Raw genomic sequence first — 47,877 nt, 5'->3', positions numbered from 1 at the left:
GCCCCATGGCGTGCCGCGGCGGTCAGGGGCGCGCGTCCGACACCGGTCGCGCGCCCCACAGCCTCGCTGGCGGGTAACGGTGCGAGGCTGACCGCCGTCGAGAGCGCAGACGATGCGTCGAAAGAATCTGGGGAGACGCGGGTGGGGGAATTCGTTGCCCTGGACATGTGATCACCTTCCTCGCGGTAAAGATTACTAGGTGAACTAGTGATTTGTCACCCTAGCGATAATTCGGCCGGACCGGCCTACTCTCGAAACATGACGGAGCTCACCCAGCCCACCGGGCACGAAGAGGCGCTGCGCGCCCTCCCCCACGACGACGGAGCCGCCCCTCGCGTCCTCGTCCTCGGCGCCACCGGCTACATCGGCGGACGCCTCACCCCACGCCTGCTCAATGCCGGCTACCGCGTGCGGGTTCTGGCCCGCGATGCCGCACGCGCGGCATCGTTCCCCTGGGGCTCGGAGTCAGAGATCGTCGAGGGCTCGGCCGACGATGCGGATGCCGTGGCCGCGGCCATGGCGGACGTCGACGTGGTCTACTACCTGATCCACTCGATGAGCGCCGGCAAGGGCTTCGAAGAGAGCGACGAGCAGGCGGCGACGACGGTGGCGGATGCCGCGGCGAAGGCCGGCGTGCGGCGGATCGTGTATCTGGGCGGCCTGCACCCCGAGGATGCGAAGCTGTCGCCGCACCTGCGCTCACGCGTGCGGGTCGGTGAGATCTTCCTCGAGTCCGGTGTGCCGACGCTGGTGCTGCAGGCCGGTGTCGTGATCGGCTCGGGATCCGCGTCGTTCGAGATGATCCGGCACCTCACCGACGTGCTGCCGTACATGCCGGCACCGAAGTGGGTGCGCAACCGCATCCAGCCCATCGCCGTGCGCGACGTGCTGCACTATCTGCTCGGCGCCGCCCGCGTCGACGACGACGTGAGCACCGCGGTCGACATCGGCGGCCCCGACGTGCTGCGCTACGGCCAGATGATGAACGGCTACGCGCTCGAGGCAGGGCTGCGGCAGCGGGCGATCGCGGCGCTGCCGGTGCTGACCCCCGGTCTCGCATCGCACTGGGTGAACCTGGTCACGCCGGTGCCCCGGTCGATCGCCCGCCCCCTCGTCGCCTCGCTGCAGAACGAGTGCATCGTGAAGGACCACGCGATCGACGACCTCATCCCCCGTCCCGACGGCGGGCTGACCCCGTATCGCACGGCCGTGTCGCTCGCGCTGGGTCGCGTCGACGCCGACACGATCGAGACGAGCTGGCAGGATGCCGAGGTCTCAGGGGCGCCGAGCGACCCCCTGCCCAGCGACCCCGAGTGGGCGGGTCGCACGGTGTTCACCGACACCCGCGAGCTCAAGACTGCGGCGCCCGTCGATGGACTGTGGCGCGTGATCATCGGCATCGGCGGGTCGAACGGGTGGTACTCCTCGAAGTTCCTCTGGGCCGTGCGCGGCTGGATGGACCGGCTCGTCGGCGGCGTGGGTCTGCGCCGTGGACGTCGCAGCAAGGTCGAGGCGCGGGTCGGTGACGCGATCGACTTCTGGCGCGTCGAGGCTGTCGAGGAGCCGGGGCGCGCGACCGAGTCCTCGGCCGCGAGTGGAGGCCTGCTGCGGCTGCGGGCCGAGATGAAGGTGCCGGGCGAGGCGTGGCTCGAGCTGCGGGCGCTGCCAGAAGGAGACGGGTCGCGCTACGAGCAACGTGCCGTCTTCTTCCCTCGCGGACTCCTCGGCCGGATGTACTGGCTCGGGGTGCTGCCCTTCCACGGGTTCATCTTCGCGGGCATGGCGGCCCGGATCACCGACGCCGCCGCGGTGCCCGTCGAGCCCGTCGCCACGGACTGACCCGCTCCCCCCGCGAACCGGCGGAGTCGAGGGCGCCCGCCGCCGGGTAGGCGGGGTCGAGGGCGCCCGCCGCCGGGTAGGCGGGGTCAGTTCTGCACCGCGGACGGTAGGCGGGGTCAGTTTCGCACCGCGGACGGTAGGCGGGGTCACTTTCGCACCGGAAACAGGAGATTCGGATGCGTTTCTGACCCCGCACCGAGCCGACGCTGCGCGCGGGGGCAAACGTCGCATCCGGAACGGCGTGCGGGGCCAGTTCTGCATCCCCAATCCAGGCGGGGGCAAACCCCGCACCCCGATCCAGGCGGGGCCAGTTCCGCACCCCCGATCCAGGCGGGGTCACTTCCGCACCGGAAACAGGCGATTCGGATGCGTTTCTGACCCCGCACCGAGCCGAAGCCGCGCGCGGGGGCAAACCCCGCACCCCGAACGGCGTGCGGGGCCAGTTCCACACCCCGATCCAGGCGGGGCCAGTTCCGCACCGGAAACAGGCGATTCGGATGCGTTTCTGACCCCGCACCGAGCCGAAGCCGCGTGCGGGGTCAGTTGCGCACCCAGCGTCAGGAGGGGCGTTCGGCGAGCCCGTCCGGGTCGGCGCCGGAACCCGCACCCGCACCCGCACCCGCATCCGCACCGGCATCCCCTCCGGCGAGCGTGCCGGCATCCGGGATGATGTCGATCGCCTCGGTGGCCGTCGCGTAGACCTCCGCGAGGCTGTCGTCGACCTCGGCCTCGTCGATCCAGGCGAGGTCGTCTTCGGAGTGGTCGTACTCGACGGGCACGAGGGCGAAGTCGTCGCCGTACTCCTCGAGGCCCGCCATGACACTGTGGCGCACGGCCATGCGTGCATAGCGGTCTCGCAGGATGAGGGGATCGCGCCGCAGATCCTTCATGAACGCGACCATCATGAACGCCATGATCACCGCGAACGGCAGCGCGGCGATGATCGTCACATTCTGCAGCGATCTCAGGCCCGCGCCCTCCTCACCGGTGACGAGGAGCACCGCGGCGATGACGCCGACCAGCACGCCCCACACGACCGCGACCCACCGAGACGGTTCCGGCCGGCCCTGCTGCGACAGCGTGCCCATCACGAGCGAGGCCGAGTCGGCGCCGGTGATGAAGAAGATCGCGATCAGCAGGATGAGCACGATGCTGGTGATCAACGGGAACGGCAGGTTCTCGAGGACACCGAAGAGCACCTCCTCCGGCGGATCGACCGTGAGGTTCGCGCCGTCCATCTGCTGCTGGATCGCCGTCGTCCCGAAGATCGCGAACCACACCAGCGAGATGACCGCGGGCACGACGATGACGACCGAGACGAACTGGCGCAGCGTGCGACCGCGCGAGATCTTGGCGATGAACATCCCCACGAACGGGGACCACGAGATCCACCACGCCCAGTAGAAGATCGTCCAGCTCGACAGGAACGCCTGCGCCTCATCGCCCTGCGAGGCCGAGCGACCGATCATCTCGGGCAGGTCGCCGAGGAACTGCACGGCGACCGAGGGGATGACGTTGAGGATGAGCAGCGTCGGTCCGACGAAGAAGACGAAGAACGCGAGCAGCAGCGCGACGACCGCGTTGATGTTCGACAGTGCGCGGATGCCCTTGGAGACCCCCGACACCGCCGAGGCGATGAAGCAGGCGGTGAGCACGGCGATCGCGGCGATGAGCACGCCGTTGCCGAGCTCGCCGATGCCGCTGACGATCTCGACGCCGTGGCCGATCTGCAGGGCGCCGAGTCCGAGCGAGGCGGCGGTGCCGAAGAGGGTGACGATGATCGAGAAGATGTCGATCGTGCGTCCGAGCGGTCCCGCGGTGCGGCCCTCGCCGAGGAGCGGGGCGAAGATCGACGAGATCAGCGGGGTGCGTCCGCGGCGGAAGGCGCCGTAGGCGATCGCGCCTCCGACGAGCGCGTAGAACGCCCACGCCTGCGGGCCCCAGTGGTACAGCACCTGCGCCTGTGCGGTGTGCATCGCGTCGAGGGTGCTCGCCTCGACGGTGCCGGGCGGCGGGCTCTCGAAGAACGTCAGCGGCTCGGCCGCGCCCCAGAAGACCAGACCGATGCCCATGCCCGCGGCGAACAGCATCGAGATCCACGAGAACATCGAGAACTCGGGCTCTTCGTCGTCACGGCCGAGGGGGATCCGCCCGTACCGGCTGAAGCCGACGAACAGCATGAACACGAGGATGACGGTGGCGATCGTCGTGAAGAAGAAGCCGAAGTACTCGACCACCCACGCGAGGACCGTCGAGGTGGTGCCCGCGAGATTGTCGCCGGCGAAGACGCCCCAGGCGATGAAGGCGACGGTGAAGGCGGCCGCGGATCCGAAGACGAGCGGATCGGTGCGGTAGGTGCGTCCCGTCTCCTCCACCGACACCCCGGGGATGAGGGCGGGGTGCACGCTGGGCGGTGGAGGTACGGCGGCGATGTCGCGCACGATCTTGCGTGCGGTCTCGGCTGCTCTCACGGTGCCCGTCGTCGGCGTGCTCGCCGTCACGTGGGCTGCGGAACTCTCAGATGACTCATCGTTCGGTGTGCCCATGAGAATCGATTCTCCCATGCCCGGGCGGAGCGCACCGGCCCGCCCGGCGGCGTCAGCGCGGCGTACGACGCCCCACGCCCGCGAAGACCGCGTGCAGCAGGGGCAGCGCCGAGACGCAGATGAGCGTGATCCCGAGCGGCGGGATCGAGGGCACGAGCAGCGCTCCCCCGACCAGCATCGCCGCGAACAGCACGCCCGAGCCGATGCGGCGCGCGATGCCCTCGAGCCGGTCGAGCCGCCTCTCCAGACGCGAGGTGTCGAAGGTGACGTTACCGTCGTCGACGCGGGTGATGATCGCGTCGATCTTCTTCGGCAGGCCGTAGGTGACCGCCATGGTCTCCATCGCCTGCTGCGCCATGTCCTGCATCAGGTTGCCCGACTCGTCGCGCAGCAGACGGCCGGCGTACGGCTCGGCGGCATCCCACACGTTGAACGTGGGATCCAGGCTCGAGCACATGCCCGAGGTGAGCGAGACCGCGCGGATCAGCAGCAGCATGTTCTCGGGGAGCTGCAGGGGGAGCGAGCGCACCATGTCGCCGAACTCGTCGGCGAAGTCCGCGAACTCGCGCGGATCGACGGTGCTCAACTCCGCGAAGCCCATGCCCCCGAACCGGGCGAACAGCGCCCGGAGCGCCCGCTCGAGATCGGCGGTGTCGGCCGACGGAAGCAGCACGCCGATCTCCTGCGCGGCGGCCACGAGACCCTTGCTGTCGCGACCGGTGACCGCGATGAGCAGGGTGCGCAGGCCCGCGCGCAGGTTGTCGGGCACCTCGGCCATCATCCCGAAGTCGATGAACGTGAGGCGGAAGTTCCGGCCCGTGGTCGACGAAGGGACGGGAGTCACGAAGATGTTGCCGGGGTGAGGGTCGGCATGGACGAAGCTGTGCGTGAACACCTGGTCGAACATGACCTCGGCGAACACGTCGGCGACCTCGGAGGGATCGATGCCGGCCGCCCGCAGCGCCTCGACGTCGTTGATCTTGATCGCCGTCACGTCGGAGAGGGTGAGCACGCGACGGGTCGAACGCTCCCACACGATCTCGGGCGCACCGATGCGCGCGTCGCCGGCGAAGTTCTCGCGGAACCTTTCGGCGCTGGCCGCCTCGTGCAGGTAGTCGATCTCCTCGAGGCTCGTGACCGCGAACTCCTCGATGAGCCCCGGGGCGTCGACGCGGTCGGCGACGAGCCGCACCCGGGTGAGCCAGCGCGCGACACGGCGCAGGACCGCCAGGTCGACGGCGACGATCTCGTCGATGCCGGGGCGCTGCACCTTGACGACCACGTGCCCGAGACCGGTGTCGGCGGCGTCCTGCGCGGTCAGGCGCGCACGATGCGCCTGACCGAGGGATGCCGCAGCAACGGGCGTCTCGTCGAACCACGCGAACGCCTGGGTGAGCGGGCGCCCGAGTTCGGCCTCCGCCGCGCGTCGGATGTCGGCGAAGGGCACGGGCGGCACTTCATCCTGCAGCCCTTCGAGCTCCTTCGTGATCTCCGGCGGCAGCACGTCGAGACGCGACGACATGAACTGGCCGACCTTGATCATCAGGCCGCCGAGCTCGACCGCGAGCACGTGGAACCGCCTCGCGAAGCGCTGCATGCGCGGAGAGCGGGTGCGCTCGGCGACCGAGCGCAGTCCCACGCGGGGCAGGATGAGCTCGAACCACCAGATCTTGATGAGCTCGCGCGCCGCGAACGACAGGATGCGGCGGTACCGGGCACGATGGGCGCCCTGCGCCGCAGCATCCGTCATATGTCGTCCCTGGTTCGTGTGCGATCAGTCCTGAGCGAGGATCGAGTACAGCCTACGGCGGGCCTCGTCGAGGATCTCGACCGCCTGCTGCACCTGCTCGGTGCTGCCGCTGCGTCCGACGGCCGCCGCGGCGGCGGCCAGGTCGACGCCCGACTTCGGCAGTGCGGAGTACCGGGGGTTGTCGTGCGCGCCCTCGCCCTTGTGCTGCGGCTCCCACGGAGCACGGGTCTCGGTGTGCTCGGACGCGACCGTGCGGCCGGCCTCGGTGAGCGAGTAGGTCTTGCGACCGTTCTGCTCGTCGGCCTCGATCAGTCCCTCGTCGGCGAGCAGCTGGAGGGTGGGGTACACGGAGCCGGCGCTGGGCTTCCAGGTTCCGCCGCTGCGATCGGCGATCTCGGTGATGATCTGGTAGCCGTGCATGGGCCGCTCGGCGAGGAGCGAGAGCACCGCGGTGCGGACGTCGCCCTTGGCCATGCGGGAGCCGCCGCTGGGGCGCTGCTCGAACGACTTGCGGAGCTGGTCCATCGCGTCGAAGATCGCGGATGCGGGTCCGCCGGGGCCCGCGCCGAAGCCGGATCCGCCGAACGGGTTCGAGGGGAATGCGTTGTTCATGATGACCTCCCGGGTGTGGTGAGCGATAGTCAACGATATATCGTTAACCCTGTGCGCGGGGTGGGAATCCCCCGCCGCCTGCACGGCGTCTTCCTGTGCGCAAGGGTCGTGCGTCGTGGAGGTGGGGGTGCTTTACTACCTTCGATGTCGAATTCTGCCGCCGCCGCGCCCGCACCCGCCCCTCTCCGCGTGAGCGTGGTCGTTCCCGTCTTCAAGCCGGGCGCATCGTTCGACGACCTGATCGCCTCGCTCGACCGGCAGACTCTCGACCATTCCCGGTTCGAGGTGCTGCTGTGCGACGACGGTTCGGGCGAGGAGACCGCCGCGCGGCTGGTCGAGATCGCGCGTGACCGCCCGTACATCCGCGTGGCCTACCTCGCCCCCTCCGGGTGGCCGGGAACTCCGCGCAACCACGGTATCGACGATGCGCGCGGCACCTACATCCAGTTCGTCGATCAGGACGACTGGCTGTACGACGGCGCGCTCGAGGCGCTGTGCGACTACGCCGATCTGCACGGGTCCGACGTGATCCTCGGCAAGGAGATGGGCATCGGCCGCCGACTGCCCGCACGCATCTTCCGCAAGGACATCCCGAACGCCCGCCTCGGCGACGACCCGCTGCTCGAGATGCTCACCCCGCACAAGATGTTCCGCACGGCGTTCCTGCGCGAGAAGGGCATCCGCTTCCCCGACGGCAAGGTGCGGCTCGAAGACCACCTGTTCGTCATGCGCGCGTACTTCGAGGCGTCGAAGATCTCGATCCTCGCGAGCCGGCCGTGCTACGCCTGGGTGAAGCATCCGGGCAGCGCGAGCGCAGCGCGGATCGACCCCGAGTCGTACTACCCGCACCTCGAGGCCGTGCTCGATCTGGTCGAGCGGTACACCGAGCCCGGCCGCCTTCGCGATCGCCTGCTGCGGCACTGGTTCCGCGGCAAGGTCCTGAAGCGACTCACCGGCAGGCAGATGGTCCGCTACCCCGACGATTATCGTGAACGCCTGCTCGACGTGGTCGCTCCCCTCGCCGAACGGCGATTCGGGCCGGGCGTCGACGGAGGCCTGTCGTTCCCGAACCGGATCCGCGCCGCTCTGCTGCGCGCCGACCGCCGGGCGGATCTGCTGACCTACGCCCGCTTCGAGGACGACCTGGAGTGTCGCGCCGTCGTCACCTCGGCGCGGTGGTCTCGCGGGGGCGGACTCCACCTGACGCTCGCGGTGTCGATCACGCACGAGGGACGGGACGCGCTGGTGTTCGAGCCGGGCACCGGGGTGCTGACGTCGCTGCCCGTGGCGGTGGACGGGCTGCCGACCGCGCTGCTCGAGGCGAAGAAGGAGCTGCAGAACGATCGGGTCGGACTGGTGCTGCGCGAACCCGCGGCGGGTGTCGAACGACACATCTCGGGCACGCATCCGCGCAAGCTCGACGCCGTGAAGGTCGCACTCGACCCGCTCAAGGTGTTCGACCGGGACGACCGATCGACCGGTGCGCCGTTGTTCGTGGCGGTGCGTCGAGCCGGCTGGACCTTCGACGTGCCCCTGACTGCGGATGCCGCGACGCTCGCCGCGGCCGGACGCTCGCCGCTGCTCGCCGGGCGCACCTGCACCCCGGTGGTCGGACGCGACGGCGGCGTGGAGTTGCGCCGCCAATGGCCGGGCGGTCGCCTCAAGGATCTCGCCGGCCGCACGGCCCGTCGCCTGCGGAGCGGATCGCCGAAGAAGTAGCGCGCGCTGCGTGCGGATCGGGATCGCGCTGCCTGCGGATCGGGATCGGCATCGGCGGGCGCTCACGGGGCGAGCGTGAGCACCTCGGCGCCGGCATCCGTGATCGCGATCGTGTGCTCGGTGTGGGCGGTGCGGCAGCCCGTCGCGCTGCGCAGGGTCCATCCGTCGGCGTCGGTCACCAGCACATCGGTATCGGCCATGACCCACGGCTCGATCGCGAGCAGCAGGCCGGGGCGCAGACGGTAGCCGCGACCGGCACGGCCGTCGTTGGCGATGTGCGGATCCTGGTGCATGGTCGATCCGATACCGTGGCCGCCGAACTCGAGGTTGATCGGATACCCGGCCGCGCTGAGCACCGCGCCGATCGCCTGCGAGAGGTCGCCGATGCGGGCGCCGGGGCGGGCCACGGCTATGGCGGCGGCGAGCGCGCGTTCGGTCGCGTCGATCATCGCCAGGTCCGCGGATGCCGCCGTGGTTCCCACCACGAAGCTGATCGCGGCATCGGCCGAGATCCCGCGCAGGGTCACGGCGAGATCGAGGGTGAGAAGGTCTCCGTCTCGTAGGGCGTAGTCGTGCGGCATCCCGTGCAGCACCGCGTCGTTCACGGCGGTGCAGAGGTGATGGCCGAAGGGCCCACGGCCGAACGAGGGGGCATAGTCGACGTAGCAGGACGTCGCCCCGGCATCCTCGATCATGCGCTTCGTCCACCGGTCGAGCTCGAGCAGGTTCACCCCCACGCGCGCCCGCACCTTCAGCGTCTGCAGGATGCGGCCGACCAGCGCGCCGGCATCCCGCGCGCGGTCCAGCTGGTCGCTGTCGAGGATCTCGATCATGGTGCTCTCCGATTCATGCGAATCCAATAACTATCCCGGTAATACTATCCCGGTATTAGAATCGGCACATGATGGTTCGGATGCCCCTCACTCCCGCCGAGGTCGAGCGCGGCGAGCGCTTGGGAGCCCTGCTGCGTCGCGCGCGCGGCGAGCGCTCGATGCTGAGCGTCGCCCTCGACGCCGGCGTGTCTCCCGAGACGCTGCGCAAGATCGAGTCGGGACGCGTGGCCACCCCGGCGTTCTCGACGATCGCGGCGATCGCGGGTGTGCTGCACCTGTCGCTCGACGCGGTGTGGGCCGAGGTGGAGCCCGCCGCGCCTGCCACCGTGCATGCCCCCGGTCACGCGCAGATCGCGTCCTGAGATGGCGAATGCGCTGATCACCGGCGGCTCCCGCGGTATCGGCCGGGCGATCGCGCAGGTGTTCGCGCGCCGCGGCGACCGTGTCGTGGTGCACTACGGACGCGATCGCGCCTCCGCGGAAGAGACCCTGACGTCGCTCGAGGGCTCGGGTCACGCCATCGTCGGTGGAGATCTCGGCACCCCGGCCGAGGCGCAGCGGGTGGTGATGGAGGCGATCGCCGCACTCGGCTCGCTCGACATCGTCGTGAACAACGCGGCCGTGGCCCCGAGTGCCGCGAACACGCACCGCGCCGACGCCGTGCCGTACGCGCAGTGGCAGCAGGCCTGGTCGGAGATGGTGGCCGTGAACCTGCTGGGCGCCTCGAACGTCACGCTGCTCGTGGCCCAGCACCTGATCGAACGCGGGAGCGGCGGATCGATCGTCAATGTCGGTTCGCGCGGCGCGTTCCGCGGCGAGGCCGACCACCCCGCATACGCCGCGACCAAGGCGGGGCTGCAGGCTTTCGGCCAGTCGATGGCGCTCACGCTCGCACCGCACGGCATCTCGGTGACCTCGGTCGCCCCGGGCATGGTCGCGACCGAGCGCCAGTCGGCCACGCTCACGGGGCCGGAGGGCGACGGCATCCGCGGTCAGAGTCCGTTCGGGCGCGTCGGCACGCCCGAGGAGATCGCGGATGCGGTCGCCTATCTCACCTCGCCCACCGCGGCATGGGCCTCGGGCACCGTACTCGACCTCAACGGGGCATCGTACTTCCGCTGAGCGCATCCGCACCACGCCGACACAGCAGGCCCGCACCGCTCTCCACAGCAGGCCCGCACCGCTCTCCACAGCACGCCCGCACCGCTCTCCACAGCACGCGCCGACACCACACGGCAACGGCGCGCCCGCGCGTCGCTCATGCCGCCACATCGAATCGCGCGCGGCCCCCGAGCCGAGGTCTGCACTCCGGGTCGACGTATCCGGGCGGAATGAACCACACCGTGCCCGCGACCCCTTTTCCGTCGATTCGGATCTCCCACCCGTTGTCGTGAATCCGATGGTGGCACGTCTCGCAGAGCAATACTCCGTTCGACAGATCGGTCGGACCGTGATCCCTGCTCCACCATCGGAGGTGATGCGCTTTTGTCATCTGCGGAGGAAGCCCGCACATCGCGCACCCTCCATCTCTCTCGACCAGTGCGAGGCGTTGCGCCCGAGTGAAGAGCCGCTTCTCTCGTCCCCAGTCCAGGATCTCGCTGCCACCGCCGAGCACACAGGGGATCACGCCACCGCTCGCAGCCATCCTCCTCGCCGCGCAGACGCCGATCTTCTGGTCGAAACCGTCGATGGTGGCGCAGCCCGTGCCGGCCTGCAGATCGTCGAGGGCGATGCGCACGACCACCGTGGCCCCGGCGAGAGGCATACTCTGCCCCTCGCATCCGAGAACGTGCGCACAGAACAGTGCGAGTGCGTCGACCTGGAGCATCGGCACCGTGCGGCGGTCGGCATCGGGTGCATCCGCGTCGGGAGCATCCCTGCGCGCTGCGAAAGCCGCGGTGACGTACCCGCGGATCGCGGCGACGATCGGCGCGGCGGTCTCGACGTCGATCCGCGCATCAAGATGCAGCATCCCGTCTCGCTCGAACATGGTCAGTGACCGACGACGTCGCATCTCCTCACCCTTCGGCTCCAGTCCGTCGGGGTCCAGCCATGCCTCGGCGCGAGTGACGAGCCGGCGGACATCGTCGAGGGAGAGTCCTGCGGCCTTGTCGGCCAGGATCCGCTCAGCCTCCGCGATGCGGTCGATTCCTGCCGCGATCCGGCAGCGCTCCAGAAGTGCGACGATCAGCCCGGCGGCCTGCACTCCGAGCCGACCGGCCGCGAGCGCCTCGCCGAGGGCGGGGTATCGAGCCGGCAGCCGAGAACCCCGCAGATCGGTGCGTGGGGCGGTCGCCTCGCCGACGGCGACGAGGCGCGTCGCTTCGACCCGGGACACTCCCGTCGTCGCCGCGATCATCGTCTCCGCGGAACGGAAACCCTGCTGCTTCGCGAGGCCGCCGGCGCCCAGCTCGCTGCGCGACTCCTGAGAGATGACTGCAGCGACGTCCGCATGGACGGCGTCGAGAAGCCGCCTCAGCTCACCCGTCGCGGAATGCACCGCGATCAGACGGTCGCGGGGCAGGCCCGCGGCATCGTCTGCGTCAGCCCACAATCCATCGAGGCGGGACATCGCCTCGTGGAGAGCGGACAACTTCGACATGCCTCGATTTTACCGCGCCAGATGCCTAGTTTCGAAGTTATGTTCTAGTGAATTCCGAGGTGCCAGCATGCGGGTTGCGCCCACGCACGCCGACATACCGCCAAGCAGCACGCACACGCCACACGCCACACGCCGCACGCCGCACGCCGCACGCCGCACGCCGCACGCCGCACGCCGCACGCCGACGATGCCACTCCGAGTCAACTCAGAGCAACGCCGCTACGCGGCTACACCTGCCCACGCAGGGCCACACCGCCACACCGCTCACGCCTCACAGCTCACAGCTCACAGCTCACAGCTCACAGCCCACAGCCCCCGCCACACAGCCACAGCCACAGCCACAGCTCACAGCTCACAGCTCACAGCTCACAGCTCACAGCCCACAGCCCACAGCCCACAGCCCACAGCCCACAGCCCACAGCCCACAGCCCACAGCCCACAGCCCCCAGCCCCATACCCATGCGCCACCCCCGGACCGGACCACCCCCGGCCGAGCTACCCCCGCAGCACCGATTCCAACAGTCCGGGGAACAGTGCATCCAGGTCATCGCGCCGCAGTGTCAGCATCCGCCGCCGACCATGCGGCTCGTTGCGAATAATGCCCGCCTCGCGCAGGACCTTCATGAAATGCGACTTGGTCGACTTGGGGAGATTCGGATCGGTGGCGTGGCAGGCGGCCATGTCGAGCGGTCCGTCGGCGAGCTGCCGGGTGATGGCCAGGCGCTCGGGGTCGCTGAGGGCGAAGAGTACGTCGGTGAGCTGGATCTCGGAGCGGTCCGGATGCGGGAGGTCGCCTGGCATGGTTCGAGAATAGTTGAACAATCGAGCGATGGCGAGTACGCTCCGATAGTTCGATGATTCTCGAACTCAATGATGTCGAGCACCAGACCCGATCCCACCGCGCGGAGCACCCATGACCACCACGTCACCGATCACCACGTCACCGATCACCACGACGACGAGCGCGGAGATCCGACGCCCCCGCTTCGGCTTCGTCCTGGCGATCGTGACCCAGGTCGCGATGATGATGGGGGCGAGCGCACCGTCGCCGTTCTATCCGGTGCTCGCGTCCGAGATCGGGTTCGACGCGATCGTCATCAGCGCCGTCTTCGCCGTGTACGCGATCGCTCTGCTGCTCGCGCTGCTGTCGGCGGGGTCGCTGTCGGACCACGTCGGGCGCCGCCCCGTCGCGATCGGCGGTCTGCTGCTGCTCGCCGTCAGCATGATCCTGTTCTGGCACGCCGATACGGTCGCCACACTCATGCTGGCCCGCATCCTCCAGGGCGCCGCCAGCGGCGTGCTCATCGCCGCTCTCTCGGCCGCTGCCCTGGACCTCGCCCCGGGCGGACGCTCTCGGGTCGCCGCCCTCTGGAATGCCCTCAGCCCCGGCATCGGAATCGCGCTCGGCGCGCTTCTCGCCGGCGTCGCCCTCGACGTGACCGGGCAGCCGCTGCTCGACGTGTTCGCCCCGTTGACCGTGGTGTACCTCGTGCTCGCGGCGCTGTTCGTCCTCGCCCCCGAGACCGCACCGCTGCGGCCCGGAGCATGGGGATCGCTGAGCTTCCGACTGTCGGTGCCTGCCGGCATCCGCGCCGACTTCTGGCGCGGGGCCCCCGCGGTCATCGCGGGGTGGGCGACGGGCGGACTCTTCCTCTCTCTCGGCGCGAACATCGTGCGCACCGAGCTCGGCGGAGAGGCGCACGTGTGGCAGGGTCTCGCCGTCGCGATGCTCGCCGGAGTCGGCGCGATCACCGCGTTCGTGCTGCGCACCCGCACTCCGCGCACCTCGGTCGTCTTCGGCACGGCGGCTCTGGCGACCGGCACCGCTCTGTCGCTCGTGGCGTTGAGCGTCGCGTCCCTGCCGTTCTACCTCGCCGCCACCGCGATCACCGGCATGGGCTTCGGCACCGCGTTCTCGGGGGTCGTCGCCTCGCTGGCTCCCCGCATCCCCGCGACCGATCGCGCCGACACGTTCGCCGTGATCTACGTGCTGGCGTACCTCGCCTTCGGCGTGCCCGCGGTCATCGCCGGCATGCTGGTCGGACTGTTCGGACTCGGCGTCGTGTGCGTCGGCTACGGGGTCGTCGTGATCGCACTCGCGGTCATCGCCCTGGTGCTGCGGCTGCGCCGTCGGGAGTAGTCCCCGCGCGGCTCCGGCACAGGCCACCTCACCACGGGCCACCTCACCGCAGGGCGAGCATCTCCTGCAGCCGCGCAGCCTCGGCTGCCGGCATGGCGTACTCGTGCGCGGATGCCGGATACGCCCCCGACCGCACCTCGTCGGCGTACGCCCGAACTCCCGCGACCGAGACACCGCGGACGTCGGCGTAGCGCTTGACGAACTTGGCGGCCCCGCCGGCGTGGATGCCGAGCAGGTCGTGGAAGACGAGCACCTGGCCGTCGGCGTCGGGCCCCGCTCCGATGCCGATCAGGGGAACGTGCAGAAGGGGCGCGAGCGCCGCGGTGACCGCCGACGGGACCGCTTCGATCACGAGCAGCGAGACCCCGGCGTCCTGCAGGGCGAGCGCATCGTCGATGACGGCGAGCGCGGCGTCGGCGGTGCGCCCCTGCGCGCGGTACCCACCGAGCGACGTCGCGGTCTGCGGGGTGAGCCCGACATGCCCCACGACGGGGATGCCGGCGTTCACGAGCGCCCGCGCCCGGTCGACCGTCGTGCCTCCGCGTTCGATCTTGATCAGGTCGGCCCCGGCCTCCTTGAGGAAACGCTGCGCGGTCGCGAGGGCGAGCTCGTCGGATGCCTCGTACGACCCGAAGGGCAGATCGCCGACGAGCAGCGGCGCCTCGAGCCCGCGACGCACGGCCTTGGTGAGCATCAGCATCTCGTCGACGGTGACGGGCACGGTGCTGTCGTAGCCGAGCACGGTCATGGCCGCAGAGTCGCCGACGAGCACCAGGTCGACCCCCGCCTCCTCGACGATCTGCGCGCTCGGGAAGTCGTAGGCCGTGACCATGACGAGCGGATCACCGGTATCTCTCTTCGTCCGCAGATCGTTCAGGGTCAGACGGGTGCGCGGGGCGGGGTGCGCGCTCATGGTGCGGTGCCTTTCAGCAGGTGGTTGTCGATGAGACGGGCGGCCCCGACGCGGGCGGCGACGAGCAGCAGCGCATCGCGGTCAGCTCGGGCGACGGGCTGCAGTGTCTCTGCATCCCGCAGTTCCAGGTATTCGACATCGATGCCCGCCTCAGCGAGCACGGCTGTCGCAGCGGGGAGGATGCCGTCGCGCTCCCCCGCCCGATGCGCGGCGTCGGCGGCGGCGAGCGCCCGGTTGAGGGCGGATGCCCGGACGCGGGCATCCGCATCGAGGTACACGTTGCGCGAACTCATCGCGAGTCCATCCGCTTCGCGGACGATCGGACGAGCGTCGATGCGCACGTCGAGATCGAGGTCGCGCACGAGCCGGCGCACGACGAGCACCTGCTGTGCATCCTTCTGCCCGAAGTAGGCGACATCGGGCCGCACGATGCCGAACAGCTTGGCGACGACCGTGGCGACGCCGTCGAAGTGGTGGGGTCCGCGGCTCGCACCGTCGAGGACCTCGGTGATGCCCGCGACATGGATGTTCGTCGCGAAGCCGTCGGGATAGATCTCGCTCGGAGTGGGCGCGAAGAGGATGTCGACGCCCTCCGCCTCGGCGAGGGCGGCGTCGCGGGTCTCGTCGCGCGGGTAGGTGCTGAGGTCCTCGTTCGCCGCGAACTGGGCGGGGTTGACGAACAGCGACACGACCACGAGGCCGTTCTGCTCTCGAGCCGCGCGCATCAGCGAGAGGTGGCCCTCGTGGAAGGCGCCCATCGTCGGGACGAGGCCGACGGTCTCTTCGGCCTCCTTGGCCTCGCGAACCGCGGCGCGGACCTCGGCGACCGTGCGGAGGATTCTCATGCGTGCGCCTCGTTCTCCGTCGCGGATCCGGGCGCTGCCACCGCGGATCCGGGCGCGGCCACCGCGGATCGGGGCACGGCCACGGCGGATCCGGGCGCGGCCACCACCGATCCGGGCGCGGTGCGAGCGATCGCGCGCGTCGATGCGGCGAGCGCATCGAAGAGCGGGGCGAGGTGAGCGGATGCCGCGCGCTGCCGCGCCACCGTCTCTTCGTCGCCGCGCGCGATGGGACCGGTCAGCGCGGCGGCGGCCCCGGAGACCGTCCAGTTGTCGACGGTCTGCCGCACGAGCGGGGCGAGGTGGGCACGGTCGACCCCGGCGGTCGCGGCGAGCTCCTCCGCCGCGTCGAGCACGGTGAGCACGAAGTTCGAGGCGAACGACGCGGCAGCGTGATAGCTCGCGCGGTGCGCATCGTCGACGCGGAAGGGGACCAGGCCGAGGGTCGTCGCAAGCCGCGCGGCACGCGCCCGATCGTCGGCGGTGCGGCCGTCGATCGCGGCCCCCACTCCACGGAACACCGTGGGCGATTCCGCGCCGGTCAAAGTCTGCAGCGGGTGGATGCTGAGGTCGACGTCATCCAGTCCGGTCGCGCCCGACACATGGGCGATGAGCGCCGCACTCGCCCGGGCGGACTCCGCCGCTGCGGGGATCGCGGCATCCGGCACGCAGAGGATCGCGAGATCGACCGGCGGGATGGGCTCTCCTCGACGCAGTGGCCCGACGATCTCCACCCCCGCCGCGTGGAGGGCCCGAGCGAGGACACCACCGAGCCGCCCGGCGCCGACGATGGCGATGGTCGTTTCAGAGGGGAGAGCAGGGGTGCTGTGCATGTCGATTCCTCGGCCGAGACGATCGGCGCGAATGGGATGAGTATCCGCCCGATATGGGGTCGCGGCAAAATCTGAGAGCAAAGTGCATAGAAGCGACCGCGTATCGAGGCTCATCGTGAACTCTTCCACACAGATCTACGGTGCACATCGCTCGTCCGGAAGTCTCGGGATGAGCGCGTGACGTGCCACCTCCCGCATCGCAGACGTGATCGTTCCATACGCATCGGTCGCGGAGAGAAGGGCGATGCGCTCGACGGTGCGCGCCGCCCCGCCGTCGTCGTCGCTCACTCCCCGGAGTCCCGCCCACGGCGAAGCTCGACCATCGAGGTCCACTCGCACGTCCGACTCGTCGAAGGCTCGGGACCCCTCGACGACGAGACCCGGAAGGTCCTCGACGTGGGTCGCCGTCCCATCGGCGATCGCGAGCAGCACGAGCGCTTCCTCGGCCCGCGACCGCGTCGACCGGAGATCGAGCAACCCGCCCTCGCCGGCCACCATCATCGAGGCGAGTATCCGAAGCGTGTGCGGAGAGGCGACACGCAGCGTGCGGGCGAGAGCGGTCGCGACCACCCGCCCCTTGAAGCGACGGATGAGCTTCGCGCGCCTGGCGAACGAGACCAGCGCGTCGCCTCGTGATCGCACCTCGTCGGGCGTTCCGCCCCACCCGAGCGAGCGCACGAGTCGGTCGCTCTCGGCGTCAGGCAGCCACCCGGTCGTCGCGTCCTGCGCCATGCCGACCGTGCCGAGCAGATCGAGAAGTCGGGCGAGAGGCGCGAGCGCCGACTCCGCGTCGCTGTGGTCCGGGTCCGCCGGCCGCCGCAGGCCGGCCGCGTCGACATGCGCGAGCAGAGCCAGTCGCCGCGCGGGCGTCACCGCCGATGCGAGCGTCGCGATCGGCGAGGGCGACGGGAGCTGAGGATCGACGAACCACAGATCGCTGTCGTCGAAGAACGGCTGCACCACACCGTGTCGACGCAGAAGTTCGCGGTTCACGTCGTCTTCACGAAACGGCGCCTCTCCGGTCAGCCATCCGGTCGCCGGTGCGTCGGCCGGTGAACCCACGGCACCCGACACCTCAGACGGGGAGGACAGGGAACTGACCGACAGCCACGGCGTGCCGACCGGAGGAGTCTCGATGGCACGGATGCCCACCACCGGGTCATGGGGGAGCCCCGGAATCTCGTCGACTCCGGGCCTCGAGGGCCACGGATACGCGTAGGCCTCGTCGTGGTGACAGCGGTCGATGCCGTCGTGCTCGGAACTCTCGTGGGGTTCGAGCCCGAGACTCAGCCGGTATGCCTCGACGATCCAGTCGTGCGGCGACCCGCTCGGCAGGTCGATCGCCCGATCGAGCTCGGGATGACCGTCGACCGTGAGCTCGACGCGCATGAAGGTGGGCATTCGGACAGGGATCTGAATCGTCATGCGAGCGAGGCTACGAACCTGCCCCGACACCGGAAGGCCCCCACCGCACGACCTGTGGAGGAGATCGGAGAAGGGGATCTGAGTGGAGAAGGGGTCGCACTCGCGTTCTTCTCGCAAAGAGTGATTGACCAATCACTCTCACCCGAGGTACAGTCACTCTCATGACCCCCCGCAGCCCGATCCTCTCGACCGCCGACATCCGACGCCCGCTGGTGGCGGCGGCGGCACTGGTCGAGTTCGCCCGTGGCGGCTACTTCCGCACCACCGTGGCAGATGTGGCCCGCGAGGCGAAGATCTCTCCGGCGTACGTGTTCAAGCTCTATCCCCGCAAGGAGCAGCTGTTCGTCGCGGCGCTCGAGACCTGCTTCGAGCGGATCATCGACGCCTTGGAGGCGGGCGCCGACGCCGCCGGATCCCCTCGCCCCGACGACGTGCTCGATGCGATGGGCGAGGCGTACGCCGACCTCATCCGCGATCGGTCGCTGCTCATGCTCCAGGTGCACGCGCAGTCCGCCGCCGAGACCCCCGAGATCGGCGACGCACTCCGCGCCGGACTCGCCAAGGTGACGGAGTTCGTGCGGCAGCGGTCGGCGGGCAACGACGACGCCGTGCAGCGTTTCATCGCCTACGGGCAGCTCTGCCACCTGATCGTGACCGCACGGGTCGACGAGAGCAGCGCACCCTGGGCGAAGATCGTCGCGCACGGCATCCGTCACCCCAAGTGAGACGCACCGCCGAACTCGGGTCCTTTTCGCGCCTTCAAAAGTGAGTGATCGCTCACTCCCACCAGTGATCCCCCATCGACAGGAGAGACCATCATGAGAACCACGACCCCCACCCCCGTACCGACCGCCCGCAGCAGTCGACGCTGGCTCGCCCTCAGCATCCTCGCGCTCGCGCAGTTCCTCGTGGTGCTCGATGCCTCGATCGTCAACATCGCGCTGCCGGTGCTCGGCGAGCAGCTCGCCATGGGAACCGCCGCACTCGCCTGGGTGATCACGGCGTACGTCCTCGCGTTCGGCGGTCTTCTGCTGCTCGGCGGCCGACTCGCCGACCGCTACGGTCACCGCCGGATCTTCCTCATCGGCACGGCGGGGTTCGTCGCCGCCTCCGCTCTGGCCGGGCTGTCGCTCTCGAGCGAGATGCTGCTCGCCACGCGCGCCCTGCAAGGGGTCTCGGCGGCACTGCTCGCACCGTCGGCACTGGCTCTGCTGACCCAGCTGTTCCCCGACTCCCGCGACCGCTCGAAGGCGCTGGGCGTGTGGGGCGGCGTCGCCGGCATCGGTTCGGCCGCCGGCGTGCTGCTGGGCGGCGTGCTCACCGCGACGTTCGGGTGGCAGTCGGTGTTCTTCGTGAACGTGCCGGTCGGAGTGATCGTGCTCGTCGCCGTTCCGCTGCTGATCTCCCGCGACACGGACTCCGCAGCGCCGCGGCTCGACCTCTGGGGTGCGGTCACCATCACCGGCGCCCTCGTCGCCGTGGTCGGCGCGCTCAGCGCGGTCGAGCAGGTCGGCATCCTGCATCCGCTCCCCCTCGCGCTGCTCGTGGCCGCACTGGTGCTCGGCGCGGTGTTCGTCGCGATCGAGCGACGCGCCGCGTCGCCACTGGTGCCCCTGGGCGTGTTCCGCAATCGCAACCTCTCGATCGGCAACGTCGTCGTGCTGCTCGTCGGTGCCGGGATGGTCGCGCTGTTCTTCGCCCTCTCGGTCTACATGCAGGCCGCACTCGGATACGACGCACTGACCGCGGGGCTCTCGCAGCTGCCGCTCGCCGGAGCGCTCGTCGTGGTCGCCGGCATCGTCCCCGCACTCGTGCAGCGCCTCGGGCTGAAGGCGACGCTCATCGGATCCCTGCTCGTGCTGGCCACGGGCCTGGTGTGGCTGTCGTTCGCACCGGCGGATGCCGGGTTCGTCGCGCAGCTGCTCGGGCCGACCCTGCTGATCGGCGTGGGTCTCGGCGGCGCGTTCGTCACCGCCACACAGCTGTCGGTCGACGGGGTCGACGGCGGAGAGGCCGGACTCGCCGGCGGACTCGTGAACACCAGTCAGCAGATCGGCGGCGCTCTCGGACTCGCCGTGCTCGGGACCATCGCCGCGCTGCGGACCGAGGCCCTGACCGCGGCCGGGGTCGCGGCACCGGAGGCCCTGACCGGCGGATTCGCCTGGCTGTTCCTCGGAGCCGCGGCTGTCACGGTGGCCGGAGCCGTCGTCGCGGGATTCGCACGCACGGAGTGAGTGGCCGGAGGTGAACGGATGCCGGGCGGCGGCGAGCCCCCGGCATCCGCCGTACCCTTGAGTGTTCGGCCCGCCTCCGGCCGACTTTCTGGAGCATCCCATGTCTGCACTCACGGTCGACGATCGCGCCCGCTATCGGGCCAAGCCCTCCGTCCTCGACGCCCTGAAGAACCCGCGGATGCTGACGCGCGAGGTGCTGGCCGGCCTCGTCGTGGGGCTCGCCCTGATCCCCGAGGCGATCGCGTTCTCGGTGATCGCGGGCGTCGACCCGAAGGTCGGCCTGTTCTCGTCGTTCATCATGGCGGTGTCGATCGCGTTCCTCGGCGGACGCCCGGCGATGGTGACCGCCGCGACCGGAGCCGTCGCTCTCGTGATCGCCCCCGTCGCGCCGACGTATGGGATGGACTACTTCATCGCGACGGTGATCCTCGCGGGCATCTTCCAGGTGATCCTCGGGGTGCTGGGGGTCGCGAAACTCATGCGGTTCATCCCCCGCAGCGTCATGGTCGGCTTCGTGAACGCGCTCGCGATCTTCGTGTTCAGCTCGCAGTTCCCGCAGTTGCACGACGTGCCGTGGCTGGTGTATCCCCTGGTCGCTCTGGGAATCCTGGTCATGATCGTGATGCCGAGGATCACCAGGATCGTGCCGGCGCCGCTCGTGTCGGTGATCATCGTGACCGGCGTGGTGCTGACGATGGGACTCACGGTGCCGACCGTCGGCGATCAGGGCGAGCTCCCCCGCAGCCTGCCGTCACTGTTCCTGCCCGACATCCCGTTCACCTGGGAGACGTTCACGATCATCGCGCCGTTCGCGCTCGGGGTCGCGCTGGTCGGGCTCATGGAGTCGCTGCTCACCGCCAAGCTCGTCGACGAGATCACCGACACGCACTCGAACAAGACCCGCGAGTCGTGGGCGCAGGGCGTCGCGAACATGCTGTCGGGGTTCTTCGGCGGCATGGGCGGATGCGCGGTGATCGGTCAGACGATGATCGGCGTGAAGGCATCCGGCGCCCGCACGCGCATCTCGACGTTCTGTGCCGGGATCTTCCTGTTCCTGCTGGTGGTCGTGTTCGGCGACTTCGTCGGCACGATCCCCATGGCGGCCCTCGTCGCCGTGATGATCATGGTGGCGATCGGAGCCTTCGACTGGCATTCGGTCACGCCGTCGACCCTGAAGCGGATGCCGAAGAGCGAGACGTTCGTGATGGTGGCGACCGTCGTGCTCGTGCTGCTGACGCACAACCTCGCGATCGGCGTGGTGGGCGGCGTGCTGGTCGCCTCGGTGCTGTTCGTGCGCAGGGTCGCGCACTTCGTGTCGGTGGCGCGGACGGTCGCCGGCGACACGGTGACCTATACGGTGACCGGCGAGCTGTTCTTCGCCTCGAGCAACGACCTGACGACGCTGTTCTCCTACTCTTCCGACCCGGACTCCGTCGTTGTCGATCTGTCTGGATCGCACATCTGGGACGCGTCGACCGTCGCCGCCCTCGACGCGATCGAGACGAAGTACGCGGCCCTCGGGAAGAGCGTCGAGATCGTCGGGATGAATGAGAGCAGTCAGCGGATGCGGGGACGGCTGAGCGGCGGGTTCGAGTAGCCCCCTGGTGCTCGCGATGAGTACAAGTACAATTGCACTCATCGCGAGAGGTGCCACGAGGGCACTTCGGAGAAGAGTCAGCCCATGCCAGACATCCGCATCCCCTCTCCCGCCCCGGTCGGACTCACGACCCATGGCGTGCGCCGCCCGTTGCCGGTCTCGCCGGTCATCGAGCGGGGGCTCCTGCACGACTGGCACGTGCGCAACCGGGAGGTCACGCTGCCGCATGGGATCGCGATGCTCGAGGAGTACGGCACCCTCGACAACGTGCGGCGGCTCACCGGCGAATCCGATGCCGAGTTCCGCGGAATGCTCTTCGCCGACTCCGACATCTATAAGACGCTCGAGGCGGCGGCCTGGGAACTCGGTCGCGACGACGATGACGGCATCCGTGCGTTCTTCGATCGGACGGTCGCACTCATCGAGCGCGCACAGCAGGAAGACGGCTACCTCGACTCGGCCTATCTGGAGCGCGAGGACCGGGAGCCGTGGACGGACTTCGCCCAGGGACACGAGCTCTACTGCCTCGGCCACCTGATCCAGGCGGCGGTCGGGGCGCATCGGGCGCTCGGCGACGACCGGCTGCTGCGCGTCGCCGAGCGATTCACCGACCACGTCGTGGCCCGCATGGGCGCCGACGATGCGGTGGAGTACTGCGGGCATCCGCTGATCGAGGCGGCGCTCGTCGAGCTGCACCGCACCACGGGTTCCTCGGCGGCGCTAGACCTGGCCTCCTCCTTCATCCGTCGACGCGGTTCCGGGTTCCTCGGCGGGGTGATCTTCGGCGCCCCCTACTATCAGGACGAGCAGCCGGCCCTGCAGGCCACCAGGATGCGCGGGCACGCGGTGCGCGCTCTCTACCTGAACCAGGGCATCACCGACCTGTACCTCGAGACCGGCGAGACGCCGATGCTCGACGTGATGCGCATCCAGTGGGATGACATGGTGTCGCGCCGCTCGTACATCACCGGCGGCACCGGCGCCCGACACGAGGACGAGGCGTTCGGCGACGCGTTCGAGCTGCCGCCCGATCGCGCGTACGCCGAGACCTGCGCCGGGGTGGCTCTCTTCGGATGGGCCTGGCGCATGTACCTGGCGACCGGGGACGCCTCCTGCATGGATGTCGCCGAGACCGCCCTCTACAACGTCGTCGCGGCCGGCATCTCGACCCGCGGCGACTCGTTCACCTACGTCAATCCGCTGCAGGTGCGCGACGAGCATCTGCACGGCGGCGATGCCCCGCCGGCCCGCCGTCGGTGGTTCAGCTGCGCCTGCTGCCCGCCCAACCTCATGCGCACGTTCGCGGCCCTCGAGAGCCACCTCGGCGCCGAGCGCCCCGACGGGCTCGACATCGTCCTCTACGCATCGGCCACCCTGCAGGCGCACGGCGCGACGGTGACGATCGACACCGCGTACCCCGCCGACGGCCGCGTGCGCATCAGCGTCGACGGAGACGCCGCCGACGGATGCCGACGGCTGGCCCTGCGCGTACCGGGCTGGGCGGCCGGGCGCCCGCTGACCCTGCGCCGCGACGGCGCAGCGGTCGGTGCGGTCGGTGCGGTCGGCGGAGTGGATGCGGTGGTCGGCGCGGTGGACGCGGTCGTCGAAGACGGGTGGATCGTCGTCGACGACGCGCTCGTCGACGGAACCGTGCTCGAGCTGGCGCTGCCGGTCGAGATCGACGTCATCCATCCGCATCCGCTCATCGACGCCGTGCGCGGAACCGTCGCCGTGCGCCGCGGCCCTGTCGTCTACTGCGCGGTCGGCGACGTCGACGGCCTGCTCGTCGACGAAAGGGAACCCGCGGCAGGGGCCGCTGTAGTTGTCACTCCTGCCGACGCTGCTACCGCCGCCGCTACCGCTACCGCCACCGCGACCGAGGGCGAGGGCGAATCGCCGGGTCTGCTCGGCCCCCGCGTGAGGATCGCCGCGCACCGGATGTCGACCGCCGCGCGGCCGCTGTACACCCGCGGGGCCGAGGAACCGGCATCCGAGCCGACCACCGTCGAGCTGCGTCCGTTCGCCGAGTACGACGGCGGCGCCTCGATGCGGGTCTGGATGCCGACCTCGACGACCTGAGCGGGCAGCCGGCCCGGTGCGGGGTGGGCGCGGTGCGGCGCGGTGCGGTGCGGGGTCGAAAACGCACCGGAAACGGCCGAGACGGATGCGGAAGTGACCCCGGACCGGGGACAGATGCGAAAGTGACCCCGGACGCAGGAGACCAGACGCCGGATCACAGTGCGGGGTCAAAAGCGCACCGGATCACTGTGCGGGGTTGAAAACGCACCGGAAATGGCCGTGGCCGATGCGGAAGTGACCCCGCCCCGGGACAGATGCGAAAGTGACCCCGGACGCAGGAGACCAGACGCCGGATCACAGTGCGGGGTCAAAAGCGCACCGGATCGCGGTGCGGGGGCGAAAAAGCACCGGAAATGGTCGTGGCAGATGCGAAAGTGACCCCGGACCCGTGACAGATGCGAAAGTGACCCCGGACCGTGACAGATGCGGAAGTGACCCCGCCCCGGGACAGATGCGAAAGTGACCCCGCCCCGGGACAGATGCGAAAGTGACCCCGCCCGGGTCAGGGCAGGATCAGGATGCCGTCGACGCGCCGCACGATGCCGAGGGGGTTGCCCTCCTTGAGCGCATCCGGCAGCAGCCCCTCGGGCACGTTCTGGTAGGCGACGGGACGCAGGAACCGGGTGATCGCGGCCATGCCCACCGACGTCGTGCCGACCGCTGTCGTGGCCGGGTACGGTCCGCCGTGCTGCTGCGCCCAGGTCACCGAGACGCCGGTCGGCCACTGGTTCCAGAGCACACGCCCTGCTCGCTCCGACAGCTTGGGGAGCAGGTCGACCGCGATCTCGTCGTCATCCTCCCCGATGATCGTGGCCGTCAGCTGCCCCTCGAGCAGATCGGCGAACGCGAGCAGCTCGCTCTCGTCGTCGTAGGTCACGACGAGCGCCGCGGGTCCGAACATCTCGCTCATCAGGGTGTCCATGTCGGCGCGCAGCGTCTCGCTCGACGCGGCGAGCAGCACGGCCGACGGCGCCTGGGCGTCCGACGCATCGTCCGGAGCTGCGGCGAGCGTGCGCACGCCGTCGACGGCGCGGGTCGAGGCCACCGCGTCGCGGAAGCCGCTCTCGATGCCGCCGTTCAGCAACGGCGTCGCCGCTGGCAGCTGCTGCGCTTCGAGCTCTGCGACGATCGCCGACCCCGCGGGCACGAAGAGCACTCCCGGCTTGGTGCACAGCTGTCCGGCGCTGCCGGTGACCGAGGCGACGAAGTCGCGGGCGATCCCGGCGGCGTCCCGCTCGGCCGCGCGCTTCGTGACGAACGCGGGGTTCGTGCTGCCGAGCTCGCCGTAGAACGGGATGGGCTCGGGGCGCGACGCGGCGATGTCGAACAGCGCGCGCCCTCCCCTGACCGATCCGGTGAAGGCGGCGGCCTTGATGCCGGGCGCGCGCAGCGCACGCACGCCGGCCTCGGTGCCGTGGATCGTCTGGAAGAGCCCCTCGGGCGCACCGGCGGCCGCGAGAGCCGCCACGACGACATCGGTGGTCGCATCGGAGAGTTCGGGGTGCCCGGGGTGGGCCTTGAGCACCACGGCGTTGCCTGCGGCGAGCGCACTCGCGGTGTCGCCCCCGGCCACGGAGAACGCGAAGGGGAAGTTGCTCGCCGCGAACACGAGGGTCGTGCCGACGGGCTCGAGCTGACGACGCAGGTCGGGGCGCGGCGCACCCATCGGCCACTCGGCGTCTGCGTGGTCGATGCGCGCGTCGAGCCAGAGTCCCTCGGGCAGCATCTCGGCGAACATGCGCAGCTGGAAGCTGGTGCGACGCAGCTCGCCCCGCAGGCGCGCCTCGGCGAGGTGTGTCTCGCGCTGCGCGAGCGGGATCAGCTCGTCGGCGTGCTGGTCGAAAGCATCCGCCACGGCGTCGAGCGCCCGCGCACGATCGGCGATGGTGGCGCGCTTCCACTGTTCGGACGCGCGGCCTGCGCGATCGATGATCTGGTCGACGCGGTCGTCGGATGTGTCGTGCAAGGTCATGACTCCTCCTGGTTCGGATGGTGCGGCACGAGCGAGGCGAGGTCGCCCAGCGAGACGGGCACGCCCACCTGTCGATTGGTCAAGGATTCGAGGGCTGCGGCATCGACGTCGCCGCCGGTGCCGGTCGCGACGAGCTTCGAGAGGGCGAATCCGCACACCCTCCCCTGGCAGAGCCCCATGCCGGGTCTGGCGGTGACCCGCACGTCGCGTGCGTCGTCGGCGCGCAGCGCATCGACGGCGTCGGTCACCTCGGCGGCGGTGACCTCTTCGCAGCGGCAGATGTGGGTCTCGGGGGTCAGCCACCGGTCCCAGGCGGCGGGGACGGGGCTGGCTCGGTGCATGCCGATCGCGAAGCGCCGGCCGCGCTGCAGGCGTCGACGATGCCGCGCCATCGTCCGTGCGTCGGTGGGCACGCCGAGGTCGCGTGCGACGGCGGATCCGACGAGCTCGCCCTCGGCGCACGATGCGACGGCTCCGCTGATGCCGGTGACCTCGCCTGCGGCGAAGACGAGCGGATCGGAGGCGCGCAGGTCGTCGTCGACATCGATCACGAGCGATCCGTCGACGTCGATGCGGGTGCGCAGCCCGAGTCCGACCGCGAGTTCGAGCTGCGGGGTGAATCCCCAGCCGAACGCGACGAGGTCCGCGGCGACGGTGCGCGACGAACCGGGGCGGATGCGGCCTTCGCCATTGACGCGCGACAGCTCGACCTCGCTCACGCGACCGCTGCCGCGGACGGCACTGATCACGGTGCGTGTGCGGAAGGGCACGCGATGGCGCAGGAAGGTGGTGGCGTACCCGACGCCCTCCCACAGCTTGCCCGGCTCCTGCAGTGCGCGCAGCGGCGTCGCCGCCCAGCGCGAGAGCGCGTTGGCGTCGACCACCTCGACGACCTCGACTCCGGCCTCGGCGAGTCCTGCGGCGACCGAGAGCAGGAAGGGTCCGGTGCCCGCGACCACCGCACGGCGTCCGGCGCGCACCTGGTTCGCCTTCAGCATCGCCTGCACGCCTCCGGCGGCCATCACCCCGGGAAGCGTCCACCCGGGAACGGGCAGCTGCCGGTCGTAGGCCCCGGTCGCGATCACGAGTCGTCGCGCCCACGTGGTCCGCTCGGCGTGCGGCAGGGTGTCGGTGCCGCTCACCGCGCTCGTGCGCAGGGCGACCCGGTCGCCGTAGCCGTCGGTGCGCCACACCTGCCGCCCGGCGAGATGCCGGAGGCGGCCCGATGCCACGGCGGCCGACAGCCGATCGCGCAGGTCGGTGTAGTGACGCCAGTGGTGATGGCCGGTGCTCTCGGGCGCGGTGAAGGCGTCGCGGTGACGCTCGTCAGGGTGCCGCCAGTACTGGCCGCCGGTCTGGCGTCCGGCATCGATCAGCACGACCCGCAGCCCGTGCTCGGCGGCGACGACCGCCGCGCTCAGCCCGGCCGGGCCCGCACCGACCACCGCGACATCGGCGAGCGCGGTCTCGGTCGTCCGGTCGGTCCACTCAGCCATGCGAGTCCTCCGGATGCGACGACGCGGGGTGCGCCGGGGTCGACGCGGGGCGCGGCAGCGCCGACGCGGGACGCACCTCCGCCTCCGCCTCCGCCTCCGCGGGAGCCGACAGCGTCAGCGGCAACGTCAGCGGCAGCGGCTCGTCGGGATCAGCGCTGCGCACGTCCTGCCCCTCGCACGCCTCGACGAGACAGGCGCGCTGACTGCGTGCGCCGTCGACCGTGACGAGGCAGTCGAAGCACACCCCGATGCCGCAGAAGAGCCCGCGGGGAGCGCGGTCCCTGCGAGTCGTGCGCCACGAGACGATCCCCGCGTCCGCGAGGGCGGCACCGACCGTCTGCCCCGGGATGAAGGGCACGGGGGCGCCGTCGAACTGCAGGCTGGTGCGGGTCATGCGGCGACGAGCCCTTCGAGTCGATCGGGGCGGAAGGCGGTCAGGTCGAGATCGGTCGCCTCCGACCGCAGCGCCTGCGACAGCAGCTTGCCCGTGCCGACCGAGAGGCCGACTCCGGCGCCCTCGTGCCCGGCCGCGTGCCACAGGCCCGGCAGTCGCGCATCCTCGCCGATGGCCGGCAGGTGGTCGGGGCAGTACGGGCGGAATCCGGAGTAGGCGCGCTGCACGCCCACATCACGCAGCGCCGGGAACAGACCGAGCCCGCTCGCGGCGATGCGTGCGACGGCGTCGGCCGAGAACGACCGGTCGAACCCGACGCGTTCGCGGCTGGCGCCGAGCAGGATCGTGCCGCTCGGGGTGCCCTCGACGACGGGCGAGACCTGCAGCCCGGCATCCGAACTCGCGACATCGCCGACGTACTCCGCGGCGTAGACCTTGTGGTGCACCGTGATCGGCACCGGCTCGGTGACGAGCACGAACCCGCGTCGGGGCAGCACCGGCAGGTGCACGCCGGCGAGGGCGGCGAGCTCACCGCTCCAGGGCCCTGCGCAGTTCACGACGGCGCCGGCCGAGATGCGGCCGATCGAGGTGTCGACTCCCACGGCACGGCCGTGATCGGTGCGGATGCCGTGCACCGCCGTCCTGGTGTGCAGCTCGGCGCCGTGTGCGATCGCGAGGCGCAGGAGGTGGTGGGTGGCCAGCAGCGGCTGCACCTGCGCGTCGTCGGGGTAGAAGGCACCGCCGACGAGAGCGGGGTTGATGTAGGGCTCGACCTCGCGCAGCCCGGGGTTGCCGTCGATGATCTCGGCGCGGATGCCGAGCTCGCGCTGATGCCCGACGAGTGCGGTCAGTCCGGCCATGCTCGCGGCACTGCCGGCGACGACGAGACCGCCCTTGGACTCGAACTCCCACAGGGCGGCGTGCTCGGCGAGGTCTTCGCGCCACACCCGCTGCGAATACAGCGACAGCTCGAGCTCGGGGCCGACCTCCTTGTCGGAGACGAGGATGTTGCCCTCGCACCGACTGCTCGTGCCCGAGGCGATCGACCCGCGCTCGACGACGATCGTCCGCAGGCCCGCGGCCGCGGCGAAGTAGGCCGTCGCGGCACCGACGACTCCCGCCCCGACGACGACGACGTCGGCGCGCGCTGTCGATGAGCCCACTAGCCGTTCGCCTCCGAGGGGTGGGGCTCGCCCACCGTGTGCCCCGACCAGTCGCCCTTCACGTGCTCGATGTGCGCGACCACGAGCTCGCGCGCACGCACCGCGTCGCGGGACTCGATGGCATCCATGATCGTGTGGTGCTCCTTGGCGGAGCCGGTGAGGCGCCCGCGTTCGTACAGCTCCGCGAGACCGAACAGACGCGTCTGCGAGCGCAGCGACTGGACCAGCTGCGTGAGACGGGCGTTGCCCGCGTACTGCAGGATCGCGAGGTGGAAGTCGCTGTCCGCGCTCAGGTACTCGACGAGGTCGCCGCGTTCGGCCGCCTCGACGATGTCGTCGGCCTTGCTGCGGAGTTCGGCGAACGCGCTCTCGGGGATCAGCGGGGTCGCCTTCTCGACGGCCGGCGGCTCGAGGAAGAGTCGCAGCTCGGTGACCTCGGCGAGATCGTGGGACGACACCTCGGTCACCCGGAAGCCGCGGTTGGGCATCGCGACGACGAGCCCCTCGCGCACCAGGTCGAGCATGGCCTCGCGGATGGGCGTCGCCGACGTTCCGAACTCCTCGCCGAGGCTCGGCGCGGAGTAGACCCGCCCCGGCTGCATCTCACCGCTGATGATGGCCGACCGCAGCGCACGGGTCACCGTGTCGCGCACACTGGGCTGCTTGCTGAGTCGCACCAGGCTGCGCGTGTCAGTTCCGGACATCTGTGTTCCCCCTCCGAGGCGATGCATCAGCGCGGTGCGCCGAGCTCAGGATCCGCGCCACCACGGCGAGATCCTCCCAGCTCATGCCGACGCCGGTGTAGACGGCCGGTCGAGCCTGGCGGCGCACGAATGCACCCGCCACCAACTCTCCCAGATTCGTCAGGGGCTGCGTACCCGTCCTCCCGTGCGCGAGGTCGAGCGCCTGCAGCAGGTTGCCGTTCTCGCGCAGTGCGGATGCGCGGGCCTCGACCACCAGATCGGCGTCGGTGATGAGATCGGCGCCCAGTTCTCGGCGCTCGGCGCCGTGCGAGCCGATGGCCGCCACGACGGCGTGATCGCCGACATCGGCGCGGCCGAGAACCGGCACGTTCGACGAGGTGGCCGTGATGACGACAGCGGCGGCGCGCACGTCTTCGAGAGCACCGGATGCCGCGGCGATGCCATCGGCGCGGAGTCGCTCGATCAGTGCGGCGGTGCGGTCGGGGGAGCGGCCCACGATGCTCACCGTACCGACCGGCATCAGATCGACGAGCGTGCGCACATGTGCCTCGGCCTGCGGTCCCGACCCGAGCACCGCGAGCGACTCGATGCCGCCCCTCGGGCCGCGCGGATCGGCCTGCAGCATGCCGCGGATCGCGACCGCCGTGACCGCGGGGGTGCGCAGGGTCGTCAGGTGGGCCCCGTCGAGGATCGCGAGGGGACTCAGCGTCGCCGCGTCGAAGACGAGGTACCACGCCTGGATCGTGGGCAGACCCCGCGCGGTGTTGCGCGGGGCGATCGTCACGACCTTGATGCCGGCGTGCTCGGGCGACTGCGTCGGCATCAGCAGGAACTCGCCGCTGTCGAGCGGGCTGAACAGGCGAGGAGCGTCGGCCTCGATGTCGACCCCGTCGCGCAGCGCCGACGTGATGGCGTCGACCGCACCGCGGCGGTCGATCGCCGCATCGATCTCGTCGACGCCGATCACGGGAACCGACGTCACAGCACGAACCCCCGGGGGAACGGATCGCTGGGGTCGAGCATGTACTGCGCCGTGCCCGTCACCCACGCGCGGCCGGTGATCGTCGGGATGACGGCGGGGATGCCGGCGACCTCGGTGGTCTCGACGAGGCGGCCGGTGAAGCTCGTGCCGATGAACGACTCGTTGACGAAGTCCTGATCGAGCGGCAGCTCGCCCCGCGCGTGCAGCTGAGCCATGCGCGCGCTCGTGCCGGTGCCGCAGGGCGAACGGTCGAACCACCCGGGGTGGATGGCCATCGCGTGCCGCGAGTGCACCGCGGTCGACCCCGGCGCCTTCAGGTAGACGTGGTGGCAGCCGCGGATGGTGGGGTCGACCGGGTGCACGGGTTCGCCCGTCGCCTCGATCGCGTCCATGATGGCGAGTCCCGCCGCGAGCAGCTCGTCCTTGTGCGCGCGGTCGAAGGGCAGCCCGATCTGCTCGAGCGAGACGATCGCATAGAAGTTGCCGCCGAAGGCGAGGTCGTACTCGACGGCGCCGAGCCCCGGCACGTCGACGACCTGGTCGAGCGCGACGACGAACGACGGCACGTTGCGCAGGGTGACGCTGTCGGCGTGCCCGTCGGACACGTGCACGTCGGCGATCACGAGACCTGCCGGGGTGTCGAGCCGGATCGTGGTGACCGGCTCGACGACCGGCACCATGCCCGTCTCGACGAGCACGGTCGCCACGCCGATCGTGCCGTGCCCGCACATGGGCAGGCAGCCCGACACCTCGATGTAGAGCACGCCGACGTCGGCATCGGGTCGCGTCGGCGGCTGCAGGATCGCGCCGCTCATCGCACTGTGACCGCGGGGCTCGTTCATCAGCAGCAGGCGCAGGTCATCGCTGTTCGCCATGAACCACTGCCGGCGCTCCTCCATGGTCGACCCCGGCATCACTCCGACGCCGCCGACGATCACCCGCGTCGGCATCCCCTCGGTGTGGGAGTCGACGGCGTGGAAGACGCGTTGTGCTCGCATGTGTCGTCTCTCCGGATCAGCGGTAGCCCTTGGCCAGAACGGCCTCGGTGTCGGCGATGATACGCGTGCGCACCTCGTCGGGAAGCGGCAGGCGCGGCGGGCGGGTCGTGATGCCGGCGGGTGCGACTCCGGCGACCTCCTGCGACAGCTTGATCGCCTGCACGAACCAGGTCTTCGAGTCCCAGCGCAGCAGCGGGTGCAGGTCGCGGTACATCTCGTGCGCCTTGGCCCAGCTGGCGGGGTCGCCCGAGGTCGACAGGTTGTAGAGCTCGACGGTGGATGCCGGGATCGCGTTGGGGTAGCCGGCGACCCAGCCGACGGCACCGTTGATGCCGAGCTCGAGCACGACGTCGTCGGATCCGATCGAGATGTCGAGGCCCGGCGCGAGCTCGCGGATCGCGTAGGCGTTGCGCACGTCGCCCGAGAACTCCTTGACCGAGACGATGAGTCCCTCGTCGAACAGGCGCGCGAGCAGCTCGGGACGCAGGTCGATCTTCGTGTCGATGGGGTTGTTGTACGCGAGGATCGGCAGCCCGACGGCGGCGACGCGACGGTAGTGGTCGACGACCTCGTCATCGCTCGCGCGGTAGGCGTTCGGGGGCAGCAGCATGACGGCGGGTGCGCCGTGCTCGGCGGCGTGCTCGGTGAAGCGCACGCTCTCCATCGCTCCGTATGCTCCGACGCCGGGAATCACGGCCACGCCCTCTGGCGACGCCTCGACGGCGGTGAGGTAGACGCGCTTGCGCTCCTCCTCCGTGAGGGTCTGATACTCGCCGAGCGAGCCGTTGGGGATGATCCCCGTCACGCCGTTGTCGGTGGTGAAGCGGATGTGCTCGGCGTAGGCGTCGTAGTTGACGGAGAAGTCCGGATTGATCGGCAGCGTGGTCGCGAGGTTGACACCGTGCCACGGCTTCTTTTCGGTCATGAGTCAGAACTCCTGTGCTGTCGGCGCCCCTCGGCACCAGAGTGATGGATTAGTACAATTGCAATGTTAGTGGGTGGGGACTGCCCTGTCCACGAAACGATCCGATCGGTCACGAGCCGTCACCCCGTGACGGCAGAATAAGCCTCTGACGGGCCTCTTCGTTGCCCGCGCGGTCGGTCGCCGCGAACTCGACGACCTGCTCCTCGTCGCTGAGCGCGCGAGTGAACGCCTCCTGGAACGTCGCCCAGAAGGTGCCGGGGCCCTCCCACTGGATGCGCTCGACCCCCGACACGTCGTCGGTCGCCGTGAGGGTGATCTCGACGCTGGATCCGAGACGGCGGACCGTGGCGCGGGAGACGGGGGCTCCCGTGTCGACCGCGAAGTCGCGAGCCGCGTGGCCGGTGGCACCCGCGGCATCCGTCGCGCGCGCCCTGACTTGATGCTCGCCGTCGCCGGGCAGCGGGAAGGGCCCGGTGTACGGTATCCATCCGCCGTCGCCCACCGACACCTCGACCTGCAGGCCGCCGGCCCCGGCGAGATCGTCGGCCACGAGGGTGACCGTCGGCAGCTCGGTGAACCAGCCGGACGGCGCCGGGATGATGTCGGTCGCGATCGCGAGCGACGGCGCGAGGGGCGCCTGGGCCAGCGAGCGCGGGATGCTCCACTCGACCACGGGGATGCCGTCGGCGCCGACGCTCTCGACCCACGTCACCAGGGCGGCATCGGTGTCGCGCACCGCGCCGCGGGGGTGCCCGCCGAGACCGTCGACGTCGGCGGCCGCGGCCGCCTCGAGCACCCGGGTCAGCTCGGTCTGCGCGAGGAGTCCGTCGCGACGGGCGGCGCTCGCGGTCTCGCCGACCCGGTCGAGGAACGCGGCGCGGGTCTGCGGCGCGGGCTCACGCCACACGTCGTCGAGCAGCGACGAACCGTCCTGCCGCAGACGCACCGGCACGTCGGTCCCGGCTCCGGCGAACGCGATGTCGGCCCCCGACGCCCGCACGTACATGTGGTACCTGTCGTCGCTGCCCGTCCAGACGGGCTCGAAGCGCACCCCGGCGATCCGCACCGCGCCGTCGGCCCGCAGCGCGGCCTCGACGTCGGCGGCGGACTCGGCGTCGTCGGCCCGCAGCGACCCGTCGAGGCGCCGTCGCTGCGTGAGCGGAAGGTCGAGGGTGGTCGTCGCATCCGACCGGGCGACCAGCACCGACGGACCGAACTCGATCGACTGCAGCGTCGCGTCATCGGGTGTCGGCACGGCACGCAGCGAGGCGTGCGTCTCGATGCGGAGGACGTCGCCCGACGTCCAGCGGCGACGCACGACCAGGTGGTCGTCTTCGACAGGAGCCGAGATCGTCTCGTCGCCGACGCGGAGGGTCGGGGCGCCGATCGCCCACTCGGGTACACGGATGCGCAGGGTCAGGGGCGTGCCGTCGACGAAGTCGTCGTCGCCGGCGATGCGCAGCTCGGTCGTGCCGCCGAAGGGCTGCGTCGTCTGCATCCGCACCGTCACGTGCTGCTCGCGCCAGTCGAGCGTGGCCGGCACGAAGAGCGCGACCCAGAGTTCGTCGTCCGCATCGGCATCCGCCTCCGACGCGGTGAAGAAGACGGTGTCCTGATACTTCACGTGGTTCTCGAGCCCGGTGCCGCCGCAGCAGGTGCCGACGTTGTCGAACTCGGCGACCGCCCCGGGGTTCACCGGGAACATGTACGTCACCTCGGGGCTCGTGTCGGAGTCGACGTCGCGCCGCGAGGCGAGGATGTGATTCAGCATCCCGCGCTCGTAGTAGGCGAGGAACCGTGCGTCGCGGGTGAGGGCGAACAGCTGTCGCGCGATCTTGAGCAGATTGTAGGTGGCGCAGGTCTCGGCGTTGCGATGCCCGATGTCGCCCGCGACGGTGTCGGGCGCACCCCACAGCTCGCTCTCGCCCGTGCCGCCGTGCGCGAAGGTGCGACCGGGCACGATCCGATCCCAGAGGCCGAGCACGGCGTCGAGGTAGCGGCGCTCGCCGGTGAGGTCGTATTCGTGGAGGTAGCCCAGCAGCTGCGGCAGGTGCTGGTTCGCGTGCATGTCGGCGAGCACGTCACGGCGGTCGGCGCCGGCCGCGAGCAGGTCGTCCTGGTCGAAGAGCCGTGCGACCTCGAGGAAGAGGGGCTCGTCGGCGACGACGCTCAACCGGGCCATCGTCTCGTTCATGCCCCCGTACTCTCCGGCGATGTACAGCGACCACATGCGCTGGATCCGCTCGTGGTCGAGTCGGGTCAGGCGGTGCGCCACCCAGTGGCCCATCGAGACGGCGATGTCGCGCGCCTCGGTGCTGCCGGTCAGCTCGTAGGCGTCGAGCAGGCCGGCCATGATCTTATGCGTCGTGTAGTACGGCGCCCAGATCTCGCCGTACGGCGCGTAGTCCTCGAGTCGCGAGAACTGCCATTCGCCGTAGGCGGCGAGAAAGCCGGGGTGCGAGAACCGGCCGGTGGCGGCGAGCGCACGCTGCACCTCGCCGAGCCCTGCGACGAACTCGTCGACCTTGGCGCGCAACGTCTCATCGCGCTCCCCCGCGCAGGCGAGCGAGAGCATCGACAGGAAGTGACCGGCATAGTGCCCACGCAGCAGGTTCGCGGTCTGCGCGCTCTCCCGCCCGGGGTAGTCGTGCTCGCCCCACGCCTGCTCGCGCGGGTGGCCGAAGTCCTCCCAGTTGCCGGGAGCCAGCGCGCCCCGGGTGTCGAGACCCGCGTTCGCGCGGAAGACGGCGAGCAGACGATCCACCGGATACACGCGCGCCAGGTGCAGCATCTGGTCGCGGGCTCGAGCGAAGACGCTGTCGTCGCCGAGGCGCACGCGATCGAGGGGGAAGGGCCGCAGCCGCGCGGACGAGAGGATGCCGGACGACCCCGTCGTTCCCCCGGCGCGGTCGGTCCGCCCTTCGACGCGGTCGGTCGCCGCGCCCCAGGCCATCGCGTTGCCCCGGATCATCGCGACGCCCACTGGCGCCGCGTCCACTCCTCGATGCCGGCGGCGTCGATGGGGAGGGCGTCGGAGAGCACATCGGATCCGGTGGGGGTGACGAGGATGTCGTCTTCGAGGCGCACGCCGATGCCGCGCAGCTCGGGCGGCAGCGTCAGGTCGTGCGCGTGGAAGTACAGGCCGGGCTCGACCGTCATCACGACGCCCGGCTCGAGGTCGGCGCCCATGTAGTCCTCGTAGTGCGCCTGGCTGCAGTCGTGCACGTCGAGACCGAGGTGGTGGCCGATGCCGCACGCGAGGTAGCGCCGGTGCTGCTGACCCTGCGGCGACAGCGCCTCGTCGACCGAGACCGGCAGCAGACCCCAGTCGTGGAGTCCCTGCGCGACGACCTGCATCGAGGCGAAGTGGAAGTCGAGGTAGGCGGTGCCCGGTCGGATCTGCGCGAGACCCGCGCGATGCGCCTTCTCGACGAGGTCGTGCACCTCGCGCTGCGCCGAGCTGAACGATCCCCGTGCCGGCACCGTGCGCGTGACGTCGGCGGTGTAGAGCGAGCGGGCCTCGACACCCATGTCGAGCAGCAGCGCCTGATCCGGATGGATCGGGCCGTCGCAGCGCACCCAGTGCAGGATCGGCGCATGCGCACCCGAGCCGACGATGGTCGAGTATCCGGGACCGTTGCCGTGCGTGCGCGCGTGCCGGTCGAAGGTGCCCTGCAGCCAGCGCTCGCCAAGACCGTCCGAGATCGCGCGCGGGATCTCGGCGACCACCGCGGCGAAGCCCGAGACCGTCGCATCGATCGCCAGCCGCAGCTGACCGATCTCCCAGTCGTCCTTCACCATGCGCAGGCGCGAGAGGGTGCGCTCGAGATCGGCCGAGACCTCGAGGTCGTGCGCGGCGGCCAGCGCCCCGGCCGAGCGGGCGGCGAGCGCACCGCGCAGATCTGCGGCGCGGGCAGACAGCGCCTCGAGGGGCTCGACCGTCACCTGCAGCTCGTCCGCCCATTCCGCGAGGCCCGCCGACGGGCCGACCCAGAGCTCGCCGTGCAGCGCATCGCTGAAGAACCCGTCGTCGCCGGGGCGGAAGGGCGCGGGCATGTAGAGCACGGCGTCGTGACCGCCCGGGCGCGCCCACATCACGAGGGTGGCCTCTTCGGTCTGGCATCCCGTCGCCCAGACGAAGCTGCTGTCGGCACGGAATCCGTACGAGGAGTCGTCGTTGCGCACCGGGGCGATTCCCGAGCTCAGCACGAGGGTCGTGCCCGGCATGGCCGCGCTCAGTCGTTCGCGATGCGCGGCCGCGGCCTGCGCGCTCCCCTGCGGCAGGTCGGGACGCGTCGGGACGTCGTCCCACCCCTGCGCGATGAACTCGCGGAAGGCGGGGATCTGCGCCAGCTTCGGATAGCGGGTTCCCGCATAGGGCGGGCGTGCTCCGGTGGTCGTGTCGGTCATGCGCGCTCTCCTCCGCGGTCTCTGATGAGTTCTCTCAGGCGCGTCAGCGTGCGGCCCGAGGAGATCCCGTCGTGTTCGTATTCGTTCGTCACCCAGTACTGGGAGTTGCCGACGCCCTTCAGCGTCTCGAGCTGCAGACCCGCATCGACGAACATGTCGTCGAAGTAGACGACCGCGGCCACCGGCACCTCGTTGCGCTGCAGAGCGGCACGGTCGTAGAGGGGCGACCAGTCGGTCTTCGCGGCGAGCCGGTCGACCGCGGTGCGGAAGCCGCGCAGCAGTCGCACCTCGTCGAACATCCAGGGGAACGCCATCTCGCCGGTGAACAGCAGCGGCCGACGCGCCTCGTCGAACTGCGGGCGCCGCTCGCGCTCGGCCTGCGCCGCCCACGCGGTCGCACCGCTCTGCTCATCGCCGTAGATCGATTCCTGCAGGGTCCAGAACAGGGGGTTGCCGGCGCTCGACGACAGCGTCATCACGTCCTGCAGGAACGCCGTCGACAGCTGCCCTGGGCGCACGAAGGCCTTCTCGACCAGCCAGTGCAGCCGCTCGAACCCCGGCTTCATGCCGAAGTCGATGCCCAGTGACTGAAAACGGCGCACCGTCAGCAGGTCGCCGTCGGGCAGGCGCACGTCGCCCTCCGCCAGCCGGTCGGCGATCCGCGCGACGGCGGCCTCGTCGTCGGGGAAGCGGCGGTAGAACTCGGCCGTCTTGGTCTCGACCCGCTCGAACGTGCGGCGGTAGACCTCACTCGCCCGCGGCGGCATGCCGGGCACCCCGCCGCACACGTAGCTCGCCGTCAGCCCCTCGGAGGCGAACGACAGGTAGGTCATGGTGATCCAGCCGCCGAAGCTCTGCGCGAGAGTCGCCCAGCGTCGGCCGTCGTACAGGTCGGTGCGCACGTGCTCGAGATCGCGCACGATCGAATCCGCACGGAAGCAGGCCAGGTACGCGCCGCCCGCATCGCCGCGCTCGGCGACGATCGCGGCATCCAGCGGCGTGCTGAGTCCCGTGCCCCGCTGGTCGACGAGCACCACGCGGTAGTCGCGCAGCGCCTCGTCGATCCAGCCGTCACGACCGAGCGGTCGGGGGTTCGCGCCGCCGGGTCCGCCCTGCAGATAGGTGAGCAGCGGACGATCGGCGGTGTCGGCATCGGGGTCGACGAGCTCACGCACGAACAGCTCGATGGTCTCGCCGTCGGCGGCGTTCCAGTCGAGGGGCACCGCCGTGCGGTACTCACGGACGCGGATGCCGGGCAGCATGTACTGCGCCGTCGGCGTGCGGGTCATCGGGTCTCCTCCGTGGTCGGCTCGGCGGTCGCGGCGGGCGTGCCGGCGGGCGCCGCAGGCGCGGCGGGCGTGCCATCCGGCGCGGCATCCGGCGTCCGGCCCGCACGTGCGGCCTCGGCCGCACGGCGCCGCGCATCCCACTCCGGGTTGATGCGCGGCACGGCCTTGAGCAGCGTCTTCGTGTACTCGTGCTCCGGACGCTCGAAGATCGCATCGCGCAGGCCCGTCTCGACGATCGCGCCCTGCGACATCACGGCGACGCGGGTCGCGATCTGACGCACGACGGCCAGGTCGTGCGCGATGAAGAGGTAGCCGAACCCCTCGTCCGACTGCAGGTCGCGCAGCAGGTTGATGACCTGCGCCTGCACCGACACGTCGAGGGCCGACACGGCCTCGTCGCAGATGACGAGCTTGGGCCGCACGGCCAGTGCCCGGGCGATGCCGATGCGCTGCGCCTGTCCGCCGGAGAACTGCGCCGCGTAGCGCTCGGAGTGCATCGGATCGAGACCGACGCGCTCCATCAGCTCGCGGGTGAAGGCGCGCGCGCCGCCGGGGATCTTGCGCCCCTGATAGACGAGCGGCGCCGTCACCAGGCGTTCGACCGTGTGCTTGGGGTTCAGCGACGAGTACGGATCCTGGAAGATCACCTGCACGGCTCCGCGGAACTCCCGCAGCTCACCGCCCTTGGCGCGGGTCACGTCGGCGCCCTCGAACTCGAGCTTTCCGCTGGTGGCGTCCATCAGGCGGGCGACGAGTCGGGCGGTCGTGGACTTGCCCGATCCCGACTCGCCGACCACGGCGAGCGTCTCGCCGCGGTGCACCTCGAGCGAGACCTCGTCGACCGCGCGGAACGTCTTCGCCCTACCCAGGGGGCCGGCGGATCCCGTCGCGAACTCCTTCACCAGATCGGTGCCGCGGAACAGCGGCGTCTCGGTGGTCATCGTGTGCTCCTCCCGGGGGCCGGCATCGCGCTGTCATGGGGCAGCGTGATCTCGGTGGTGCGCAGCACCCCGATCTCGTCGTCGATGCGCGGCACCGCATCGAGCAGCCGCCGGGTGTAGTCGGCCTGCGGGTCGCTGAAGACCTGCTCGACCGACCCGCGTTCGACGGTCTCGCCCGCACGCATCACGACGATCTGATCGGTGACCTCGCTCACGACGGCGAGGTCGTGGGTGATGAGGATGAGCCCTGCCCCGGTCTCGCCGCGGATCTCGTCGAGCAGATCCAGGATCTGCGCCTGCACCGTCACATCCAGCGCGGTGGTCGGCTCGTCGGCGATGATCAGGTCGGGTTCCATGCTCAGCGCCATGGCGATCATGATGCGCTGGCGCATGCCGCCCGAGAACTGGTGCGGGTAGTGGTCGACGCGGCGGGCGGCGTCGCGGATGTGCACCCGCTCCATGGCCTCGATCGCGACCGCCCGCGCCTGCGGCCGCGAGACGCCGCTGCGGTGCGAGAGGTAGGCCTCGGCGATCTGCGTGCCGACCCGGTAATACGGGTTCAGCGACGACAGCGGATCCTGGAAGATCATCGCGATGCGGTCTCCACGGACCCGACGCTTCTCGCGCTCGGGCATGCCGAGCAGCTCGGCGCCGTCGAAGCGCACCGACCCGGTGGCCGTGCCGCCCTTGGGCAGCAGGCCCATGATCGCGAGGCTCGTCATCGACTTGCCCGATCCCGACTCGCCGACGATGCCGAGCGCGCCGCCCCGCGGCACGTCGAACTCGAGGTTCTTCACGACGTTCACAGGACCCTGCGCGGTGCGGAACGAGACGGTGAGGTCGCGCACCGACAGCAGCGGGCCGCTGCCGGTGCCGCTCTCGGGCGCGGTGCCGCTCGACACCGCCGTGGCCTCCGGAGATCCGGTGTTCTCGGTGCCGCTCATGCGGATGCCCCCGTTCTGACGCGCGGATCGATGGCGGTGTAGAGCAGATCGACGACCATGTTGCCGATGATCACGAAGAACGCCGACAGCAGGGTGACGGCCATGATGACCGGCTGGTCGTTGGCGGTGATCGAGTCGGCGGTGAGCTTGCCGACGCCGTTGAGGCCGAACACCGTCTCGGTGATCACGGCGCCGCCGAGCAGGCCCGCGACATCCATCCCGAAGATCGTGACGATCGGGGTCAGTGCCGGGCGCAGCGCGTGGCGACGCCAGACGAGCCCGGGCTGCAGACCCTTCGCCCGCGCGGTGCGCACGAAGTTCTCCTGCAGGGTGTCGATCACGTTGGCGCGGGTGAGGCGCGTGTAGACCGCCGCGTAGCCGACCGCGAGCACGATCCACGGGAGGATGAAGTTGAGGAACCACTGGCCGGGATCATCCGCGAACGCCACCGCCTGCGGGAACGGCAGCCAGCCGAGCGCCACCACGAAGATGAACTGCAGGGCGAGGGCGAGCACGTAGTTCGGGATCGACATCGAGCCGAGCGTGAGACCGGCGAAGAAGCGGTCGAGGAACTTGCCTTCCTTCACCGCGCTGAGCACACCGGCGGCCACGCCGCCGAGCAGCCAGAGCACCGCCGCACCGATCGCGATCGTCGCGGTGATGGGCAGTCGCTGCACGATCATGTCGCCGACGAGCTGGCTGGTCTGGAACGAGTAGCCCAGGCACGGAGCCGCGCACTCGACGGCGGCACCGGCGACCTCGAACGTGCGGCCGGTGAACAGACCGCCGAGGTAGCCCCAGAACTGGGTCCAGAACGGCTGGTCGAGTCCGAGGTTCACCCGGATCTGATCGATGCGCTCGGGGGTGCAGTTCTTGCCGCAGATCTGCACGGCGGGGTCGGCCGAGAGCAGGAAGAAGATCGCGTAGGTGAACAGGGTCACCAGGAACAGCACGATGATCATGCCGAGCAGGCGGGAGCCGACGATGCGGATCATGAGCGGGCCTCCCCACTGGTGGCGATGGTGCGGATGCGGTCGCCCAGCGTCGTGAACGAGAGCACCAGGAGGAAGAGGAACGCTCCGGGGATCACGAAGTACATCGGGTCGACGGCGTACCACGGGGTCGCGGCGGCGATCATCTGGCCCCAGCTCGGGGTCGGCGGGACGACGCCGACGCCGAGGAACGACAGCCCCGCCTCGGTGCCGATGTAGCCGGGAACCGCGAGGGTCGCCATCACGATGATGGTGGACTGCAGGTTGGGCAGGATCTCGCGGAAGATGATCCGCACGCTGGTCGCACCCGACGCTTTGGCGGCCTCGACGAACTCGCGCTCCTTGAGCGAGAGGGTCTGCGAGCGCACGATGCGGGCGAGATACGGCCAGCCGAACAGCGAGATGACGACGACGAGAAGGAAGACGCGGTTGTCGGCGGGGAGCGCCGACAGGATCGCGATCATGAAGATGAGGGCGGGGAACGCCATCAGGAACTCCATGACGCGCGAGATGACGAGGTCGACGAGCCCGCCGAAGTAGCCGGCGAGCAGGCCCATCACGACGCCGATCACCGTGGTGAGCAGCGTCGCCGACAGGGCGATGGTCATCGAGACGCGGGCGCCGTAGGCGATGCGGGCGAAGATGTCGCGGCCGCTGCCGGGCTCGACGCCGAACCAGTGCTCGGCGCTGATGCCGCCGAAGGGTCCGATCGGGATCGCCCCGAGGTTGGGGTCGATGGCCGACTGGTCGAACTTGTACGGCCCCCATCCGCTCAGCATCGTCAGCAGCGGCGCGAAGATCGCCATCAGGATGATGAGCAGGATGTAGGTGCTGGAGAGCATGGCTCCCCAGTCGGTCAGGAACGCGCGGAGCAGCCGCCGGCCAGAGGCCGGGGGTGACTCCAGTGTCGTGTCGAGACTGGAGTCACCCGCCGGCGTGGCTTCGGACTCGAGCGATGTCGAGCTGAAGGTCATGCTCAGCCCTTCGAGGGGTCCTTGAGACCGATGATCGTCAGGTCCGTCAGGTTGGTGCTCGGGTAGTAGCCGGCGATGTTCTCACCGGGCAGGAAGATGCCCTTGCTGAAAACGAGCGGTGCCACGGGCGAGAGCCCCATGATCTGCTCGTCGAGGTCGCCCCAGGCGGTCTTCGCCTCGTCGACGTCGGTCATCGCGGTGATCTCATCGATGCGGTCGTTGATGGCCGGGTCGTTGATCTGGGCGAGGTTGGAGTTGCCCTTCTCGAAGATGTTCCGTCCGTCGAACAGCGGCGGGATGATCGTGCTGGCGCTCGAGGCCCAGTCCGGGCACCATCCGGTGATCGCGGCGTCGTTCTGCTGCGAGGGGGTGCCGATCGTCTCGTAGTAGATCGAGGTGTCGATGACGTTGAGGTTCACCGTGATGCCGAGCGGCTCGAGAGCCTGCTGGATCGCCTCGGCCTGGCCCTGCATGAGCGGCTGCGAGCGGATGTCGAGGGTGAACTCGAATCCGTCCGAGAGACCCGCCTCGTCGAGCAGCTCCTGCGCCTTCTCGGTGTCGCCCTTGTCGCCCTCGCTCTCCCAGAGGTTGAAGTCCTTGAAGCTCGAGACCACCGGCGGGATGATCGTGTACGCCGGATCGGCGAGCTGCGTGCCGCCCGAGGCGTTGACGAGTGCCGAGCGGTCGATCGCCCAGTTGATCGCGTTGCGGACGTTGACATCGTCGAACGGCGCCTTGGTGGTGTTCATCGACATGTAGGTGGTGCAGAAGGCGTCGGCGGTGATCGCGCGGTCCTTCAGCTGCGGCGTCTGCAGACGAGGCAGGCTCGCCGCGCTGACCGTGCCGGCGATGGCGTTCTGATCGTCGCTCTGACCGGCGATCATGCGCTCGTCGATCGTGGCGGGGTCGATGCCGATCTCGAACTCCCAGGAGTCGGGGTAGGCCTTGCGCACGTCATCCGTCTTGTCGTCCCAGTACTCGTTGCGCTCGAGCACGATCGAGCTGCCGGGGGTGTACTCGGCGAGCGTGTAGGGGCCCGAGGCGATGACGTCCTTGATGAACTCGTCGCCGGCGCCGGTGCCCTCGGGGAAGGGGACGGCGTTGGGCTGCGCGAGCACGTTGTCGAACTCGGGGAACGGCTTCTTCAGGTGGAAGACGATGGTCTTGTCGTCGGGCGTCTCGATCGTGGGCAGGTCGCCCGTGACGTACGGGCCCTGGTAGCCCTCAGGGGCGTCGATGACCTGACGCAGGTAGGGCGAGCCGATGCCGACCTGGGGGTCCCACGAGCGCGAGATGCCGAACTTCATCGCCTCGGACGTGATGGGGGTGCCGTCGTCGAAGAAGATGTCGTCCTTGAGCGTGTACGTCCAGGTCAGGCCGTCGTCCGACGCCTCACCGAGCTTCTCGGCGAGATCGGGCACGATCTTGTTCGGGTCGTCGGCGTCACCGGCGGCCTGCATGGTGAGGCCGCGGTAGATGAGGCGGTAGAACGCGTTGACGCCGCCGTCGAACCCACGGGACGGGTCGAGGTACGAGAAGTCGGCGTTCTGCAGCATGTGCACGGTGCCGCCCTTCTCGGGGGTGCCACCCGTGCCGGGCTGGGAGGCGTCGGAACCGCCTCCGCCGGCAGAGCAGCCGGTGATGAGCAGAGCGGATGCGGCGGCCACGGCGATGAACCCGGGGAGCCTCTGAGATGCGGTCACGAGACCAGACCTTTCTGTCGTTAGCGCCATTGCGAATGGTTTCCATAGAACCCCATGACAGTGCAATGTACAACTGTACTGGTGAGACTGTTTTAGCCGAGGTTCGAGAGGAGTGGCGATCTTGTAACAGGATCGTCACGTGGGATCGCGGATTCTACGCCCGCGGAAAGACACGAGAAGCCCGCCCGTTGAGCGAGCGCAGCGAGACGAAACGCGCAGCGTGCTCAGCGGCGCAGTGCGGCCAACGGGTCGACCTCTGGCGTGCTCAGCGCCTGCGCCACCCGGTTCTTCGCGCTGACCAGGTGCGTGCGGAAGAGCTCGGCGAGCCCCTCGGCATCCTGCGCGCGCAGGGCCGCGATCATCTGGCGATGCTCGCTGTCGGCCTGTCCGCGTCCGCCCAGCTGGTCGATGTTCTCCTGCGTGTACGGCTGAACCGCCGCGAGCAGGCTGCGGAGGATCTCCTGGGTGCGGGGCAGCCCGGCCGCCGCATGCAGGCGGTTGTGGAACTCGAAGTTCGCTCGCATCCACCGTCCGACGTCCTGCTGCGCCTCCATCTCGCCGACCAGCTCGTCGAGTCGCGCGAGCTCCGCCCCGGTGATGTGCGCGACGATCTGCGTCACGATCGTGGGCTCGAGCTTGATGCGCAGGTCGTAGAGCTCTTCGAGTTCGGCACGGTCGAGACGGCGCACCGATGCTCCGCCTCCCGGCGTCATCTCGACCAGGCCCTCGGTGGCCAGAATGCGCAGCGCCTCTCGCACCGGAGAACGGCTCACCTCGAACCGGCGGGCGAGGTCCTCCTGGATCAGCGGAGACCCGGGCGTGATCACCTTCTCGCGAATCGCGGCAGCGATCCGCTCGGCGATCACTTCGGGACTCATCGTCGCAGCCATGCGGAACTCCTCACCGTGGCGCCGTCTTCTTGACAACGGCCAGAACCACAGTCATAGTATCCACTGTACACACTGGATACAGTGGATACAGGTCACAGAGAAGTGAATCGATAGGAGCCTCTGCAATGACGCACGATCATCGGCGCCGGCCCTCGCGCCTGCTTTCCACAGCAGTCGTCGCGACGGCGGCCGCCCTCGTCCTCTCCGCCTGCGGTCCCGCAGAAGGACCGTCCGGCGATGCATCGACCGGCGGCGAGCCGCAGACCGGAGGCACCCTGACGGTCGCCCTCTCGGCCACGCCCGCCATCATCGACCCGTTCGCCACGAGCCTCCAGGCCGACTGGGTCATCGCGCGCCAGGTGTGCGAGCCGCTCTTCGACGTCTCGACGACCTACGAGGTGGGCCCCGTGCTCGCCGACGAGATCACCGACGAGGGCGATGGGCTCTACAACATCGTGCTGCGCGAGGGCGTGACGTTCCAGAACGACGAGCCCTTCACCTCGAAAGACGTGATCGCCAGCCTCAACCGCTACTTCGAGACTCCGGGCAACGGATCGATCCTCGCCTCGCTGACCGAGTCCGTCGAGGCCGTCGACGACACGACGGTCGCGATCCGACTCAACACCCCGAGTCCCCTGCTGCCCACGCTCCTCACGACCGCGTACATGATGCCGGCGAGCGTCGTCGAGGGTCGTCCCGCGTCCGACGCGGTCGACGAACTCGTCTGCACCGGTCCGTACACGGTGTCCAGCTACGCCGCCGACGGCGATGTGGTGCTGGACCGCTGGGACGGATACCAGAAGCGCTCCGAGGCGCCCGACGGAGGGCTCGGAGCGAAGGAGGCGTACGCCGATCAGATCGTCTTCACGCCGATGCCGGAGGCCTCCACCCGCCGCCAGGCGACCGAGTCCGGCCAGATCGACATCGGCGGGGTCATCCCCCTCGACGACTACGACTCCGTCGTCTCGGGCGGCCAGGCCCAGGCGATCCTCCTCAGCCCCACCTCGGGATCGACGGTGGTCTTCAACAAGGCCCAGGGCATCATGAGCGATGTGAAGATGCGCGAGGCCTTCCTGGCCGCGCTCAACATGGACGACATCATGCTCGCCGCGTTCGGCAACCCGGAGTTCTTCACGGTCGACGGCAGCTTCATCCCCGCCACCAACGAGTTCTGGGCGACGGATGCCGGAGCCGAGGCCTACAACGCGCAGGACGTCGACCGCGTCAAGGACCTCCTGGACGAGGCCGGATACGACGGCGAGCCGATCGTCTGGCTGACGACCAAGGAGGACCCGTCCTGGTACGGTCCCGCCCTGCCCGCCCAGCAGCAGCTCAAGGAAGCCGGCATCAACATCGACCTGCGGGTCCTCGATCGCGCCACGGTGATCCAGCAGCGCACCGACCCCGCGGCCTTCGACCTCTTCTCGTCCGGCATCCCGACCTATGCCGACCCCGTGCTGCTGCCCTACCTGCAGCAGACCTTCCCCGGGTCGTGGGCCTCGACCGAGCGTGACGAGCTCCTCACGGCGCTGTCGACCGAGTCCGACGCCGACGCCCGCAAGTCGACCTGGGAGGAGATGCAGACACTGGTGTACGCCGATCTGCCCTTCCTCAAGTTCGGCACGTCGCGCCCGCTGGTGATCGCCTCGAACCGGACGTACGCCGATCGCCCCGACGAGCTGGCCAGCCTCTACTTCAACGTCTGGGTCGACCAGAAGTAGCAGACGCCCGTCAGATCCGCAGAGACCAGGAAGGCATACCGATGTCCGAGATCGATGTCGCGAGAACCGACGCCGTCGCCCAGGAGGCCGCGCGGGTCGCCGCACCCCCGCGGGTGCTGCACCGCCTGCTCCGACGCCCGGCCGCGGTGTGCGCCCTGGTGATACTCCTGCTGATGGCGGGGGCGGCCCTGCTCGCCCCCGTCATCACCGGAGACCCGAACGCCTTCGTGGCGGTCGACCGGCTCAGGCCCCCGTCGTTCTCGCAGATCTTCGGCACCGACAATCTGGGCCGCGACGTCTACTCCCGCACGGTGTTCGGCGCGCAGGCGTCGCTCACCGCAGGAATCGTGACGGCCCTCATCACCACGGCCATCGGGGTGGTCCTCGGCATCCTCGCCGGCATGTTCCGGTGGTTCGACGCGATCGTGATGCGCATCGTCGACGGCGTCATGTCGTTCCCCATCATCGTCCTGGCGCTGTCGATGACCGCGATCCTGGGCCCGGGGCTCGGCACCGTGATCCTCGCGATGGTGATCGTCTTCGTCCCCGGCATGACCAGGGTCGTGCGCAGCACCGCGCTCGTGGCGAGCGGCCTGCCCATGGTCGACGCCGCGCGTGCGGTGGGGGCGAGCGGTGCACGCATCTTCTGGAAGTACGTGCTGCCGCAGTGCTCCACGCCGATCCTCGTGCAGGCCGCCATCACCTTCACCACCGCCGTGCTGGTCGAGTCCGCGCTGAGCTTCATCGGCGCGGGCCTCCCGCCGGACGTGCCCAGCTGGGGCGCCTCACTCTCCGAGGCACGCAACTACCTCACCACCGCGCCCTGGATGTGGGGGTTCCCCGGCCTCGCGCTGATCCTGACCGTCCTGTCCATGAACATCCTGATCGACAACGTCCGCGACATCATGGACCCGCGGGCCGGAGGCCGCTGACATGCTCCGTTACCTCGGCATGCGCCTGCTCGCGCTGCTGCCCACCGTGGCAGTCCCGCTCATCCTCGTGTTCCTCCTACTGCGCCTCGCACCGGGAGATCCCGCAGCCCTGCTGCTCGGCGACTCAGCGACCCCCGAGCAGGTCGAAGCCCTCCGCGAGACCCTGGGCCTCAACGCCGCCCTCCCCGTGCAGTTCGGGCGGTTCCTCGTCGACGTCCTCACGCTCAACCTCGGCGAGAGCATCTTCCTCGGCAAGCCGGTCGTCGAGGTCATTCCGCAGTACGCCCTCGTCACGCTCGAGATCAGCTTCTTCGCACTCGTCGTGGCTCTGGTCCTGGGTATCGGGCTGGGCGCGCTCGGAGCGTTCCGCGACGGCCGGCCGGCGGGTCGCATCGCCACGGCGCTGAGCATCGTGGGCATCTCGATCCCGCAGTTCGTCACCGCCCTGATCCTCATCGTGGTGTTCGCCTCGGGGCTGCACTG

The 47,877-nt window shown here is 70.0% G+C and carries 39 protein-coding genes; 12 read left to right on the top strand and 27 right to left on the bottom strand.

What is annotated here, in order from left to right:
* Positions 1-258 precede the first annotated feature (258 nt).
* On the top strand, positions 259-1,839 hold the full coding sequence (locus ABTZ43_RS06975) for an SDR family oxidoreductase (RefSeq protein WP_350538306.1): 1,581 nt from the start codon (positions 259-261) through the stop codon (positions 1,837-1,839).
* Positions 1,840-2,396: 557 nt separating this feature from the next.
* On the opposite strand, the gene ABTZ43_RS06970 is transcribed toward ABTZ43_RS06975, so the two are convergent.
* Genes ABTZ43_RS06970 through ABTZ43_RS06960 form a run of 3 tightly spaced genes read right to left on the bottom strand, consistent with a single transcriptional unit; the run spans position 2,397 to position 6,747 of the window.
* The gene (locus ABTZ43_RS06970; protein WP_502885340.1) at positions 2,397-4,385 is read right to left on the bottom strand and encodes a BCCT family transporter; all 1,989 of its coding nucleotides are present in this window, start codon (positions 4,383-4,385) and stop codon (positions 2,397-2,399) included.
* A gap of 52 nt (positions 4,386-4,437) precedes the next feature.
* Entirely contained in the window at positions 4,438-6,135 is a 1,698-nt protein-coding gene (locus ABTZ43_RS06965; protein ID WP_350538304.1) for an ABC1 kinase family protein, read from the bottom strand.
* 24 nt (positions 6,136-6,159) lie between these two features.
* Complete coding sequence (locus ABTZ43_RS06960) at positions 6,160-6,747, bottom strand: PadR family transcriptional regulator (RefSeq protein ID WP_350538302.1); 588 nt, start codon at positions 6,745-6,747, stop codon at positions 6,160-6,162.
* A 144-nt stretch (positions 6,748-6,891) separates the two neighbouring features.
* Here ABTZ43_RS06960 and ABTZ43_RS06955 point away from each other — a divergent pair, with 144 nt between their 5' ends.
* Positions 6,892-8,466, top strand: coding sequence for a glycosyltransferase family 2 protein (locus ABTZ43_RS06955; RefSeq protein ID WP_350538301.1), 1,575 nt, complete (start codon positions 6,892-6,894; stop codon positions 8,464-8,466).
* Between the two features lie 62 nt (positions 8,467-8,528).
* Here ABTZ43_RS06955 and map read toward each other — a convergent pair whose 3' ends face one another.
* On the bottom strand, positions 8,529-9,299 hold the full coding sequence (gene map, locus ABTZ43_RS06950) for a type I methionyl aminopeptidase (protein ID WP_350538300.1): 771 nt from the start codon (positions 9,297-9,299) through the stop codon (positions 8,529-8,531).
* A 71-nt stretch (positions 9,300-9,370) separates the two neighbouring features.
* Between map and ABTZ43_RS06945 the strand changes: the two genes are divergently transcribed.
* Both ABTZ43_RS06945 and ABTZ43_RS06940 read left to right on the top strand, forming a co-directional pair.
* Complete coding sequence (locus ABTZ43_RS06945) at positions 9,371-9,661, top strand: helix-turn-helix domain-containing protein (protein ID WP_056419046.1); 291 nt, start codon at positions 9,371-9,373, stop codon at positions 9,659-9,661.
* 1 nt (position 9,662) lies between these two features.
* Positions 9,663-10,421 carry an SDR family NAD(P)-dependent oxidoreductase gene (locus ABTZ43_RS06940; protein WP_350538299.1) on the top strand — a complete coding sequence of 253 codons (759 nt, stop codon included), beginning with the start codon at positions 9,663-9,665 and terminating at the stop codon, positions 10,419-10,421.
* A 136-nt stretch (positions 10,422-10,557) separates the two neighbouring features.
* Here ABTZ43_RS06940 and ABTZ43_RS06935 read toward each other — a convergent pair whose 3' ends face one another.
* Together ABTZ43_RS06935 and ABTZ43_RS06930 are read right to left on the bottom strand one after the other, a co-directional pair.
* Positions 10,558-11,901, bottom strand: a complete 1,344-nt coding sequence (locus ABTZ43_RS06935) for a DUF222 domain-containing protein (protein ID WP_350538298.1) — start codon at positions 11,899-11,901, stop codon at positions 10,558-10,560.
* 495 nt (positions 11,902-12,396) lie between these two features.
* The gene (locus ABTZ43_RS06930) at positions 12,397-12,702 is read right to left on the bottom strand and encodes an ArsR/SmtB family transcription factor (protein ID WP_056413906.1); all 306 of its coding nucleotides are present in this window, start codon (positions 12,700-12,702) and stop codon (positions 12,397-12,399) included.
* Between the two features lie 112 nt (positions 12,703-12,814).
* Between ABTZ43_RS06930 and ABTZ43_RS06925 the strand changes: the two genes are divergently transcribed.
* Positions 12,815-14,041: an MFS transporter gene (locus ABTZ43_RS06925; protein WP_350538297.1), complete on the top strand. Its 1,227-nt coding sequence runs from the start codon at positions 12,815-12,817 to the stop codon at positions 14,039-14,041.
* A gap of 43 nt (positions 14,042-14,084) precedes the next feature.
* Here the strand turns inward: ABTZ43_RS06925 and panB are convergent, their stop codons facing one another.
* From panB to ABTZ43_RS06905, 4 genes are all read right to left on the bottom strand, one after another.
* Positions 14,085-14,954: a 3-methyl-2-oxobutanoate hydroxymethyltransferase gene (gene panB, locus ABTZ43_RS06920; RefSeq protein WP_350538296.1), complete on the bottom strand. Its 870-nt coding sequence runs from the start codon at positions 14,952-14,954 to the stop codon at positions 14,085-14,087.
* Positions 14,951-15,799 carry a pantoate--beta-alanine ligase gene (panC, locus tag ABTZ43_RS06915; protein WP_350538295.1) on the bottom strand — a complete coding sequence of 283 codons (849 nt, stop codon included), beginning with the start codon at positions 15,797-15,799 and terminating at the stop codon, positions 14,951-14,953. The genes panB and panC overlap by 4 nt, the downstream gene beginning before the upstream one ends.
* Positions 15,796-16,629 (bottom strand): DUF2520 domain-containing protein, encoded by an 834-nt coding sequence (locus ABTZ43_RS06910; RefSeq protein ID WP_350538294.1) that lies wholly within the window; start codon positions 16,627-16,629, stop codon positions 15,796-15,798. The genes panC and ABTZ43_RS06910 overlap by 4 nt, the downstream gene beginning before the upstream one ends.
* Before the next feature lie 135 nt (positions 16,630-16,764).
* Positions 16,765-18,054, bottom strand: a complete 1,290-nt coding sequence (locus tag ABTZ43_RS06905; RefSeq protein ID WP_350538293.1) for a hypothetical protein — start codon at positions 18,052-18,054, stop codon at positions 16,765-16,767.
* A gap of 161 nt (positions 18,055-18,215) precedes the next feature.
* On the opposite strand from ABTZ43_RS06905, the gene ABTZ43_RS06900 reads away from it, so the two are divergent.
* The 4 genes from ABTZ43_RS06900 (at position 18,216) to ABTZ43_RS06885 (ending at position 23,964) form a co-directional block, all read left to right on the top strand.
* On the top strand, positions 18,216-18,779 hold the full coding sequence (locus ABTZ43_RS06900) for a TetR/AcrR family transcriptional regulator (protein ID WP_350538292.1): 564 nt from the start codon (positions 18,216-18,218) through the stop codon (positions 18,777-18,779).
* Positions 18,780-18,872: 93 nt separating this feature from the next.
* Positions 18,873-20,288, top strand: coding sequence for an MFS transporter (locus tag ABTZ43_RS06895; protein WP_350538291.1), 1,416 nt, complete (start codon positions 18,873-18,875; stop codon positions 20,286-20,288).
* A gap of 100 nt (positions 20,289-20,388) precedes the next feature.
* On the top strand, positions 20,389-21,885 hold the full coding sequence (locus ABTZ43_RS06890) for a SulP family inorganic anion transporter (RefSeq protein ID WP_350538290.1): 1,497 nt from the start codon (positions 20,389-20,391) through the stop codon (positions 21,883-21,885).
* 84 nt (positions 21,886-21,969) lie between these two features.
* Positions 21,970-23,964, top strand: a complete 1,995-nt coding sequence (locus ABTZ43_RS06885) for a glycoside hydrolase family 127 protein (RefSeq protein ID WP_350538289.1) — start codon at positions 21,970-21,972, stop codon at positions 23,962-23,964.
* 502 nt (positions 23,965-24,466) lie between these two features.
* On the opposite strand, the gene ABTZ43_RS06880 is transcribed toward ABTZ43_RS06885, so the two are convergent.
* The 17 genes from ABTZ43_RS06880 to ABTZ43_RS06800 form a co-directional block, all read right to left on the bottom strand.
* A complete protein-coding gene (locus ABTZ43_RS06880; protein WP_350538288.1) occupies positions 24,467-25,936 on the bottom strand; it encodes an aldehyde dehydrogenase (NADP(+)) in 1,470 nt (489 codons plus the stop codon).
* Positions 25,933-27,432, bottom strand: a complete 1,500-nt coding sequence (locus tag ABTZ43_RS06875; protein ID WP_350538287.1) for an FAD-dependent oxidoreductase — start codon at positions 27,430-27,432, stop codon at positions 25,933-25,935. Before ABTZ43_RS06875 ends, ABTZ43_RS06880 begins: the two co-directional genes overlap by 4 nt.
* Complete coding sequence (locus ABTZ43_RS06870) at positions 27,425-27,826, bottom strand: (2Fe-2S)-binding protein (protein WP_350538286.1); 402 nt, start codon at positions 27,824-27,826, stop codon at positions 27,425-27,427. Before ABTZ43_RS06870 ends, ABTZ43_RS06875 begins: the two co-directional genes overlap by 8 nt.
* Positions 27,823-28,989: an NAD(P)/FAD-dependent oxidoreductase gene (locus tag ABTZ43_RS06865; RefSeq protein WP_056413935.1), complete on the bottom strand. Its 1,167-nt coding sequence runs from the start codon at positions 28,987-28,989 to the stop codon at positions 27,823-27,825. The genes ABTZ43_RS06870 and ABTZ43_RS06865 overlap by 4 nt, the downstream gene beginning before the upstream one ends.
* Entirely contained in the window at positions 28,989-29,693 is a 705-nt protein-coding gene (locus ABTZ43_RS06860; protein WP_056413939.1) for a GntR family transcriptional regulator, read from the bottom strand. Before ABTZ43_RS06860 ends, ABTZ43_RS06865 begins: the two co-directional genes overlap by 1 nt.
* The gene (locus tag ABTZ43_RS06855; protein WP_350538285.1) at positions 29,680-30,675 is read right to left on the bottom strand and encodes an ornithine cyclodeaminase family protein; all 996 of its coding nucleotides are present in this window, start codon (positions 30,673-30,675) and stop codon (positions 29,680-29,682) included. The genes ABTZ43_RS06860 and ABTZ43_RS06855 overlap by 14 nt, the downstream gene beginning before the upstream one ends.
* Positions 30,672-31,673: a proline racemase family protein gene (locus tag ABTZ43_RS06850; RefSeq protein ID WP_253385212.1), complete on the bottom strand. Its 1,002-nt coding sequence runs from the start codon at positions 31,671-31,673 to the stop codon at positions 30,672-30,674. Before ABTZ43_RS06850 ends, ABTZ43_RS06855 begins: the two co-directional genes overlap by 4 nt.
* A 16-nt stretch (positions 31,674-31,689) precedes the next feature.
* Positions 31,690-32,598, bottom strand: a complete 909-nt coding sequence (locus ABTZ43_RS06845) for a dihydrodipicolinate synthase family protein (RefSeq protein WP_056413947.1) — start codon at positions 32,596-32,598, stop codon at positions 31,690-31,692.
* A gap of 109 nt (positions 32,599-32,707) precedes the next feature.
* A complete protein-coding gene (locus ABTZ43_RS06840; protein WP_350538283.1) occupies positions 32,708-35,569 on the bottom strand; it encodes a beta-L-arabinofuranosidase domain-containing protein in 2,862 nt (953 codons plus the stop codon).
* Positions 35,566-37,008: an aminopeptidase P family protein gene (locus ABTZ43_RS06835; RefSeq protein ID WP_350538282.1), complete on the bottom strand. Its 1,443-nt coding sequence runs from the start codon at positions 37,006-37,008 to the stop codon at positions 35,566-35,568. The genes ABTZ43_RS06840 and ABTZ43_RS06835 overlap by 4 nt, the downstream gene beginning before the upstream one ends.
* Entirely contained in the window at positions 37,005-38,297 is a 1,293-nt protein-coding gene (locus ABTZ43_RS06830; protein ID WP_350538281.1) for an alpha/beta fold hydrolase, read from the bottom strand. Before ABTZ43_RS06830 ends, ABTZ43_RS06835 begins: the two co-directional genes overlap by 4 nt.
* Positions 38,294-39,238, bottom strand: a complete 945-nt coding sequence (locus tag ABTZ43_RS06825; RefSeq protein ID WP_350538280.1) for an ATP-binding cassette domain-containing protein — start codon at positions 39,236-39,238, stop codon at positions 38,294-38,296. Before ABTZ43_RS06825 ends, ABTZ43_RS06830 begins: the two co-directional genes overlap by 4 nt.
* Complete coding sequence (locus tag ABTZ43_RS06820) at positions 39,235-40,182, bottom strand: ABC transporter ATP-binding protein (RefSeq protein ID WP_350538279.1); 948 nt, start codon at positions 40,180-40,182, stop codon at positions 39,235-39,237. The genes ABTZ43_RS06825 and ABTZ43_RS06820 overlap by 4 nt, the downstream gene beginning before the upstream one ends.
* A complete protein-coding gene (locus ABTZ43_RS06815) occupies positions 40,179-41,177 on the bottom strand; it encodes an ABC transporter permease (protein WP_056413962.1) in 999 nt (332 codons plus the stop codon). The genes ABTZ43_RS06820 and ABTZ43_RS06815 overlap by 4 nt, the downstream gene beginning before the upstream one ends.
* Complete coding sequence (locus tag ABTZ43_RS06810; RefSeq protein ID WP_350538278.1) at positions 41,174-42,148, bottom strand: ABC transporter permease; 975 nt, start codon at positions 42,146-42,148, stop codon at positions 41,174-41,176. Before ABTZ43_RS06810 ends, ABTZ43_RS06815 begins: the two co-directional genes overlap by 4 nt.
* 2 nt (positions 42,149-42,150) lie before the next feature.
* Positions 42,151-43,851 (bottom strand): ABC transporter substrate-binding protein, encoded by a 1,701-nt coding sequence (locus ABTZ43_RS06805; RefSeq protein ID WP_262492002.1) that lies wholly within the window; start codon positions 43,849-43,851, stop codon positions 42,151-42,153.
* Between the two features lie 224 nt (positions 43,852-44,075).
* A complete protein-coding gene (locus ABTZ43_RS06800; RefSeq protein ID WP_253385204.1) occupies positions 44,076-44,741 on the bottom strand; it encodes a GntR family transcriptional regulator in 666 nt (221 codons plus the stop codon).
* 125 nt (positions 44,742-44,866) lie between these two features.
* Here ABTZ43_RS06800 and ABTZ43_RS06795 point away from each other — a divergent pair, with 125 nt between their 5' ends.
* The 3 genes from ABTZ43_RS06795 to ABTZ43_RS06785 form a co-directional block, all read left to right on the top strand.
* Positions 44,867-46,462 carry an ABC transporter substrate-binding protein gene (locus ABTZ43_RS06795; RefSeq protein WP_350538277.1) on the top strand — a complete coding sequence of 532 codons (1,596 nt, stop codon included), beginning with the start codon at positions 44,867-44,869 and terminating at the stop codon, positions 46,460-46,462.
* A gap of 41 nt (positions 46,463-46,503) precedes the next feature.
* The gene (locus ABTZ43_RS06790; RefSeq protein ID WP_350538276.1) at positions 46,504-47,394 is read left to right on the top strand and encodes an ABC transporter permease; all 891 of its coding nucleotides are present in this window, start codon (positions 46,504-46,506) and stop codon (positions 47,392-47,394) included.
* Position 47,395: 1 nt separating this feature from the next.
* The coding region (locus ABTZ43_RS06785; protein WP_350538275.1) for an ABC transporter permease at positions 47,396-47,877 on the top strand (482 nt) is incomplete at its 3' end.

The organism is Microbacterium sp. NPDC097977 (assembly GCF_040302605.1).
Taxonomy (GTDB): Bacteria; Actinomycetota; Actinomycetes; order Actinomycetales; family Microbacteriaceae; genus Microbacterium.
Note: the sequence above shows the minus strand (reverse complement) of the source record. Positions and strands in the feature narration are given on the sequence as shown.

Excerpts from the sequence above, each read along its gene's own strand:
- ABTZ43_RS06975 (WP_350538306.1), top strand. The coding sequence starts at position 259 with ATGACGGAGCTCACCCAGCCCACCGGGCACGAAGAGGCGCTGCGCGCC.
- ABTZ43_RS06970 (WP_502885340.1), bottom strand. The coding sequence starts at position 4,385 with ATGGGCACACCGAACGATGAGTCATCTGAGAGTTCCGCAGCCCACGTG.
- ABTZ43_RS06965 (WP_350538304.1), bottom strand. The coding sequence starts at position 6,135 with ATGACGGATGCTGCGGCGCAGGGCGCCCATCGTGCCCGGTACCGCCGC.
- ABTZ43_RS06960 (WP_350538302.1), bottom strand. The coding sequence starts at position 6,747 with ATGAACAACGCATTCCCCTCGAACCCGTTCGGCGGATCCGGCTTCGGC.
- ABTZ43_RS06955 (WP_350538301.1), top strand. The coding sequence starts at position 6,892 with ATGTCGAATTCTGCCGCCGCCGCGCCCGCACCCGCCCCTCTCCGCGTG.
- map (WP_350538300.1), bottom strand. The coding sequence starts at position 9,299 with ATGATCGAGATCCTCGACAGCGACCAGCTGGACCGCGCGCGGGATGCC.
- ABTZ43_RS06945 (WP_056419046.1), top strand. The coding sequence starts at position 9,371 with ATGGTTCGGATGCCCCTCACTCCCGCCGAGGTCGAGCGCGGCGAGCGC.
- ABTZ43_RS06940 (WP_350538299.1), top strand. The coding sequence starts at position 9,663 with ATGGCGAATGCGCTGATCACCGGCGGCTCCCGCGGTATCGGCCGGGCG.
- ABTZ43_RS06935 (WP_350538298.1), bottom strand. The coding sequence starts at position 11,901 with ATGTCGAAGTTGTCCGCTCTCCACGAGGCGATGTCCCGCCTCGATGGA.
- ABTZ43_RS06930 (WP_056413906.1), bottom strand. The coding sequence starts at position 12,702 with ATGCCAGGCGACCTCCCGCATCCGGACCGCTCCGAGATCCAGCTCACC.
- ABTZ43_RS06925 (WP_350538297.1), top strand. The coding sequence starts at position 12,815 with ATGACCACCACGTCACCGATCACCACGTCACCGATCACCACGACGACG.
- panB (WP_350538296.1), bottom strand. The coding sequence starts at position 14,954 with ATGAGCGCGCACCCCGCCCCGCGCACCCGTCTGACCCTGAACGATCTG.
- panC (WP_350538295.1), bottom strand. The coding sequence starts at position 15,799 with ATGAGAATCCTCCGCACGGTCGCCGAGGTCCGCGCCGCGGTTCGCGAG.
- ABTZ43_RS06910 (WP_350538294.1), bottom strand. The coding sequence starts at position 16,629 with ATGCACAGCACCCCTGCTCTCCCCTCTGAAACGACCATCGCCATCGTC.
- ABTZ43_RS06905 (WP_350538293.1), bottom strand. The coding sequence starts at position 18,054 with ATGACGATTCAGATCCCTGTCCGAATGCCCACCTTCATGCGCGTCGAG.
- ABTZ43_RS06900 (WP_350538292.1), top strand. The coding sequence starts at position 18,216 with ATGACCCCCCGCAGCCCGATCCTCTCGACCGCCGACATCCGACGCCCG.
- ABTZ43_RS06895 (WP_350538291.1), top strand. The coding sequence starts at position 18,873 with ATGAGAACCACGACCCCCACCCCCGTACCGACCGCCCGCAGCAGTCGA.
- ABTZ43_RS06890 (WP_350538290.1), top strand. The coding sequence starts at position 20,389 with ATGTCTGCACTCACGGTCGACGATCGCGCCCGCTATCGGGCCAAGCCC.
- ABTZ43_RS06885 (WP_350538289.1), top strand. The coding sequence starts at position 21,970 with ATGCCAGACATCCGCATCCCCTCTCCCGCCCCGGTCGGACTCACGACC.
- ABTZ43_RS06880 (WP_350538288.1), bottom strand. The coding sequence starts at position 25,936 with ATGACCTTGCACGACACATCCGACGACCGCGTCGACCAGATCATCGAT.
- ABTZ43_RS06875 (WP_350538287.1), bottom strand. The coding sequence starts at position 27,432 with ATGGCTGAGTGGACCGACCGGACGACCGAGACCGCGCTCGCCGATGTC.
- ABTZ43_RS06870 (WP_350538286.1), bottom strand. The coding sequence starts at position 27,826 with ATGACCCGCACCAGCCTGCAGTTCGACGGCGCCCCCGTGCCCTTCATC.
- ABTZ43_RS06860 (WP_056413939.1), bottom strand. The coding sequence starts at position 29,693 with ATGTCCGGAACTGACACGCGCAGCCTGGTGCGACTCAGCAAGCAGCCC.
- ABTZ43_RS06850 (WP_253385212.1), bottom strand. The coding sequence starts at position 31,673 with ATGCGAGCACAACGCGTCTTCCACGCCGTCGACTCCCACACCGAGGGG.
- ABTZ43_RS06845 (WP_056413947.1), bottom strand. The coding sequence starts at position 32,598 with ATGACCGAAAAGAAGCCGTGGCACGGTGTCAACCTCGCGACCACGCTG.
- ABTZ43_RS06840 (WP_350538283.1), bottom strand. The coding sequence starts at position 35,569 with ATGATCCGGGGCAACGCGATGGCCTGGGGCGCGGCGACCGACCGCGTC.
- ABTZ43_RS06835 (WP_350538282.1), bottom strand. The coding sequence starts at position 37,008 with ATGACCGACACGACCACCGGAGCACGCCCGCCCTATGCGGGAACCCGC.
- ABTZ43_RS06830 (WP_350538281.1), bottom strand. The coding sequence starts at position 38,297 with ATGACCCGCACGCCGACGGCGCAGTACATGCTGCCCGGCATCCGCGTC.
- ABTZ43_RS06825 (WP_350538280.1), bottom strand. The coding sequence starts at position 39,238 with ATGACCACCGAGACGCCGCTGTTCCGCGGCACCGATCTGGTGAAGGAG.
- ABTZ43_RS06820 (WP_350538279.1), bottom strand. The coding sequence starts at position 40,182 with ATGAGCGGCACCGAGAACACCGGATCTCCGGAGGCCACGGCGGTGTCG.
- ABTZ43_RS06815 (WP_056413962.1), bottom strand. The coding sequence starts at position 41,177 with ATGATCCGCATCGTCGGCTCCCGCCTGCTCGGCATGATCATCGTGCTG.
- ABTZ43_RS06810 (WP_350538278.1), bottom strand. The coding sequence starts at position 42,148 with ATGACCTTCAGCTCGACATCGCTCGAGTCCGAAGCCACGCCGGCGGGT.
- ABTZ43_RS06800 (WP_253385204.1), bottom strand. The coding sequence starts at position 44,741 with ATGGCTGCGACGATGAGTCCCGAAGTGATCGCCGAGCGGATCGCTGCC.
- ABTZ43_RS06795 (WP_350538277.1), top strand. The coding sequence starts at position 44,867 with ATGACGCACGATCATCGGCGCCGGCCCTCGCGCCTGCTTTCCACAGCA.
- ABTZ43_RS06790 (WP_350538276.1), top strand. The coding sequence starts at position 46,504 with ATGTCCGAGATCGATGTCGCGAGAACCGACGCCGTCGCCCAGGAGGCC.